The organism is Carboxylicivirga fragile (assembly GCF_050589805.1).
Lineage (GTDB): Bacteria > Bacteroidota > Bacteroidia > Bacteroidales > Marinilabiliaceae > Carboxylicivirga > Carboxylicivirga fragile.
In genome coordinates this window covers 57,672-105,933 of the sequence record NZ_JBNGOY010000016.1, presented here as the reverse complement: position 1 = coordinate 105,933, position 48,262 = coordinate 57,672, and the positions used below count along the sequence as shown (strand labels likewise).

General features: G+C 36.8%; 40 protein-coding genes (1 of these 40 running past the window's edge). 20 read left to right on the top strand and 20 right to left on the bottom strand.

What is annotated here, in order from left to right; all coding sequences use genetic code 11:
- Nucleotides 1-180 precede the first annotated feature (180 nt).
- The 4 genes from rpmH to ACRD7B_RS09200 form a co-directional block, all read right to left on the bottom strand.
- On the bottom strand, nt 181-339 hold the full coding sequence (rpmH, locus tag ACRD7B_RS09215) for a 50S ribosomal protein L34 (protein ID WP_430824239.1): 159 nt from the start codon (nt 337-339) through the stop codon (nt 181-183).
- A 134-nt stretch (nt 340-473) separates the two neighbouring features.
- The gene (gene rsmG, locus ACRD7B_RS09210; protein WP_430824238.1) at nt 474-1,094 is read right to left on the bottom strand and encodes a 16S rRNA (guanine(527)-N(7))-methyltransferase RsmG; all 621 of its coding nucleotides are present in this window, start codon (nt 1,092-1,094) and stop codon (nt 474-476) included.
- 51 nt (nt 1,095-1,145) lie between these two features.
- Entirely contained in the window at nt 1,146-1,754 is a 609-nt protein-coding gene (locus tag ACRD7B_RS09205) for an RNA polymerase sigma factor (protein WP_430824237.1), read from the bottom strand.
- Nucleotides 1,745-2,863: a glycosyltransferase gene (locus ACRD7B_RS09200; RefSeq protein WP_430824236.1), complete on the bottom strand. Its 1,119-nt coding sequence runs from the start codon at nt 2,861-2,863 to the stop codon at nt 1,745-1,747. The genes ACRD7B_RS09205 and ACRD7B_RS09200 overlap by 10 nt, the downstream gene beginning before the upstream one ends.
- 289 nt (nt 2,864-3,152) lie before the next feature.
- Here ACRD7B_RS09200 and ACRD7B_RS09195 point away from each other — a divergent pair, with 289 nt between their 5' ends.
- The 5 genes from ACRD7B_RS09195 to ACRD7B_RS09175 all read left to right on the top strand — a co-directional run bounded on the left by ACRD7B_RS09195 (nt 3,153) and on the right by ACRD7B_RS09175 (nt 9,415).
- Complete coding sequence (locus tag ACRD7B_RS09195; protein WP_430824235.1) at nt 3,153-4,868, top strand: glycoside hydrolase family 9 protein; 1,716 nt, start codon at nt 3,153-3,155, stop codon at nt 4,866-4,868.
- Nucleotides 4,869-5,037: 169 nt separating this feature from the next.
- Nucleotides 5,038-6,168: a tRNA guanosine(34) transglycosylase Tgt gene (gene tgt, locus ACRD7B_RS09190; RefSeq protein ID WP_430824234.1), complete on the top strand. Its 1,131-nt coding sequence runs from the start codon at nt 5,038-5,040 to the stop codon at nt 6,166-6,168.
- Between the two features lie 109 nt (nt 6,169-6,277).
- Entirely contained in the window at nt 6,278-7,360 is a 1,083-nt protein-coding gene (locus ACRD7B_RS09185) for an LptF/LptG family permease (protein ID WP_430824233.1), read from the top strand.
- 172 nt (nt 7,361-7,532) lie between these two features.
- A complete protein-coding gene (locus ACRD7B_RS09180; protein WP_430824232.1) occupies nt 7,533-9,077 on the top strand; it encodes an acyl-CoA carboxylase subunit beta in 1,545 nt (514 codons plus the stop codon).
- Nucleotides 9,078-9,088: 11 nt separating this feature from the next.
- Entirely contained in the window at nt 9,089-9,415 is a 327-nt protein-coding gene (locus ACRD7B_RS09175; RefSeq protein ID WP_430824231.1) for an acyl-CoA carboxylase biotin carboxyl carrier protein subunit, read from the top strand.
- Between the two features lie 29 nt (nt 9,416-9,444).
- On the opposite strand, the gene ispE is transcribed toward ACRD7B_RS09175, so the two are convergent.
- Complete coding sequence (gene ispE, locus ACRD7B_RS09170; RefSeq protein WP_430824230.1) at nt 9,445-10,263, bottom strand: 4-(cytidine 5'-diphospho)-2-C-methyl-D-erythritol kinase; 819 nt, start codon at nt 10,261-10,263, stop codon at nt 9,445-9,447.
- A gap of 243 nt (nt 10,264-10,506) precedes the next feature.
- Between ispE and dnaB the strand changes: the two genes are divergently transcribed.
- The 4 genes from dnaB (at nt 10,507) to ACRD7B_RS09150 (ending at nt 14,261) form a co-directional block, all read left to right on the top strand.
- Nucleotides 10,507-12,063, top strand: a complete 1,557-nt coding sequence (gene dnaB / locus ACRD7B_RS09165) for a replicative DNA helicase (RefSeq protein ID WP_430824229.1) — start codon at nt 10,507-10,509, stop codon at nt 12,061-12,063.
- A 310-nt stretch (nt 12,064-12,373) separates the two neighbouring features.
- Entirely contained in the window at nt 12,374-13,183 is an 810-nt protein-coding gene (locus ACRD7B_RS09160; RefSeq protein WP_430824228.1) for a hypothetical protein, read from the top strand.
- 1 nt (nt 13,184) lies between these two features.
- Nucleotides 13,185-13,781, top strand: a complete 597-nt coding sequence (locus ACRD7B_RS09155; protein WP_430824227.1) for a hypothetical protein — start codon at nt 13,185-13,187, stop codon at nt 13,779-13,781.
- A gap of 42 nt (nt 13,782-13,823) precedes the next feature.
- Nucleotides 13,824-14,261 (top strand): VanZ family protein, encoded by a 438-nt coding sequence (locus ACRD7B_RS09150; protein ID WP_430824225.1) that lies wholly within the window; start codon nt 13,824-13,826, stop codon nt 14,259-14,261.
- Between the two features lie 208 nt (nt 14,262-14,469).
- Here ACRD7B_RS09150 and ACRD7B_RS09145 read toward each other — a convergent pair whose 3' ends face one another.
- Complete coding sequence (locus ACRD7B_RS09145) at nt 14,470-16,059, bottom strand: LamG-like jellyroll fold domain-containing protein (protein ID WP_430824224.1); 1,590 nt, start codon at nt 16,057-16,059, stop codon at nt 14,470-14,472.
- A gap of 1 nt (nt 16,060) precedes the next feature.
- The gene (locus ACRD7B_RS09140) at nt 16,061-17,083 is read right to left on the bottom strand and encodes a right-handed parallel beta-helix repeat-containing protein (RefSeq protein ID WP_430824223.1); all 1,023 of its coding nucleotides are present in this window, start codon (nt 17,081-17,083) and stop codon (nt 16,061-16,063) included.
- Nucleotides 17,084-17,319: 236 nt separating this feature from the next.
- Between ACRD7B_RS09140 and ACRD7B_RS09135 the strand changes: the two genes are divergently transcribed.
- The gene (locus tag ACRD7B_RS09135) at nt 17,320-20,244 is read left to right on the top strand and encodes a sensor histidine kinase (RefSeq protein WP_430824222.1); all 2,925 of its coding nucleotides are present in this window, start codon (nt 17,320-17,322) and stop codon (nt 20,242-20,244) included.
- Nucleotides 20,245-20,247: 3 nt separating this feature from the next.
- Nucleotides 20,248-21,081, top strand: a complete 834-nt coding sequence (locus ACRD7B_RS09130; protein WP_430824221.1) for a LytR/AlgR family response regulator transcription factor — start codon at nt 20,248-20,250, stop codon at nt 21,079-21,081.
- 182 nt (nt 21,082-21,263) lie between these two features.
- On the opposite strand, the gene ACRD7B_RS09125 is transcribed toward ACRD7B_RS09130, so the two are convergent.
- Together ACRD7B_RS09125 and ACRD7B_RS09120 are read right to left on the bottom strand one after the other, a co-directional pair.
- Nucleotides 21,264-22,325 (bottom strand): CNNM domain-containing protein, encoded by a 1,062-nt coding sequence (locus ACRD7B_RS09125; protein WP_430824220.1) that lies wholly within the window; start codon nt 22,323-22,325, stop codon nt 21,264-21,266.
- Between the two features lie 273 nt (nt 22,326-22,598).
- Nucleotides 22,599-23,450, bottom strand: coding sequence for an AraC family transcriptional regulator (locus tag ACRD7B_RS09120; protein ID WP_430824219.1), 852 nt, complete (start codon nt 23,448-23,450; stop codon nt 22,599-22,601).
- 185 nt (nt 23,451-23,635) lie between these two features.
- On the opposite strand from ACRD7B_RS09120, the gene nfsB reads away from it, so the two are divergent.
- The 5 genes from nfsB to ACRD7B_RS09095 all read left to right on the top strand — a co-directional run bounded on the left by nfsB (nt 23,636) and on the right by ACRD7B_RS09095 (nt 27,445).
- A complete protein-coding gene (gene nfsB / locus ACRD7B_RS09115) occupies nt 23,636-24,298 on the top strand; it encodes an oxygen-insensitive NAD(P)H nitroreductase (protein ID WP_430824217.1) in 663 nt (220 codons plus the stop codon).
- A 7-nt stretch (nt 24,299-24,305) separates the two neighbouring features.
- Nucleotides 24,306-25,190 carry a DUF4437 domain-containing protein gene (locus ACRD7B_RS09110; protein WP_430824216.1) on the top strand — a complete coding sequence of 295 codons (885 nt, stop codon included), beginning with the start codon at nt 24,306-24,308 and terminating at the stop codon, nt 25,188-25,190.
- Nucleotides 25,191-25,255: 65 nt separating this feature from the next.
- Nucleotides 25,256-26,050, top strand: coding sequence for an SDR family NAD(P)-dependent oxidoreductase (locus ACRD7B_RS09105; RefSeq protein ID WP_430824215.1), 795 nt, complete (start codon nt 25,256-25,258; stop codon nt 26,048-26,050).
- The gene (locus tag ACRD7B_RS09100; protein WP_430824214.1) at nt 26,047-26,922 is read left to right on the top strand and encodes a radical SAM protein; all 876 of its coding nucleotides are present in this window, start codon (nt 26,047-26,049) and stop codon (nt 26,920-26,922) included. Before ACRD7B_RS09105 ends, ACRD7B_RS09100 begins: the two co-directional genes overlap by 4 nt.
- 130 nt (nt 26,923-27,052) lie before the next feature.
- On the top strand, nt 27,053-27,445 hold the full coding sequence (locus ACRD7B_RS09095; protein ID WP_430824213.1) for a DUF4345 domain-containing protein: 393 nt from the start codon (nt 27,053-27,055) through the stop codon (nt 27,443-27,445).
- Between the two features lie 123 nt (nt 27,446-27,568).
- Here the strand turns inward: ACRD7B_RS09095 and ACRD7B_RS09090 are convergent, their stop codons facing one another.
- From ACRD7B_RS09090 to dgt, 8 genes are all read right to left on the bottom strand, one after another.
- Nucleotides 27,569-28,159, bottom strand: coding sequence for a Crp/Fnr family transcriptional regulator (locus ACRD7B_RS09090; protein WP_430824212.1), 591 nt, complete (start codon nt 28,157-28,159; stop codon nt 27,569-27,571).
- A gap of 174 nt (nt 28,160-28,333) precedes the next feature.
- Nucleotides 28,334-29,356, bottom strand: a complete 1,023-nt coding sequence (locus ACRD7B_RS09085) for an endonuclease/exonuclease/phosphatase family protein (RefSeq protein WP_430824211.1) — start codon at nt 29,354-29,356, stop codon at nt 28,334-28,336.
- 348 nt (nt 29,357-29,704) lie between these two features.
- Nucleotides 29,705-30,934, bottom strand: a complete 1,230-nt coding sequence (locus ACRD7B_RS09080) for a hypothetical protein (protein ID WP_430824210.1) — start codon at nt 30,932-30,934, stop codon at nt 29,705-29,707.
- Between the two features lie 78 nt (nt 30,935-31,012).
- Nucleotides 31,013-31,648 (bottom strand): PQLLE family protein, encoded by a 636-nt coding sequence (locus ACRD7B_RS09075; RefSeq protein WP_430824209.1) that lies wholly within the window; start codon nt 31,646-31,648, stop codon nt 31,013-31,015.
- A 776-nt stretch (nt 31,649-32,424) separates the two neighbouring features.
- Complete coding sequence (locus tag ACRD7B_RS09070) at nt 32,425-33,138, bottom strand: DUF3667 domain-containing protein (RefSeq protein ID WP_430824208.1); 714 nt, start codon at nt 33,136-33,138, stop codon at nt 32,425-32,427.
- Between the two features lie 6 nt (nt 33,139-33,144).
- Nucleotides 33,145-33,363: a hypothetical protein gene (locus ACRD7B_RS09065; RefSeq protein ID WP_430824207.1), complete on the bottom strand. Its 219-nt coding sequence runs from the start codon at nt 33,361-33,363 to the stop codon at nt 33,145-33,147.
- A gap of 204 nt (nt 33,364-33,567) precedes the next feature.
- Complete coding sequence (locus ACRD7B_RS09060) at nt 33,568-35,883, bottom strand: COR domain-containing protein (protein ID WP_430824206.1); 2,316 nt, start codon at nt 35,881-35,883, stop codon at nt 33,568-33,570.
- A gap of 104 nt (nt 35,884-35,987) precedes the next feature.
- Nucleotides 35,988-37,367, bottom strand: coding sequence for a dGTP triphosphohydrolase (dgt, locus tag ACRD7B_RS09055; RefSeq protein WP_430824205.1), 1,380 nt, complete (start codon nt 37,365-37,367; stop codon nt 35,988-35,990).
- Nucleotides 37,368-37,916: 549 nt separating this feature from the next.
- Here dgt and ACRD7B_RS09050 point away from each other — a divergent pair.
- The 3 genes from ACRD7B_RS09050 to ACRD7B_RS09040 all read left to right on the top strand — a co-directional run bounded on the left by ACRD7B_RS09050 (nt 37,917) and on the right by ACRD7B_RS09040 (nt 41,842).
- Entirely contained in the window at nt 37,917-38,270 is a 354-nt protein-coding gene (locus tag ACRD7B_RS09050) for a RidA family protein (protein WP_430824204.1), read from the top strand.
- A 984-nt stretch (nt 38,271-39,254) separates the two neighbouring features.
- On the top strand, nt 39,255-39,782 hold the full coding sequence (locus tag ACRD7B_RS09045) for a YSC84-related protein (protein WP_430824203.1): 528 nt from the start codon (nt 39,255-39,257) through the stop codon (nt 39,780-39,782).
- Between the two features lie 500 nt (nt 39,783-40,282).
- Nucleotides 40,283-41,842: a phospholipase D-like domain-containing protein gene (locus ACRD7B_RS09040; RefSeq protein WP_430824202.1), complete on the top strand. Its 1,560-nt coding sequence runs from the start codon at nt 40,283-40,285 to the stop codon at nt 41,840-41,842.
- A gap of 7 nt (nt 41,843-41,849) precedes the next feature.
- Here the strand turns inward: ACRD7B_RS09040 and ACRD7B_RS09035 are convergent, their stop codons facing one another.
- Together ACRD7B_RS09035 and ACRD7B_RS09030 are read right to left on the bottom strand one after the other, a co-directional pair.
- Complete coding sequence (locus ACRD7B_RS09035) at nt 41,850-42,839, bottom strand: DUF4421 family protein (RefSeq protein WP_430824201.1); 990 nt, start codon at nt 42,837-42,839, stop codon at nt 41,850-41,852.
- 149 nt (nt 42,840-42,988) lie between these two features.
- On the bottom strand, nt 42,989-45,439 hold the full coding sequence (locus tag ACRD7B_RS09030) for a TonB-dependent receptor (protein WP_430824200.1): 2,451 nt from the start codon (nt 45,437-45,439) through the stop codon (nt 42,989-42,991).
- Nucleotides 45,440-45,868: 429 nt separating this feature from the next.
- Here ACRD7B_RS09030 and ACRD7B_RS09025 point away from each other — a divergent pair, with 429 nt between their 5' ends.
- Complete coding sequence (locus tag ACRD7B_RS09025) at nt 45,869-47,101, top strand: pepsin/retropepsin-like aspartic protease family protein (RefSeq protein ID WP_430824199.1); 1,233 nt, start codon at nt 45,869-45,871, stop codon at nt 47,099-47,101.
- Nucleotides 47,102-47,148: 47 nt separating this feature from the next.
- Here ACRD7B_RS09025 and thiH read toward each other — a convergent pair whose 3' ends face one another.
- Nucleotides 47,149-48,262 carry the 3' portion of a 2-iminoacetate synthase ThiH gene (gene thiH, locus ACRD7B_RS09020; protein WP_430824197.1) on the bottom strand. It continues 8 nt past the right edge of the window, so the window shows 1,114 of its 1,122 coding nt (coding positions 9-1,122); its start codon lies off the right edge, out of view; the stop codon is at nt 47,149-47,151.

Here is a 48,262-nt window from a genome sequence, read left to right as displayed (position 1 = left end):
GATAAAAAAATCAATCTGTGCTTTTGTATCGGCATTAACCATTGTAATTAGCAAAATGATTTATCAATCATTTTGGAATACAATTGGTATAATTGTATCACATACAAACTTTAGGGCATAAAAAAAGTAAAGAACCCAAAATGAGGATTCTTTACTTTTAATATTATGAAGCTTAAATAATTAAGCTTTATGTCTTTTTTCACAAGAAACAGTAAGTTTCTTACGACCTTTTGCTCTTCTTGCAGCTAATGTTTTACGTCCAGCGGCTGATGCCATCTTGTCACGAAATCCGTGCTTGTTGCGTCTCTTTCTATTAGAGGGTTGAAATGTTCTTTTCATCGTTATGCTTTTTTATCTTTCGATTATTGCCTTATCTTCCTTTTTCGGACTGCAAAAATAAGCGTTTTTTTTGTCTTCCAAAAAAAATAAACTACTTTTTTAAATAATGTTTCCGATTGGTAGTTATCTAACTACTACATCGAAAGGTGAATTAATTTTTTAGTATCAAAAAAATCTTCTTCAAAGTAGCTTGATAGCGGAGTTATAGAGGCATTCTTTGAAAATGGTTTTAATTCTTCCGAAAAATCGCCACCTTTTAAATATAGGATGCCATTACTGATGGCATTGTGTTGTTTTACTAATATTCTACCCTTGCATAGTTTTACGAAAGCAGGAAATGCGGTTACTGCTCTGCTTATTATGAAGTCGTACTGTTCAGGATGATTCTCAACGCGAATTTGTTTGGCACTGACGTTACTCAGTCCAAGTTCTTCAGCTACGGCATTCACCACTTTTATTTTTTTGCCGATTGAATCAACTAATTGAAATTGGCATTTGGGGAACATTATGGCTAACGGAATTCCAGGGAATCCACCGCCTGTACCCACATCCAGTATTTTGGTGTTGTCACTAAATTGTATGAATTCGGCTATGGCTAATGAGTGCAAGACATGTCGCTCATAAAAGTGTTCCATATCTTTGCGTGAAATGACATTGATGTTTGCATTCCAATGCGCATATATATCGCCTAGTTTCCCAAGTCTTTCTTCTGCGAGGGGATCTAGATGTTTAAAATACTTCTTTATTATGTCCATTTGTTGATGGCAAGTATATACTGATTTATAATAAAAAAGGCTGTTGTCAAATCAGCCCGTCTTAATATCAGAATTTTTTAAGGTGTTGAAAAGTAATTCTCGTGCTCGGAATAATTGCGCTTTAACTGTTCCCAAAGGCAAGTCTAATTCCTCAGCAATTTCTTCGTACGAAAACTCTTTGAAATAACGCAATTCAATTAATATGCGATAGCGTGGTTTAAGCTTTTTAACCACAGTACGCATCAAAACTTTTTTCTGTTGTTTGATCAGAAATTCCTCTGGATCAGGTGTTTCGTCCTTCAGGTGTATTGGTTGATCGTTTTCCTTATCTTCCGTAATGCCGCCGTCGATTGAAACAATGTTATTTCGTTTTTTGCGAAGAAAATCAATGCAATTGTTTGAGGCGATTTTAAAAAGCCAGGTACTAAATGCGTAATTAGGCGAGTACTGATGGATGTTCTTAAAGGCTTTGCCAAAGGCTTCAATGGTTAAATCTTCAGCGTCACTTTTATTGCTGACCATTTTTAAAAGCATAAAGTAGATGGCATCTCTGTACCTTCCCATCAACTCCGCAAATGCTTTTTGATCACCACTTATCGCCCCATCCACGAGGTCTAAATCATATTTTGCCTTATCCGATAGATTTGGATTTATTTCCATTTCTTATTTTTTCCACTAAAAATATTAATAAGCCAAATGCTTCCTATTATGATGGGTATTATGGCGTCAAACAAAAGTGATGCGAGATATAATTTCTCTTCACCCATTTTCTTAGCTGCTTTGGCTAAAACAATATATTGAATGGCTGTTTTGACGATAAATAAACCCAAGCCAATTAATGCAAAAGTAGGAAAAAAAAGTGAACAAATGGTTAGCCCCCAAAATAATTGGCGTGTAAGCGCTTCAAAAAACAAAAGACTTTTAATCTTAAAAGTGTAGTGTGGCGCTGTAGTTAGATGACGTGCTTTGCGAGTTGTCCAATCACTAAAGTTTTTTGGAGCAATTGATTCTGTTTGTGCTTCGGGCTTAATGCAAATGGCTGTATTGGTTGCCGTAGCGCACGATCGCATAAATAAGTCATCGTCTCCTGATGCAACGTTTAAAAAACGTTTAAACACATCGGATTTAAGGAATAGCGATTTATTGTAAGCCATATTTCGGCCAACGGCCATAAATGGAAGGCCTCGAAGTGCAAATCCCATATATTGAACCGCATTCCAGAAAGTTTCGTAGCGTAAAAATAAATTGAATAAACTTGTCTTCTTCGTAAAACGACCATGTCCAATTACAATTTCTTTTTCGTTTACAAAAGAAGCTGAGATATGCCTAAGCCATTTATCAGATGTTGGTTGGCAATCGGCATCGGTAAGAATTAATCGTTCATGTTTGGCAGCTTTCACACCTAAGGTCAGTGCTAGTTTTTTGCCTTGGTAAAATTTCTTATCGTTGGGAATATTGGTGTAGTATAGCTGCTCATACTTGCTTTTTAAGTGGGCAAGCACCATATCTGTATCGTCAGTTGAGCAGTCGTTTACTACCACTACCTGGAAATCTGGGTAATCTTGTTCAAGTATTTTAGGAAGATGCTTTTTTAGGTTGCTAGCTTCGTTTTTGGCACAGATGACAACTGATAATGCTTGATCAGAAGAACTGCTGTCAATCTTTGCTTCGCTGGATGTTTTAAGCATAAACCATAGGTAATAATACACTTGAAAGCACCACGATGCAGCATATATTCCTATGAAGATGTAAATTATTTCAATAGTCACTGGCCTTATTTTTTGTCAAAATTGCAATATTTTATTTACAATCGCTTGATTCAGTGTTTTGAATTTTTCATAAAAACGCAATTGTTGTTACAATAGTGTTGATATTACTAATTAAAATACACTTACTGGAAATTAGTACTTCGATGTTTCGAGTTTATATGTATTTAGATGTTTTTAGTTGGTAGCTTGAGTAATTTATTTTTCTGGCAAACAGAGAAGTGTTATTTTAGAGCTATATTCTGGATTAATACATAGCACAATACACTTAACTAAAAATCAATATACTATCATGAAGAGTTGGATGCCTGTTGTTTTAAGCTTATCGTTTTTATTTGTTTTGATGCCATGTAAGGCACAACAAAATATATTCATTAATCAAGCTGGATATTTACCGTCTTCTCAAAAGCATGTGTATGTGGATTATCAAGCTGAAAGTTTTTCGATCATTAACAGAGAAACTGCCAAGCCTGTTTTTACTGGTGAGCTTACAATACGATCTGAAAAAGATGTAAATACTGGTTTAAGCATTTACGAAGGCGATTTCTCAACTTTAACAGAGCCAGGTGATTATCTGGTGAAAATTAAATCATCGCTCAATAGCGGAATAACGTCTTATCCCTTTAAAATTTCTACTTCACCCTATGCCAATCTTATTGAAAAAGCTAATAAATCACTTTTTTTGCAGCGCTGTGGAATGGATTTATTGGAAGAATATGCAGGTGAACACCATCGTTGTAAATGTCATTTGGATGACGCGAAATACCATCCAACAGCAGCTCTCGAAGGTAATAAAGATGTGACTGGTGGTTGGCATGATGCGGGCGATTATGGCAAATACATTGCAGCAGGATCAGTAACATCGGCCTATTTATTATTGGCGTATGAGTTGGCTCCTGTAAAGCATTATAGTGATAGCTGGGGCATACCAGAAAGTGGAAACGGAATTTCTGATTTATTGGATGAAATAAAATATGAGGTGGATTGGATGCTTAAAATGCAACGAGAAGACGGTGCAGTGCATGAAAAGGTACATACTAAATTATATGCTGATTTTATGATGCCTGGTGAGTCCAAAACTCAGCGATATATTTATGAAGTCTCGTCAACAGCTACAGCCGATTTTGTTGCCATAATGGCTCGTGTGTCAAGAGTGTATGAGAGTATTGATCAAAATTTTTCAGACCGTTGTAAAAAGGCAGCTCTTAAATCATATGCTTATTTGCAAAAGCATCCAGATATTTTTCCGGAAGGTGGATTTAAAAATCCTGCAGATACAAAGGCGGGTGGTTATTCCGATGCCTACGATAAAGATGAACGTCTGTGGGCTGCAACTGAACTTTTTATTCTTACTGGCAAAAAAAAATACTATCATGACTATCAATTATTGAAAGAAGTTGTTGGGAGCTCTTTTTCAGAAGCGAGCTGGGCCAACCCTTCAACATTGGCTTATTATACTATGCTTTTCTCTGACAATGCTAAAATAGATGAAGTTGAGAAGAAGGCATTGAAGGCTAGCCTCATTGAATACTGTGATCGACATGTTGCCATTGCTGAAAAGGATGGTTTCAGAACAGGGATGTTGGCCAATGATTTTGTTTGGGGTTCTACCAGTTCGGTTTTGAAGAAAGCGATTAACCTAATTTATGGATATGAGCTGACCGGGAATGAGGCCTACAAAAATCTAGCAATTAGTCATATGGATTACATTGTGGGTGTAAATGTGCACAAAATTAGCTTTGTAACAGGTGTTGGAACCAAGCGTATTTTGCATTTGCACCATGCGCCTTCCATAGCCGATATGCATGCAGAGCCTATTCCTGGTATTCTTAGCGGTGGTCCAAATAAGTTTTTGAACGACGCTGCTCTTCAGAATGCTTTTGATGAAAATACACCGCCAGCCAAGTGTTTTGTTGATGATGTTGAAAGTTATGCATCCAACGAGAACACCATTTCGGGGCATTCTGTTTTATATTTTGTAGCTACTTATATTGATGGTTTAGAATAATTGAATTAGCCTGTACTATTTGATGTTTTATATATATCTTTTGAAATGAGTTAGGTCTCCTCTTTGGTTTTGTGAATGATTCGTATATTTGCAGCCCGAATTTAGAAAAGTACAATGTTTAATTGGGCTTGGATTAACCTTTTTTTGAGCTTATAACATCAAATAGTATATGGATTTTAAACTTCAACATACAGATATCAAGAGTAAGGCTCGCGCTGGGCTGGTTACAACGGATCACGGCACCATTGAAACGCCAATATTTATGCCCGTTGGTACGGTTGGTTCTGTTAAAGGGGTTCATTTTAGAGATTTACACGATGATGTAAAAGCTGAAATAATTTTAGGGAATACTTATCATCTCTACTTACGACCAGGATTGGATATCTTAAAGGCCGCTGGTGGTTTGCATAAATTTAATGGTTGGAACAAACCCATTCTTACTGATAGTGGCGGCTATCAGGTGTTTTCCTTAAGTGATAATCGAAAATTGACAGAAGAAGGAGCCATGTTTCGATCTCATCTGGATGGCTCAAAGCATTTGTTTACTCCCGAGAATGTAGTAGATACTCAGCGTGTAATTGGAGCTGATATTATAATGGCATTGGACGAATGTCCTCCTGGAGATTCGGATTACGCCTATGCAAAAACATCGATGGAATTAACACACCGATGGTTGAAGCGAGGCACAAAGCATTTTGATGAAACAGAACCTCTTTATGGACATTCTCAAACATTCTTCCCTATTGTACAAGGGGCTGGTTACCGTGATTTGAGAACGCAATCGGCAGAGTTTATAGCTGAGCAAGGTCGTGAGGGGAACGCTATTGGCGGATTAGCTGTAGGTGAACCTACTGAAGTGATGTACGAAATGGTGGAGTTGGTAAATGGAATTTTACCTCAGGATAAACCACGTTATTTAATGGGAGTTGGCACGCCTGCTAATTTATTAGAGAATATTGCCTTGGGTGTTGATATGTTTGATTGTGTGATGCCAACCCGAAATGGACGTAACGGAATGTTGTTTACTTCTGAGGGGATATTGAACATGCGTAACAAAAAATGGGAAAGTGATTTTTCGCCAGTTGACCCAAATGGCACTTCCTTTGTAGATAGCCATTATACAAAAGCTTATTTGCGTCATTTATATATTTCGAAAGAGATGTTAGCAGCGCAAATAGGAAGTATGCATAATCTGAGTTTTTACCTTTGGTTGGTAAAAGAGGCGCGTAAGCACATTGTTGCTGGCGATTTTGATGCATGGAAAGATATTATGGTAAAAAAGGTGACAACGCGCCTTTAAGCAATGCGTTTTTATGTCAGGTTTCAAAAGAGACTTTAATTTTATTCCAGTATTTTTTGTTCTTTTGTATTAGCAAGCACATTAGTGAAGTTTAACTAAAATGTGAAGTTTGAAAAAATTAGATCTCTATATATTAAAGAAATTCCTAGGTACTTTTTTCTTTGCCATACTTTTGATAATAAGTATTTCAGTGGTCTTTGATTTAACTGAAAAAATAGACAATTTCTTTGAGAAGGGGGCACCACTCGATGCAATTGTCTTTGATTATTATAAGAATTTTGTACCCTACTTTGCCAACTTATTTACCCCTCTTTTTGTTTTTATTGCGGTTATTTTTTTCACCTCTAAAATGGCTTATCAAACAGAGATAATAGCCATTCTATCTAGTGGTGTAAGTTTTAGGCGATTGATGTTTCCCTATTTTTTGGGGGCAGCTATTATAGGTGTTTTTTCCTTTGTTTTAAGTGGATATATAATTCCTCCTGCCAATCAAACCCGTTTAAATTTTGAAGCAACCTATGTTAAGGATGCCAAGGAGACTGGTTTGGGAAATTTACATATGCAAATTGAGCCAGGTGTTTTTGTATATTTAGGCAAATACTACTCTTTTCGTGAAGCAGGCGATCATTTTAATATGGAGAAGTATGATGGAAAACAAATTATCTCAAAATTATCGGCCCGTAATATTAAATACGATACGGCAACCGGGAAATGGAACCTTAAGCGTTATTTAATCCGTGATTTTACCAATGGTATTGAGCAAAACATAACAAAGGGAAAGGAGCTGGATACCTTGATTCCGAATATGAAGCCGAGCGACTTTAAGGAAGAGCGGAAGTATTTTGAAACGATGACCAATCCCGAGTTAAATAGATATATTGAAGAACAAACAGCACGTGGTGTTGGGAACTTAGAAGAGTTTTACATTGAAAAATACAAGCGTGTAGCTTCGCCTTTTAGTGCATTTATTTTAACATTAATTGGCGTTTCATTGGCATCTCGCAAAGTACGAGGAGGGATGGGTTTACATATTGGAGTTGGCATTGCCCTAAGTTTTTCGTATATTTTGTTCATGACTGTTTCAACTACCTTTGCAATTAATGGTAGTATGAACCCTCTGTTAGCAGTGTGGATACCTAATTTTGTATTCGCTTTAATAGCTGTGTTTTTATACCTAAGAGCTCCGAAATAATGGGCCGTTTCTAAACAAAACATTCTCTTAAAAGTGAAGAGATCAAATTATATATGATCAATTCTCTTTTGTTAAAAAAATAAAATTTGTAATTATGCACTCTGTAATTCTATTAAACAGGGTGTTGAAAATACGTCTTGGTTAATAATAGGTTAAATCAAATTATTGGATTATGTCATTGAAAAAACACATCCTAGACCTTCGTAAACGAAAGGAACAAGTGCAAAAGGGTGGTGGCGATAAAGCCATTGAAAAACAGGTTGCCAGAGGTAAACAAACCGCTCGTGCCCGTATCTTAGCGCTGGTTGATAAAGATTCGTTTACTGAGTTCGATTTATTCGTAGAACACGAAGCTCGTGATTTTGGAATGGACAAAAAACAACTGCATGGAGATGGAGTTATTATTGGAACTGGTACTATTTATGGTGCTCCAATATGTATTTTTGCCCAGGACTTTACCGTTGAAGGAGGTTCATTAGGACTGATGCATGCCCGTAAGATTACCAAAATTATGGATCACGCCTTAAAAATGCGCGTGCCATTAATTGGTATAAACGATTCAGGTGGTGCTCGTATACAAGAAGGGGTGAATGCTCTGGCTGGTTATGGAGAAATATTCTACCGTAATACAATGGCTTCAGGAGTAATTCCTCAAATATCAGTAATTCTAGGTCCATGTGCTGGTGGTGCCGTTTATTCGCCAGCATTAACCGACTTTGTTTTTGTTGTTGATAAGATCTCTAAGATGTTTATTACCGGACCAAGTGTAATTGAGTCGGTGCTTGGAGAGAAAATCTCAATGGAAGATCTTGGAGGTGCACGTGTACATGCTGAAACAACTGGTAATGCACATTTCTTCTCAGATAGTGAAGCTGAATGTTTTGACCAGATTAAAAAGTTGATCACATTTATTCCATGGAATAATTCTAAGAAAGCAAAAACTTTCCCTCCAAAACAGCCAAAATTCAAAGGAAATATTGAGGATTTAATTCCTTCTGATCCTAAGCAACCATATGATGTGCGCGATGTTATTAAAGGTATTGTTGATGATTCTGATTTCTTCGAAATTCAGGAATTGTGGGCAGCTAACATTGTTATTGGTTTTGGTCGCTTAAATGGTGAAACAGTTGGTTTCGTTGCCAATCAGCCTTTGGTATTAGCTGGTGTATTGGATTGTGATAGTTCGGATAAAGCAGCTCGTTTTATTCGTTATTGCGATGCCTTTAACATTCCGATTGTTACTTTGGAAGATATGCCGGGTTATTTACCTGGAGCAGATCAGGAGCATGCTGGTGTAATTCGTCACGGTGCGAAAGTACTATATGCATATTCCGAAGCTACTGTGCCTAAAGTTACGGTTATCTTGCGTAAAGCGTATGGTGGTGGTTACATTGCTATGAACTCACGTCACCTTGGTGCTGACTTTATGTTTGCATGGCCAATGGCTGAGATTGCGGTAATGGGTCCTGAAGGAGCGGCTAATATTATCTTTAGAAAAGACATTGAAGAAGCAGAAGACGCTGATGCAATGCGTGCTATAAAAGTACAAGAGTACAAAGATAAATTTGCTAACCCATATGTGGCGGCAGCAAAAGGTTATATCGATTCAGTTATTGAACCAAACGAAACGCGTGCATTGTTATTACATGCCATTGAGGTTTCTATCAATAAAGATGATCATAGACCTGCTAAAAAGCACGGAATTCCACCATTTTAATAGGAGGGTTTATGGCTAAGAAAAAGAAGATAGAAGGATTGGTTGATTTTGCTATACTTAGTATGAAGTATAAAACAAGATTGACTAAGAAATTCGAAAATCGAATTAAATATGAAGACCCAAATTTCGATCTTATTAAGTCCTATATTCCAGGGACTATTTTAGAGATCTATGTGAAAGAGGGAGACAAAGTAAAAGCTGGTAAATCATTATTGATTTTGGAAGCAATGAAGATGAGAAATCAAATTGCTATGCCGCGTGATGGAGTTATTAAATCCATTAATGTGGTGACGGGAGATAAGATTCCTAAGAATCATGTGATGATTGAAATAGAGTAATAAAAAAAGCTGCCTTCTGGCAGCTTTTTTTATTTTATTTCCTTTGACCAAACAAAATGGTCATCATTAAATTTTAGTTTAGGGGCTTCTTTAAAAAGTCCAAATACCGTTGATCCACTTCCCGACATGGCAGCATAATTGGCTCCTGATGAATAAAGGTTTTCTTTAATCATTTTAATGCTGGGATACTTCTTGAAAACAGAAGTCTCAAAATCATTTTTAATTACTTCTTTCCATTGTTCTATTGGTAGTAAAATGTCTTCTTTCAAGTTTCTATTTGACTTTGTTGGTTTGATTCCTGCATAAGCCACTGGTGTAGAAACATGAATGGGTGGTTTTACTAAGGCGATGTGATAGCCTTTTAAATTAAGATCAAGGGATTCGAATTGATCCCCAATACCCGCTGCAAAACAAGCTTTGTTATCAATAAAGAAAGGGCAATCTGCACCAAGTTTTGCCGCCAAGCTTTTTAACTTATCGCTTGATAAATTAAGTTCGCACATATCGTTGATGAGTTTCAGCATGAAAGCCCCATCTGCTGATCCGCCACCTAATCCGGCTCCGAAGGGTATTTTCTTTAATAAATGAATATTTAGAGTTGGTAATTCATAATCTTGAGCTAAAAGTTCAAATGCCTTAATGCAAATATTTTCTTCACCAGGTGCATCAACTTGTATGCCGGAGTTGTCCCAATGGTAAGGCTGCGAATCATCTTTCGAAACAACTGCTTCAAGTGCATCGCAAAGTGGAATGGGATAAAAAACGGTTTCAAGATTATGGTAGCCATCAGGTCGTTTCTCAACTATATTTAAACCAATGTTAATCTTGGCATTCGGAAAACAAAGCATATATTTTTATTTTAACTACAAATTAATGCTTTTTAGTTTTAAAAACCTTGGCTTATTTTTTTAGAAATTATTTAGATTTTTACCTTTCGAAGTAGGTTTAGTAAAGTTAATTAGACTGAATGGGTTAAGTCTTCAAAATAAAAAGAGAGAATTTAGCTGGGCAAATTCTATGTCTAATCTTGGTTTATTTAACAGCTAACTTCGTTGCGATTTAGTATCTTTGTTGCCCTTTGAAATTTGATTATGGCAGATAAGAATTATTCAAACAATAACAATAAGAAGTCGCAGGCCGGATTCGACCTTGGAAAATTACCACCACAGGTACTTGAATTAGAAGAGGCAGTACTAGGTGCCTTATTGTTAGAAAAGGATGCCTTTGTTCAGGTTTCAGAATTGTTAAAGCCCGATCATTTTTACAAAGAAGCTCATCAGCATATCTATCAAGCCATCATGAACCTTGAGGCCAATGAGCAACCTGTAGATATGTTGACCGTAACTCAGGAGCTAAAGAAGTTGGCTAAACTCGATGAGGTTGGAGGCGCATTTTATGTGTCACAATTAACGAGTAAAGTAGCTTCTGCTGCGCATATTGAATACCACGCCCGTATCATTTGGCAGAAGTATTTGCAGCGACAGATGATACACATATCGAGTGATTTGCAGACCAAGGCCTATGATGATGGCATTGATGTAAACGATCTGTTGGAAGAAGCTGAAAGTACTTTCTTCATGCTCTCGCAAGGAAGTATGAAACGTGAGGCGGTTCAGATTAATCCGGTTATTCAGGATGCCATTGACCGTATTAAGGTGGCAGCGGCTCGTGGTGATGGATTAAGTGGAGTTTCTTCTGGTTTTGTTGCGCTTGATCGTATTACATCAGGTTGGCAAGGCTCGGCATTGATTATTATTGCCGCTCGTCCGGCCATGGGTAAAACGGCCTTCATTCTATCGATGACGCGTCAGATGGCACTTAATCATGATATACCGGTTGCCATATTCTCGCTCGAGATGTCCAATGTTGAATTGGTGAATCGTTTGATTGTAACCGAAACAGAATTGTCGGCTGATAAAATTAAAAAGGGAAATTTGGCTCCGTTTGAGTGGGAGCAACTCGATCATAAAATTCAAAACCTAATTGATGCACCTATTTACGTAGATGATACGGCTGGTTTATCGGTTTTTGAATTACGTGCCAAGTGTCGTCGATTAAAAAAGCAGCACGATATTCAATGTGTTATCATTGATTACCTTCAGCTGATGAATGCCAGCGGAATGAGCCCTGGTAACCGTCAGGAAGAGGTGAGTATTATATCGCGTTCGTTAAAAGGACTTGCCAAGGAGCTGGATGTGCCGATTATCGCACTTTCGCAGTTGAATCGTGGTGTTGAATCGCGTGCCGGAGCGGAGGGTAAACGGCCTCAATTATCCGATTTGCGTGAATCAGGTGCCATTGAGCAGGATGCCGATATGGTATGTTTTATTCACCGTCCGGAGTATTATCGAATCACTGAAGATGAACAAGGTAACTCACTTATTGGTGTTGCCGAGTTGATCATCGCAAAACACCGTGCCGGTCCTACTGCCGATGTTCGTTTGCGCTGGCGTTCAGAATTAGCTCGTTTTCAGGATTTGGAAGATGATATGTTTGACGATGGAGGACATGGTGGTGAGCAAGCTGCTCCACAAAGCCTACCTTCAAAAATGAATGCTAACAATGGAGAAGAAGGAAATGATGCAGGACAGCATTTGCCGGATTTCCCTGATATGCAAGCTGGTTTTGATAAGGATATGCCGTTTTAAAAGAAATAGAAAAATATATAATTAGAAGGTGTTCTCAATAAGGACACCTTTTTTTATACTCCATTATTGGAAATATTCTTTTTAATTTTTTCGATATAAACTATTGACAAGAGCTTTTTAAAGTTTTAAATTTATATAGTTCATTAAAATTGAAGTTTATAATTATTGAAATAGAAATTTAGTTAGAGTGCGCGATGATTATAAAGGAGGGAATTGGATCTGTTATTACTAAACCAGATAGGGCTATTTAGGCGATCAATAATCTGGTAAGTAGAGTGTGTTATATGAAGTAACTATAAAATTTAAAGTCATGTATTTTGAAAGAAAACTCAAACCCGCACCTTTCCCTAAAGAATTGTTGGTGCCAATTACAGTTCTTCCGGGATTTTTACTTGTGCTAAAAATGGTTGGCTTTTCAGCGGCTTACCTTTTTTTACTGCCCCTTTTTGTGGTGGTTGCGATAATTAATATACTAACCTATGAGCGGACTAAAAATATTGGGTATCTGCTTATTGTAGTAGCTATGTCATTAATGACTGTGATGTCTATATTAGTTGTGATGTACGGCAGGGCAGCTCCTAAGCCTATTATGGCAGTAATAATAGTCATGTTGGTAATGACATTCCCTTTCATCTTTTATATGATGTTTACCAAAAGGTTAAAATGGCGTAAAAGAGAAATGTTAGAATTGGCAGCAAGACATGTTAATGAGGCTGACAGTGGATATACCGATCGGCCTTTTCCGGCTGGTCACATAGATTTTACGCGTGCCCAATTGGACGCTTTTGTGGATTTTTTAAGGGTAAAGATGATTGCCATACCTATATTCGAAAATGGATCTTTCCATCTTGTGATGAATACAGATTACGGATTTGTACTGGGCTTTAATAATTCTTTCATCGATAAAACACATGTTACAATTGACAGTGAAGGGAATGTTCTGGTACATATTTGCAAAGGTGATTATCTTCTTTATCGCGAAGACTTTTCCTATGATAAAATTTGTGAATCAATGGGTAAAACCATCATTGACTTTTTTGAATTCTATCACAAAGGTGAATACCAGAGGATCATTGATATTCTAAATAATATGAATTTAAATATTATAACAGAAGGTTGATATGGACTTTTCAAAAGCAGCAAAGTTGGGAACTTTCTTATCAAAAGACTATGCCGAAAACCTTTTTCGACTTTTGCTTACATATACAAGTATTTCTGCTTCGGAAGCCGCTTCAAGGTTGAACTTGCACGTAAAAACTGTTCAGGATTTCATGGAGGCTATGTGTGAGCTTGAGATATTCTCGAAAGAGGAGGTTTTTGAGAAAAAAAGACCCTACTACAGATATACACTCATGACGAGGCATATTAAGTTCGATCTGGATCTCGGATTGCTTTTCGATAATATGCAACCTCAAGGGAAATTATCCGAAAGGATTAGAGAACACCCAGATGCAGGCGCCAGATTCTCGGTGTCGCGAGATGGGAAGTATATAAGTAATGTGTACATATGGATTGGTAAAGGTAGAGAGCGAACAGAAAGAAAAATAAATCTTTCGATGCCCCAGGGAAAATTCTTGTTCTTTCTTCCTTTTCCAAGTGCTAAGTCCGAAACTATTGCTGATATTATGAAAAAAGCAGGGGTTGAACAGACTCATCTTTCTGAAATAATAGACATTATAACCGTACTAGCTGAATTCAATGTTATTGAGAGGAGCTAATACTTGTGTTAGAAATTTAAGCTAATCATTAAAAACGATACAATGGCTGCATTTAAAGATCTATTTATTGACAAAAAAGAGATTAAGCTTATTGATAATCATCGAGTTTTGTATGCGATCATAGCTTTTATCTGTTATGTAATAACTGAAATGGGTCGGTTTATTTATCGCCCATATATTTATTCTAATAATATTTCGGATTATGGGTTGGCCGATACCATAGGAAATTTGGGAGGTATAATTGTTCAAATATTCTTTATGGCAGCTGTCTTTAATTCAAAAGATAAAAAACGCTGGAATTTAATCGCTTTTCTTTGTGCAGGCTATATATTGTACGAACTGGCACAAGAATATTTACCTAAAGGCGTTTGTGATATTAAGGATATAATTGCAACATTAATCGGTGGTATTATTGCTGTTTTTATCTTTCTTATAATTAAAAAAGTACTGCCAGGTAAAAGGATTCTGTTCAAACTATAAAAGAGGGTGTCCAAAAACCCTGAAAGCATCCGTTCACTGAGTGCTTGCTGAGCTTGCCGAAGTATGTCGAAGTGATTATTAGCTGATAATCAGTATTAATAAAATTTCATCTCGACTTCCTTTCGACATGCTCAAGGGGCATCTCGATGAGCGAGCTTACTTTTTGGACATCCTCTTTTCATTGTTAGCAAAATATAAAAGCCCCCGTTTATTTCTTAATAATTCTGTGACTTGAAGAAGCATTGTCACTATCTATCTTTAATATGTAAAGACCACATTTTAGATCTGACATGTTGATGCTTTCGATATTTGAATCACTAATTGTCTGATATACTAAGCAACCGCCAACATCATATAAACTCAAGCGTTTTTCACCGTCCATTGGTAGGTCAACCTTCAATTCGTCGATTACCGGGTTCGGATATAGCTTAATGTCATTTAAAAAAATGATCTCAGTATTTGTTGGTACTTGATTGAATAGGCTTGAGATATCATCTGTAGTCAAGGCCTTATTGTATATGCGTACATCATCAATTATGCCCTTAAAATATTCACTGCCATAAGAAGCATATCCTATTGTTAGTGGACTGTTAATTTGCCCGTATGTACCACCACTTGGATTGCTAATGGATGCCAGTTGATTATTAATGTATATTTTTTGGCCTGAAGCTGGGGCATCAGCAGTAACCACTATATGATACCAATTGTCAATTGCAATAGATAAGTCATCATTTTGGGCATATGTTTGATACTCCCACTGTAATGAAGCATCACTTTTTAGACGAAGTAGATAATTAGTTGTAGATGTATAATTCGATTTTCCTAAGATCATTTTTGTACCACTTATTTCGCTTGGTTTTATCCAGCACGATATACTCATGGCTCCAGTCATATCCTGAATACCTGCATGTGGAACATCAATCTTGTCGTTACCATCAAACAGGTAAGCACTATTACTAATACCGTGTCGATCTTCCGTTAGAGTTGTCCCATCAGCGGTTCCATGGTTATTGTAATCGCTCACATCATTAGCATCACCATCAAAAGGGTAATGGGCTATGAGATGATCATCCATGGTAATCCCAACTTTCAAGAACTCTTCAGAAAGTATGGAGCTCCATTGGCCATTTGTGTCTTTAAAGCGAATGTTCAGCTGATGTAAACCTGCTTTTGTAGAAGAGAAATCCAGATCAGTCAAGAGATTGAGTGTTTCCGAAGCTGTAAGCGATACCTGTGTTGCATTGGCATGATCCTTATCCAGCCAATATTCGTAGGTCACTATCTCTTTACCTACCACTTGCTGTGCTTTCTTATAGAAAAATTGACTTACAATTGCGCTTTTTTGTTCTTTTGCATCTTCAAGTTGAAGGTGAAGTATATGTAAGCCATTACTCAAAGCATCAGTTGAAATAGAGTTACTTAGACTAATTTCAAAAGCAGGAGTAAAAGGTATTGATGTAGGATTTTCGGAACCATTATCAAACCAGTAGTTACACTTGGTTATTTCATTTCCAGTTAAGGGATTATTTGGTTTTTTATAGAAAAAACTGCTCGTAGCAGGGGAATACCTTCCATTGGTGTCCTGAAATCGAATGTGGAAGGTATGCAGTCCCTCTGATAGAGCCTCAGTGGAAAATGTTGTGTTTAAATTCAATTGATCAACTGGACTAATCGCCGCAGTTGTTAATGGCACCACAGAACCATCATCAAACCAATATTGGTACGATGTGATTTTGTTTTGGCTTTTTGCCAATGTAAGGCTGGCAAAAAGCAGTATGATTAATACAATGTGTCTCATCCTACTCATCTTGTGCAGTTACAGTAATGCTCACGTTTAATAAGCCATTCTCATCGGTAGAGCCAGCCATATTTTTGACGCTAATATGTGGTGTTGAAGGTATGGCATCTGCTTTAAAAGGAAAGATTCCTCCATAAATTCCGGCTTTCAGTCCATCTCCGTTGGTATATGTAGCAGGTGATGCTAAATGATAATCATGTGAATAGTCAAATATATTTCCACTTTGATTAACCAGGATGTTAGATGCATTTTCACCTATGATGTAATTGTTGGTAAATGTATTTGATCCCGCTGTTGGATTATGAAAGAATACATTATTGGTGAAGGTACTTGATTCGCAACCGTCCTGATAAAAGCCGTTATAATCTTTAAAAAATATATTGCTGCTAATAAGTGAATTGTCGACATCTCGTATAGGACTGTATGAGGCATTGGAGTTATTGTAATCATATAATAGTATACAGTTCAGAATGCTCATATCAGTACCATAGTATATTCGTTGATGAACAATACTGTTTGCTAATGTGCTTGATACTGCATTTGTGAAATATATTGTCTCCGTAATGATACATTCTCTAATGGTATTATTTACACAAGGGTTTGTACTGCCTTGATATTGAAGGGTACCTAACTTACAACGAACGATGTTTACATCGTCAACTTTATGGTCGCTTGTAAAGTTGATGTCATAGTTTCCCAAATCACATCCTTCAATGTGTAAATTATCTGCATTTTCGCCAATAAAAAGATCTCCGGCTAGTACGGTGGCATTGGTTGCAGTTGTTGCCGATGGGAAATGGCCCACACCAATTATTTTTATGCCTTTGTCTATCAATGTTGGAACAGTAAATCCTCCACCCGGTAAGTATATAATATCGCCATTTACTGCTGCATCATAAGCATCAATAAACGGTTGATCGCCATCAAAAACAGTTGAAGTACTTCCGCTTTCTAACATGACACGTGTTTGAGCTTGAACGAATAGGCAGGTGATAAGACCTAATGCGATAAGAACCTTTTTCATTTTTCTAGATTTAGTTTGACTCTGGTTTTAGTTTGAACTAAAGTTATTGATAAAGCAGGCTAGTAATAAGTGAAAAATAACAAGTGGTCGAATGGCATAATAAGTGGTCTGTCTATTTTTAAAACCTGGGAAGAATAATAGATTAAATACCACCTATTGGATTATTTGCCCACCTGTTACTAATTGTATTACGCATTTTAATTTTATCCTTATCTTGTTTTTTAGAATTACATTAAATGCGAAATACCCTTTGTTTCATATTGTTTTTGTTGAGTTTTCAAATAAGCCATGGACAGGAGCGTCCTTATCGTTTATATGATACGCATACTGGCTTGCCGCAAATTCAGGTGACTTGTATTTTTCAGGATGTGCATGGCTATATTTGGACGGGAACCAAGGCTGGATTAGCACAATTCAATGGGGAGCATTGGCATCAATATTTGAGTAACGAGCACATCTATAGTATCGATAACGATAAAAAAGGTAATCTGTACGTTAAGGCAAGTTCAGGCTTATATAAATATAATGGCAAATCATTTCGATTAATAAAAGCATTTCAATCAACTGTAAAGGTATTGATAAGTGATGAGTGTTATTTTATTTACTCCAAGGAGTGGGTGGAACAATATGAGCAGGATAGTCTTGTTAATGTATATAAAGTAGGAATTGATTTTCCAATTGGAGGTATTGAAACATTGGCTTATGAGCCCAAGTCGAAGGTTTTGTATTGCACCGATTTTATTTCCAATGACATTTATCGAATTCATAAGCAAAACATCACAAAGGTATTTTCTAATGCAGATGCAGAGCGTGTTTATGTGTCATCCTTATCTCATGACTGCCCTATTATAAACGTAGTATATACTGGTAATCATATTCAAGTTTTATCCTTGCCCGAAGGTGAGTCAATAATGGAATATCAAATAGTTGGCGATCATATTGAAAACCTTCAAGTACATAATATGCCTCTTAAACACTATGTGTTTTCGCATCTGTATGATTATTACCTGATTGATGGCTTAAACAATGAAGCAAAAAAAATGCAATTAGATTTTGTAAAGGGGCCTCACCCGGTTTTGATCGATCGTGATGCACAGATGTGGGTTGGTTCCGATAATGGATTGTATCAAGTTTGGAAACATCCCTTTAGTGTTTATCCTCGATCGTTTATGAATGACTTCTGGACCATCATTGAAGCAGACGATGGACAGATATATGGTGGTGCTTTTAAGCAGGGTTTGTATCGTCTGGATTTTGAAACTGAACAGAAAGAAGAAATAATTGCGCCCGGGCCATTCGGGACGAAAGAAACAGATTACTATTATGGTGCTTCAAAAGATGAGTCAGGAAATATTTACTTTCCAACGCATTATGGACTTGTGAAATTCAATGGGGGGGAGGCTGAAAAAGTCACAGATAATATTTGCCTCATCTCTAAATATGATTCGATAACGAATCAAATCGTATTTGGTCAACAATATGGCGTGGGCTTTATTGATGAAGGTGGGCAGCCTTATTACATCATTGACGAAACGCGAAATAAGGTGAAGTCCCATCCCGCATCCATTGTCTTTTCAGGTGATAGTGCCATATGGCTCGGAACCGGAAAATCCTTAGCGCTTTATGATCGCCAAAAGCAAACCTTTGTGAAGGCTTCATCACTTTATAGTAAAGCCCCTAAGAGCGGTATTATTGCCATGGCCAAAGATGAGGCGAATAATATTTGGATGGGGGGCAGAAAGGGCTTGTGGTTGTTTAATGATGAAGGTAAGAACTTTGAAAAAATAGGGCTCAATTATTCGGGTTACATCACAGCATTAATAGCACCCAATGATAGTGTTTTGTTAATTGGCACTACGCGCGAGTTGCTGGTTTTGAATGCTGCCCATTATCTCAAGGAACAGGAACTTAGGCTTAAAACATACAATTTTCGTAATGGTTTATTGGCACAAGAGATTTGTCAGAATGGATTTTTGAAACGGAATAACAAAGTGATATTTCCATCAACAACCAATACCACCGAAATAGATTTAGAAGCCATTCGATTCGAAAGTGAATCTTTTGATGTAGCCATAACCCACATTAATAATGAGCCTGTTGCCTATTCTGAAAGGAACTATGCGGGATGTTTTAATTTGCATGAGGATAAAAACGATTTGGAGTTTGTTTTTGAGACCATTGGTTTTGGACTGCCAACCAAACCATTGTATCGTTTCCGACTTGTTGGCTTGAGTGAAAAGTGGAGTGATTGGCGCGAGCAAGATTATGCCATGTTCAGTAACTTATCGTCGGGCAGATATCGTTTTGAGGTGGCTGTTAAACCCTCCTTGGTGAATGGAGTTGATGAGCAGAAGCTTGCAGTTGTATGTATTAAAGTTGATTTGCCATTTTACAAGGAGCCTCATTTTTACAAATACGCCTTCTTTATTCTTTTGCTTTTCTTCGTTGTGATTGTTTATATTTTTTGGTCGCGCAACAAGTATAAAAGTAGATCAATTGAACAGGAGCGTAAAAAGCGTTACCTGGAGGTTGCATCGCTGCAGGCCAACCTAAATCCGCATTTTATTTTTAACCTACTGGCTTCGGTACAGAACCTGATTACTCAGCACAAACCGGAAGTAGCCAACCAGTATTTAATTAAATTTTCGCGATTGATTCGCGCCTACATGGAGGCTACCATTAAGTCGTCAAAGGTAGTTGAAACCAAACAAGCCAATGAAATATCCTTAAAGGAGGAGATAGACTTACTTAAAATGTACATAGAGTTTGAGCAGGTTAAATATCGTTCCAAAGAATTCGAATATTCCATTAGGCTTGAAGACGATGATTTACTGAATAAAACCATTCCGCCAATGATTATTCAACCTTTTGTTGAAAATGCCATAAAACACGGCATTCATCCGGCTGATTCACCCTGCCATCTACTGCTCAAATTTGATCAAAAGGGCGAAGGTTTGTTATGTACCATTGTGGATAATGGTATTGGACGAGAAAAATCGGGCGAACTGAAAAGTAATTCCATTAAGGCTCACGAGTCGCGCGGTTTGGAGCTGATAAATAAGCGTGTGGATATATTAAATGAACTGGGTTATCACATCGATATCAGTATTGAAGATCCCAAAGAAGGCGGAACCAAAGTGAAAATTCTATTTAATTACTAAGCTATGTTACAAAATATTCAGGCATTAATTGTAGAGGATATTCAGGATACATCTGATTACATCAAGCAGCGAATTAAGCAGTTGTTCCCGCAGGTTTATCCTATACATCAGGCTTATGATATTGATGAGGCCTATGAACTAATTAAATTGAATGACATACAATTGGTGTTTTTAGATATCCAGCTGGCAACTGGCACTGGTTTTGATTTATTGCAGAAACTGTCGAATGAGAATCGTATTGATTTCGAAATCATATTTATTACTGGTGAGAGTGCCAAGGAATATACGCTCAGAGCTATTAAGTTTTCGGCCATCGATTATTTGTATAAGCCCTTGGATGATACCGACCTGACTTTGGCAGTTAATAAAGCTTTGGGTAAGATTACCAACAAGAATTTCAATCAGCAAATAAAACTACTGCTCGAACGTGTTGGAGGCGATGCTCAGTTACCAAGCAATAAAATGGCATTTCATCTGCATAGCGGCGTCATAGAATTTGTTAATATTTCGGATGTTGTTTATCTAAAGGCTGATGGTGTAGTGAGCTATGTTTATTTGAAGGATAATACAAAGCTAACAGCCACTCGTAACATTGGGTTTTATAAGGATATGCTGGTGGCCGAATGTCATTTTCATCCCATTAGCAATAGTTTGTTGGTGAATCAGGATTACATTAAAAAATACAATCATCGCGAATTAACGGTTGAGCTGGAGAACGGAACAGTACTTTATGCTTCCAAACGATTTGGTAAAGATTTTAAAGATCAGTTTGCCAATAAAAAGAGTCGATTCTCAGGTTTCACTGATGGTATAAAAAGTTTATTGGGCAAGGCTTAAGTTTTTTGATATCCAGATGTATAGTTTCAATTTATATTATGTAGTTTTTCATTTTCTTTACCCCTCCAACCTCCCCTAAAGTGGGAGGCTAAAGTCCCTTTCATGTGATGTGGAGTACTTAATTTTAAAGTAGTAATCTTCTGGATATTCAAAAAGCGAAATGAAGCCCTCGATTCACATAATTACTCCTTCTTAATGGCTTTCTGAATTAAACTATGCTTGGCTTGTTTTTCCTGCCATCTCTCACGTGCATATTTCTGCATATCCGTTACCGTATCGTTTTCATCTACAATTTCAAGCCCAAGTAAGGTCTCTATAACATCTTCCATGGTTACAATGCCATCTAGTCCGCCATACTCATCAACAATTAAAGCAATGTGCTCTTTTTTCTCAAGTAACCTTTCCCATAGAGTATACAAGGCAGTGGAATCGGGGAAAACCATAATTTCACGTTTGATGTCTTTTAACATCAAGTCATGTCTGTCTTCAGCTAAATTTTCTAATGCCTGTTGGCAAAGAACATAACCTGTAATGTTTTCATCATTTTCTGAATACAATGGAATTCTTGAATAATTCAGATAGTCTTTCTTATTGAGAAAATCCTGTAGTTGCATGTTTTCGTCAGCCAGTGTAACCACCACTCTGGGTGTCATTATTTCGGTGACTTTAATGTTTTTCAACTTAAGGATATTCTGAATCATCTTATTTTCTTTCTCCGAAAATAAACCTTCATCGGTACCTATAGTGGCCAATGCGGCAATTTCCTCGCGACTTGTCGATGGCTGATCCTTGTCGTTGGAGATAAGGCGGGTAATAAAGGCCGACATGACTACCAAAGGATAGGTTAGAAATATCATGATACGAATGGTGTGATACGATACCTTTGATAAGTTTCGCCAGTATTTGGCTCCAATGGTTTTAGGAATTATTTCTGTTACCACAAGAATCAATACGGTTAGTATGGCAGATGCAATTCCGAAGGATGCTTCCCCAAATACTTTAACCGCCTGCGCTCCAACTCCTGCTGCCCCAATGGTGTGGGCAACTGTATTTAATGATAATATGGCCGATAATGGTTTATCTATGTTCTCCTTGATTTCTAAAAATGACTTAGCCCAAGGTCTACCTTTATCTTGCATAACAAGTAAGTACGACTGTGGGGTAGAAAGCAGTACCGACTCCATGATGGAGCATAGAAAGGAAACAAATAGAGCCAGGAATAAATAAGCAAAAAGAGCGAGCATATTTTTTCTTTCAAATATACTATTTTGTTTCTTTTATCTGTTTTTCTTGTTGGTCTTCATCAGGGAAATTGATTTTAAACAATAAAATAAAAAAGACCACGAATTTCACTCCCGATAGCCATCGGGATTATCACAAATTGTTCCGCTTTGCGAAACTAAAAATCTATTTAATCATAGTATTGAAAATCAGCGAAGCTAAGTCAGTGATTAAAAATAGGTGGAGCTGCTATTCGTTTGCCTATGTGTATTGTGCAATTATTTATCTGTCTTTTATCAACTGCATACCTGACCACTCTTTTTAAACTCTTTCACTGTCATGCCGTATGTTTTTTTGAATGACCGTGCCAAATGACTACTGTCGGTAAAGTTTAATTGCCAGGCTACTTCTTTCAAACTAAGATCAGTGTGTAGAACTTTGGTTTCAACAATCTTTAGTTTCGATTTCAAAATGTAATCAACTAAGCTAATGCCGGCTTGTTTTTTAAAATATTCAGAGAAATAGGATTTAGAAATGCCAAATTTATCAGCCAGGTGTATCAGGCGCAGCTTTTCATTGTCCAACAGGTGAGTGTTTATATAACGAAGTATCTCGCCAAAGCGATTATCGTTTTCATTGGCTTTACTTACATACCTGTTTTCTATACTTCGGGCTAAGATATTTAGAATTGAAGCAATTGCTCCTGTAATAATCGGATCGGAATAACTATCGCCTTTTAAATACTCTTGATGAATGGCTTTTATATTATTAATGATAAACTGCCTCTCTTGTTCCGATGAAATAATATCACCTGCCACTTTGTTATAGTTAGCTATGACATAGGCGATTTTATCGAACCATGCATTGTAGTTGGTTAAGTTGTTTTTCTGTAAAAAATAATGGTCGGTAAACCTAATGAAATAGAATTTAGATGGTTTCGTAATATTAAATGAATGACAATCGAGGGGAGGAAGAAAAAAGATGTTGCCTTCTTTGTATTCAAACTCGTGCTGTTTGATGCATTGTGTGCCTGCACCTTTTTCAATATATACTATCTCAAAGAAATTATTCTTATAAGGGCGCTTTGTCCATGTATCCAATTCTTCAACATGTATTTCCAGTAATTTATTGATGCTTTCTGTTTTCATTGTATTTAAATAGGTTGAGTGTCTGTATTTCGAATCAAAACTAGAGAAAAAAGCCAGTTTATTGCAAATATATTGGTTGAATATCTTCAGAAACCAAATCTCGTGCAATTTATTCCAATATGTATACAATTATGCTGCGCATTGTCGTCTTAACTTTGTATCGTAATAATTTTAAATATTGAATCATGAACATTATAGATGTAGTAAACTGGCGTTATTCAACCAAAGAATTTGATCCGAGTAAAAAAATATCAGCTGATGATTTTTCAAAAGTAAAGACACTTTTACGAATGAGTCCATCGAGCACTAACATTCAGCCTTGGCATTTTGTAGTTGCAGATTCCGAAGAAGGAAAAAAGAGAATTGCAAAGGGAACACAAGGGTTTTATCAGTTTAATGAGCAGAAAGTAATGGACGCATCACATGTGGTGGTTTTTTGTGCCAGAACATCGGCTGATGAGGATTACATGTTGCACCTTTTGGAAACGGAAGATAAGCATGGCCGCTACCCCAATGAAGACATCAAGCAAATGGTATTTGGTGCCCGAAATATATTTGCCAATATGCATAAGTACGATTACAAAGATCAGCAACATTGGATGGAAAAGCAGGTTTATATGAATATGGGTAATCTGTTGCTTGGAGTTGCTGCCCTTGGTATTGACGCCTTGCCGATGGAAGGTATTGATATGAAACAAATAGATGAAGAACTTGCATTGCGCGAAAAGGGTTTTACAGCCGTTGGTGTGGTCTCCTTAGGTTATCGCAAAGAAAGTGATTTTAACACCCCGAATACAACGCCAAAATCGCGTTTGCCCGAAGAAGAAATAATAACTTTATTAAAATAATATACCGATGAAAAATTCTATTTTTAAAGGATTCACGGTGATTATTGCAGTATTACTCTTTAGCTGCAATATGCCAACAGAGAAAGGAACAACTGAGGGTTCAACTGTTGATATTAACGCCATTGTACCAACTTATAAAATTATTCAAGCTTCTGAAGTTGAATGGACACATTTAAATCCTAAACGTGGCGATTTAGCGCCAAAAGCCGGAACGCTTTGGGGTGATCGAAAAGGCACCGATCCAACAGGTTTTTTGCTTAAACCCAGCGACGGTTTCGAATCACCACCTCATATTCACAATGTATCTTATCATGGCATTGTTATAAGTGGTATATTCCATAACGACGATCCTACGGCGACTAATATGTGGTTGCCTCAGGGCTCATTCTGGACACAACCCAAAGGTGAAGTTCATATAACAGCCGCCGAAGGTTCAAATGCTTTGGCGTACATCGAGATTGAAGAAGGCCCTTACTTGGTACTGCCCGAAGAGGACCATTTTGATAGTGGAGAAAGACCCGTTAATGTTGATCATTCAAATGTGGTTTGGCTTGATGCCAAGGATTTAACATGGTACGAAAATTCTGATGTAACAAAAGGAGCTAAAATGGCCTTTTTGTGGGGGAAACCTCGGGCTGAAGAACTAAACGGGACTTTTTTGAAACTGCCTCCAAAATTTTCGGGGAAGATACTAACGCAAGATTCACCTTTTAGAGCGGTTGTTATTAAAGGTGAAGCTCAATACCATGAGCCTTCAAAGGAACAGCCAGTGCGATTACTGGAGGGTAGTTTCTTTAGTTCTGAGAAACAGTCGTACCATACGATCTCAAATTATTCTGATGATGAGGTGCTTATTTATATTCGCTCGTTTGGTGCTTATAGCATATTGTAAAATTGGAGAGTTTAATTTGCCTAACTGTCGAGATTTGAGTGATATTTAAAAAAAACTATAATCATATGAATATTCTAATAACGGGAAGTACCGATGGTATTGGCAAATTGGCTGCTATAAAGTTAGCGGCTGAGAGGCACAAGATTTATCTGCATGGCAGAAACCGAGAAAAGCTTGATGCTGCAATTAAAGAAGTAAAGGAGAGATCAAAGAATGAACAGATAGATGGTTTTGTAGCCGATTTTTCTGATTTGGAAGCGGTGAAAAATATGGTGCAAGAAGTCAAAGAAAAGATCGATCATCTTGATTTGTTAATTAATAATGCAGGCGTATTTAAAAGTGGAGAGACACATGCCAAGCAAGGTTTTGAAATGCGTTTTACCGTGAATTATCTGGCGCCCTATTTATTGACGACTGAATTGCTGCCTATAATACAGCGCGCGACAGATGCCAGAATTATCAATCTGAGTTCAGCGGCACAATCAGATATTTCCTTTGATGTGATCGAAGGAAAGAGAAGCGTGAGTGAGAATGAAGCCTACGCACAAAGCAAATTGGCACTTACCATGTGGAGCTTTTATTTGGCAAAGCAATTACAAGACGTGGTGGTTATTGCGCTAAATCCAGGATCGTTATTGAATACCAAAATGGCGAATGAAGCCTACGGACAACATTGGTCGCCCGCTGAGAAGGGAGCTGATATAATTTACGAATTGGCTTTGGTCGACGAGCATAAATCACACAGTGGCCATTATTTCGATAATGATGCTGGTACCTATGCTCGCGCTCATTCTGAAGCCTACAATGCGTCTGCAATTCAGCAACTCATTGATTTTACAAAGAAAATAGTAACAATATGAACTATACAGGTCCCGTATACCGACCTCCCTATGAGGCCAGTACCCTACTGCTCGAAGTAACAGTAGGTTGTGCACACAATAAATGTACCTTTTGTACAATGTATCGCGATGTCAGGTTCTCGGTAGCTAAGGCGGATCAAATAGAGAAAGATTTGCAGGAAGCACAAAGCCTTTATCCAAATGTAAAACGAATTTTTCTGGTGAATGGCGATGCCTTTGTATTATCGGGAAAGCGCTTGAAAGAAATAGCAGAAAAGATTCATCACTACCTGCCTTCGGTTGAAGTGATCACCATGTATGCCTCCATCAATAATATTATGCATAAATCAGATGATGACTTGCTGGAACTTGCCAAATTAGGCATTGGCGATTTATGGGTTGGGGTAGAAACTGGCTTGGGCGATGCACTGGATTATTTAAATAAAGGAGCTTCTTTGGCCGATGCAGAAGAACAATTAGAACGATTGAATAAAGCAGGCATTACATTCTTTTATGGCTTTATGTTTGGAGCCGCAGGTAAGGGCAGAGGTATTGAAAATGCCAAAGCGAATGCCCGATTGATCAATAAAGTTAAACCTCTGGGAATTGTACCAACCACACTTAATGCCAATGATGGAACTAAATTAGCTGAGGATGTTGCTAATAGTGTTTTTGAAATGGCCACAGAAGGTGAAGTTCTCGAAGAACAGATTAAAACAATTGAATTAATTGATGTAGCCACCCATTATATGGGCATCCACGCGATTAACTCCCTTAGTTTCGATGCTGCCTTACCCAAAGACAAACAAGGTGCCATTGATCGAATAAACTATGCTGTGCAAAATACCAATGAAGCTACTTTAGCAAGTGTGCCTGTGCGACATGCCATATAATCGAGCTTTTCTCTTTTAAGCGTGCATCTGTTTTGTTAAGATTCCTGGCTATCAAAATTCTTAACTTAAGTCAAGTAGAATGAATGTCTTAATGATGATTTTTGCATTACTAACTTAAAAGTAAAGTAATATGAGAAGCATAAACTTAGTTCGCATACTCTTGTTTATATCCGGCCTTATTGGATTAATAATTGGTTTAGCTTTAACGCTGGTGCCTGTGGCTTTTGAGGCTTCGGCTGGTATAGATTTGGGGCATGATATTAATTTGCTCAGTGAGATTAGGGCACCGGGTGGTAGTTTACTAATAGGGGGAGTGCTTATATTTCTTGGTGCGTTTATTTCAAATCTTAGATTAATGTCGCTCGTGCTTTCAAGTGTATTATATCTTGGTTATGGCTTGGGTCGCTTGCTTAGTTTGTTTTTGGATGGAATGCCACATCAATCTCTCTTTATGGCATTTTTGCTGGAATTATTTATTGGGGCACTTAGCCTTATTGCAATTTTTTATTTGAAGAAAAAGTGATGCGGGTTTCTTTGCTTACTTTCTTTCATTAAGGAAAGAGAAGTAAGCCGGGTTTGGGCGAAGCGCCAATAGGTTTTTATTAGCACGTTATTGTTTAAAAATATAAACTCAAACTTATTTTGCTCAATTTTTCTCTTTAAGCAAAATCCGTCTCCGCATTCGACTAAACGATTCTGGTTTTACACCAATATAACTGGCAAGGTATTGCAAGGGAACCCGTGTTAATAAACTCGCTTGGTTTTCTAACAGTTTGAGGTATCGTTCTTCCGGACTTTGGTTAATAAAGGAAGCTAGCCTTTCTTGTACCTTAGAAAAATCATTCTGAATAAAGAGCTGCGTTAAAGAACTAAGCCGAGGGTGTTTTGCCAATAATTGCAGCTCCTGCTCTTTTGACCCTCCAATTAAAATAGTATCCTCTATACAAGAAAGGGAATAGGAGGAAGGTTTGTTGTGAAGGTAGCTATCGTATGAAATTACTGCCTCTTCATCCGTAAAAAACGAAATCGTTTTCTCTTCTCCATTTATAAATTGATATTGCCTAATGCACCCTTTCAGAACAAAGTAACACATGTTTGCTACTTTGTTCTCTTCAAGAATAACAGCACCTTTCTTAAACGAAAGCTGATTGGTATGTTGAATAATAGACTGTATTTCTACTATATCTAGCCCACCATATTTTGTTAGTAAAGATGCAAGTAACTCATTTGTTTCCATAGGTGTTTAAGTTCCTTTAATAATACTGTGGAAAATACACTATTATTTTCAAATTACATGCTTTAATATCTTCTATTAAGCGTTAGAGATAAATAATGGGCTTTGGGAGAGTTAATGACTAGTAAGAGGAAGAAGCCCCAACCGAGAATTAATTAATTGGGGTTTGATTCGATTTTAATTAGCAGGCTTATACTTAAATGTCGCCTTTACAATCCCATGATCAGAAGAGCCATCTTCTTTGTGTTCTTCGTTGTTTAAATGATCATTCATTATATCCATTCCTGCAAAAGCCCAAATGCGTTTTTTACTATTGTCATAAAATTCTTGAGACACCAAAATATGGTCTAATGATTCTTTTATGTTTTGGTGTATATGAGTGTAGAATACATCACGTAAACTTCGGTATTCTTGAAGTGTTGCTACTGAGTATAAATCGGCATCGCCTCCACCCTTGGATAAGACTGACAAATAGGTAGGTTGGCCACTTAATACATTCAAGGTATTGCTCAATTGCGAGTCGTTCAGGTCGCCTAAAACTACCATTGCAGTGTCTGTACCTTTCAATTCGTCAATAAGTGTCATGCGCAGAGCAGCTGCTTCAGCTGTGCGTCGTATTGTCGACAGGGCAGAACCGATACCTTCCGAATGTTTAGAATAGTAATCTTTATCTTCTATGTACCATTGGTTTTTATAAATTTTTGAAGGTGCCTTTGATTTAAAATGGCAAACACATACATTGATTTTATGGTTATTTCGCGGCTCAATTGAAAAACGTAATACAGGACGAGAATAACTATCAATGTTAATTTGAATGTCTCGGGTTTGTGGGTCATCGCCCTTGCTCTTTAATATAAATTTATCTGGAAAATCGGTCATCCATTCCGGAGTATTAGGTGACAAACTCTTTCTTACAGCTGCTGCACAAACGATTTTTGATCCAGTAGCTTCTTGCGTCATTAAAGTATAATCATTTAAAAGTCCTGCTTTTTTAAATACTTCTGTGAGCGCATCGGCATGCCATAGTTCCTGAAAACCTATAACATCAGCATCTAATGATTGAACAATGTTACTTGTCCATTTAATTTTTTTGTCGTATTGTTCTTGGGTCCATTTGCTCCCTCCATACATTGATTTTCCAGGAAGCTGCAAGTTGAAAAGGTTGCAATTTGCGAAGGTGATTTCTTTAAGATTTGACATGTTTAATGTTTTTAAATGAAGGTTACTGTTTTTATTTTTAAGGCTTAACTAATAATGAGATTATTGCTATTAGCAAGGTAAGAAAAGGTAAAATTGCTTGTTTGAAGAGTTCCATAATTTACTTTTTTGCAATGGTTTAATATGTGATATTTTTTTAATAGATATCTGTCAATTACTTGTTGGTACTTCCTGGTTTATCAATAGCTCCAAAATCTTCAGTATTTATTGTTACGCTCAGATTTCTATTATTTATCCTTACATAATAATTAACAGCAATGTCTTTAGGTCTTGCATTGGCTAAACTCTTGAGTTAAACCTATCGACCATTTTTGTATGTAATATACCTGTTTATACCACCACTTCCTCCAATTCAACATACTTGCAAAATTCACTTGCAAGTGCTTCTTCTTTATGATCTTTTGTGAATACTTCTTCAGGCAATTCAAATAAATGCCCGCAATCGGCTTGTGAAAATAGATCAACTGTGTGTTCATTATCTTTTAAGTCGGAATAAATGAAGGTGCTTAGTTTGTCGATGCCTAAATATTGCTTGTCTAGCTTATCCACACCAATGGTATTGTGCAGCTTTTCGCCCTCGGGCGTTCCATTGTTTGTGATCAATAAAAAGGTGGTAATAACTACAATGCCATCAATGTATTGAAAAGGAAGGTAGCCAACCATCATGTCCTTTATTTTAAATTGGATAAATGCTTGCCCATGCTCATTTTTTGTGGTGTCAAAAGTCATGACATTGTTCATTAATAAAGCTAAAGCAACATATTTTTCAATACAGTCGAGTCGCTCATGCAAGCGATTGAGAGCATGTTTTTGAATGTATATGTCTATTTTTAAATCAACAAAAGCACTTTCAATTCCAAGTTTGTCTGGTAAGGTATAAGCCCATTTTACTTCTTTATCGCCTATTGGGTAACCCAAGCGGTAAACACTGCGAGAATGCCCATTGATTGTTATTTTTTGAGATTGAGCCGGAATCATTGTAATGTAAAAACACTCCCTATGCGATTGAAATGTTGATTGTGGATTATCAAAACCAAAACTGAATAGGACATAACCAAAGGTGGGAGAATGGAATTGTTTCGAGATAAAGAAGCCTAGGTCAATGGCTTTATCAGCAGGAACCTTCCCATTGTCGGTAGTGTCAAGGAAATGTTGTGCTGCTTTTGCCGCTTTGTCTTGATTTTTGAAGGAATAACCTTTGGTTCTGAGTAAATAACACAAGGGTTCACCAACCAGGAAATAATCGTAGAGTGATACCTTATGGGCCTCACTTCCAAAATAGAGGTAAGTATTTTTTAAACAAACGTAAACTGTACGTTTTAGAATCTTCAGAACATAGGATGGTATTTCCTCACCATCCTTAGGTAGTACAGCAACTGGTCTCATACCCAGCATTAAAGAGATGTCAATTTCTTGGGTCGGGATTAGCTTAAAGGCTTCTACAATATTTGCTGCCTTTGCAAAATCTCTCATTTTACGTTTTAGCTCAATATGTAAACTCTTGCGATCCAGTTTAGCAGCAACGTAGGGTTTCTTTTTACGTTTCTTCTTTCTTGCCATTTCAAGCGTATTCGGGTTGATATTTCGTATACAATAGGGGAGTGCACCTCCAACACTCCCTGAATATTAGATGGTTTCCTATTTAACGGTAATGCCTACTTCTTCCAGTTTCTGGCGGTCGTCGCCGTCGTAGAATAAATCAAGGCACTCGCGTAATTCGTAACAGTAGGATCTGAGTTCACCAAAAAGCTCTGTTTTCTTGACAGTAATCTGTTGAGCTTCGCCATCTTCTTTTTCAGCCTTGCTACTTTGCTCATCAAGTAAGCTTAGTTTAGCACCCATGTCTTCCGTATCTACCTTAAAAATGGCAAGTTTTGCCGGAAGGCCGTCTGTGCGATTTATTTGTCCAACGGTATCGCCTACAAGCGCTCGCCACTCAGGATAATTGGCAGGAATGACTTTGTCGATAAATAAACTTTCTTGGGTTTTTAAATCGTTTCTGTAAAAAAAGCGTATGGCTTTACGTGCTTTAACAAACACATCGTGTAGTTCATCTTTAGTGCTGTTAAAATCGAAGGTGGCACCTTTACTCTCATTCATCTCAATTGATTGCTGTGTAGCTGTCTGTTTTAAGGTTTGGTATAAATCCACACCTTTAGCTAAACGCTCTTCAGTGTATAATGGAGCAATGCGCTCTTTTATGTCAGGACTTCCCGTCACACCGAATATTAGTAGGCGGATTTTGTCCATTTCTTTTTCAAATGAATTTCTCATAATAAAAAGATAATAGTTTGTTAAAATATTTGTCTGTAATGAAAAATGCAATTGTTTTCTTTATGCAATATTCTGTAAGAGGCAGCCGGAGGTTGAGCTGAGGTACTAATTCTAAGTTTAATTATAAAAGTAATTGAGGGTTACCTTTTCTTTAACTTTATTGATCTGATGTGCCAATATGCGCTGGTTGAGTAGTCATATGGTATTGATTAATTGATTTTTGGATATTAAATAGGAAACTTCCTTATCTGAACTATTTATTAGGAAGTGAAACGGAGTATGACTTTGTAGTGTGATATCATGTTAAGTGTTTTTAATAGTATGCTTTACTGTTATCGACACTTAAAATTATGGCAATAAATTTTATAGTTCAAGTTATTGAGGAAAATTAATTTAACAATACTTGCTAATATCAGTAAAATTGGGGCTTGCGTGTATCGAGTACATACTCATTTGTTAAAAGTACCTGCTCTTGAATGTTGAGTACCTACTCGGGAGTCGAAAGTACCAACTCGGGAATCAAAAGTACGCACTCGTGAACCGTAAGTACATGCTCTTGTATCATAAGTACCTACTCTGTAGCCTCAAGTACATGCTTTTGTGTGATAAGTACGCACTAATGGCACATAATACCATTTGAACTATGAATGTGGCCTTTTTATTTTTGGTATAAGTACCTGATAGTGCATGCTAGCAGATTGTTTTGGTTGAAATTCCACTGGCAAATTGGCCATGGCCTCAGCCCTGCCTCTCATGACTAACTTTATTTCCTATTGCTACCTTATTAAATCGATTAAGGCACCAATTAGCACCGCCAGCAAACTTGCAGATAGCATGCCCAGCAAATTAGCAAACAAGGTTTTTACGTAACTCTTTACTTTTCCCTTGTCGAAAAATTGCCCAATGGCAAAAGTCGTGTATGTGAATCCAATGACTGCAGCCACCTGCATAAGTTTAAGGCCTGTTAAACCTTGAGCAAGTCCAAATACAGCATAAATTAACATACTCATGCCCATTACGAAGCACAGCATGATTAATATCTCGAAGAAATTGAAAGGGAGTTTCCTGAAAAATAGTTTTAACCAGAAGCCAATAAAAACGGCCAGGATGATATTGGCGTAGCCATAATTGCTTTGTACCCACGCGAAAATGGAAGTAGTTGCCGATGTGCTTTCGCCTGAATAAGAGATGTAAGCTTCTTCAAAGTGGAAAAAGGTATTTATGAGGGAATAAATTAGGGATGTCACTATTAAGAAAACGATTGGTTTCACCAATCTGTTTCTATCCTCATTTAAAAAACCTCGAATGTTTTTACCCGGCCTAATACTTAGGCCTCTTATTGTATAAAGAATGCCTTTCTCAAAATTCAGTACGTTACGCACTTCGTGAAGTATATAGTGCCCATCAATTCTTTTCAATACTCTAGGATGCCCGCAAGAGGGGCAGTAGTTTTGGTCTACTTCAGTTTGGCAGTTTATACAATGCTCCATCATCGTTTATTTAAGCTTGCGTTTTTTCGATTTCTTAATCAAGCCGTATATTAAAAACAATGGCATCAAGGTAACCAGGCCCCATGTGTTAGCCACAACACTATAAATGATAATACCTACTAAAAATCCTATTAGTACAGCATCGATTATAGGAGTCGATTTCGATTTTTTGGCTTCTTGTGTTAGTTCCTGATCTGTTTGTTGTGCTGGTTCTTTTTGTTTCATGGGTGGCTTTTTTCGATAAGGCTATGTGGAATAGTGGTTGTTAAATGCTTCGTTTTCAGATTACCGCTAGTATTTTCGTATACTAGTTTTTTAGTTTTTATTACCAAATCATTAAAGATGAATTAGAGTAGTTGCTTCAAAGAACTGTCGAAGGCACCTTAATGATAACCTGTGAGATATTTAGTTTTTGTTAGAGGATGAGTTTTATAAAATTGTACCAAGATAATCTGCACCATTAGTAATAAGTTCTTTAACAATTTGCTTCCCAGCCTCTAAGACGCTTGTATTTAAAAAGTTGCGTAATGTACTGGATGCTTCATTTTTCTTTTCTATTGGTTCTGCTTTTGATTTGATAGTACTTAGGCTACCTAACAATAATTCCTTTTCAGCATCAGTTTTGGTATTGTCTAGAATTAATTGAACAAGTGCTTTATCTTTACTTGAAATATTATTATCCACATCATTTATTATCACTTCTACTAATTGTTGATTACCACGATAAACTCTTTGATTTTGAACTTCTGTATTGCCAAGGTTAATTTCATTATTATTACCATAAATATTCACAATGCCAGACAAAATTGATTTTGGTAAAGAACCCACGCCATCGAGCAGTTTATCAATGTCCACATCATCAAAACTATTTTGACATTGTACTTTAAACTTCTTCTTTCTTTTAGCTTTAATTAATTTGTCGTTAGAATGAAAAAAAGGATTATCTGAAGTTTTACAGTCATCACAAGTACAGGGGATCATTTCTGTAACATCAGGATAGTTTTGTGTTTTATGAATATTTTCCAATTCTCTTCGTATTATACTCAATAGTCCTTTTTTGTTCTTCCCTTTAATCCTAATCTTTAGTTTTTTGTCAAACTGGTGTGAAATGATCTCTGCTTCAACATTCTCACGTCTAATTACCACCCCATTTTTCCAATATATGTTTTCCTTAATGAGATCACTATTCCTAACTATAAATCTTGAGATAATACCTGCTGGCATAAAATCATAATGATATTCTAGTTTCAGATTAATCTTTTTATCCCATGTGTATTCTGGTTGGGTGGGGGGAAGCAAATTTGGGACAATGAAATCCTGAGAATTGATTATTTGGAAACAAAGCTCAAACTTTTTCATTAGTTCGAGTAGGTGAAAAAACTTTTGGATTGGGTAATCATGCCAAATATTACTTAGTTCATTGAAACTAAACTTCCCATTATTCAATTGAACATCCCTTGTGTCAATAATCTTATAAACAGCATTCGTCGCCCATTGAGGCTTTAAAAAAACTGTAGACTTTAATATTGAATTTTCATGGAAGTGCAAGAAAACACCTAAATCGTGGAAATATCTTGCTAAGAAACCTGCTTTAGTCTCTGTTAAAGAGTACTTCTTGCATTTCGCTAAATAATCGCTATAACTAATATAATTAAGATCTAAGCATTCAAGTTCGTTCCTTATTTCCACCCAAGCTTTTGGAAGTACATCGCCTAAGTGAGGTAATCTGGATAACTCAAACTTAATCATATTCATGAGTTCACTTAAACCATCCTCGGTTTTAACACTTAGATTTATAAAACCGACAACATTAGGGTATTGACTCTTTATCGTTTTTTCATCAATCAGTTTAATCCTTTCATCAATTTTATTTTGTACAATAATTAGAGGCGAATCGTCACTTAATAGTTTAATTGCATTTAACCAATATTCAAACCTTCCACTACTATCATCATCTGTTCTAGCTGTCCATAAAAATAGGTATATTGACCTTTTTGTTAAAAAAAATTGATGAGTTGAGTGATATATTTCCTGCCCTCCAAAATCCCAAATATTAATGTCTACGGAAGAATTGGAGTCTATCGGCAATGTCCATCTTTTAATATCTATTCCTTCAGTAGTGGACATACTATCCGTAATTGTAAATGTTGAGTCAATTAACTTTTCCATTAAACAAGTCTTTCCAACACCTCCTTCTCCGACAATCAACAATTTTGCTTCTCTCAAATTATATAGTTCTTGTGCATTAGAAATTGAAGCAAAGTAATTCTTAATTGAAGACATGCTTTTATTAGCTATCTCGATGGGGGGTTTAATCAAAGGGTTTTTACTTAAATCAAAGGAATATAATTTTAAGTTTACAAATTCTATTGGGAGCTCTGTTAAATTATTGCTTGATAGCATTAGCTTTTTTAATCTTTTAAGTAGAGTTAGTTCAATAGGAATTTCTTTTAACCTGTTTCCGCCTAGATATAATTCTCTTAAATTCGTTAAATCACCAATCTCTTTTGGAAGATATTCTATTTCATTTCCTGATAAATATAAAGTTTCTAGTTGAGTGAGATTTTCAATTTCTTTTGGTAGGAGTGATATTTTGTTACTCCATGCTCTAATATTTTTCAGTTTATAACATTTTCCTATCTCTTTTGGTATTTTTTTAATCCCAAGTCCATATAAATCCAGAAGTTTGCTTCCATTTTTTTCAGCTTCTAGTATTCTTTCTAATGCAATTTGGTCTGGTTTCATTGTTATTTAAATTAGTGATGTTTGTTTTTTACAGAAAACTATCCTTGTGTTTGTTGTAGTAGATTTAAACTGGTTTTCATAGATTAGACGGGACTGACTAGTGCTTAAATATCAATGCCTTTTAGCTTGCGATATAATTTTAGAGCGAATAAATCTGTCATTCCTGAAATAAAATCAAGAATATGCATAACCTTGATGTATGGTGTGCTTGATTCTTTAAACGAGAATTGATTTGGTAATAATTCAAGTATCTTTTTTTGTTCTTTATCTCTATTTTCTAATGAGGTTAAAGCTGAGGTTACAAAATCCTCAATTAAACTTGACATAATTCTGAAACCTGCAATTTCTAGTTCTACAACATTTCTGGCATTATATATTCTGTCAATTGATTTATTTTCAATGTCCTGCATTGTTTTTTCTAGTTCAGGAATATCCTGTATTAAACTTTTATTGTATTCACCTTTTAGAATTAGTTCCTTATTTTGCAAGAAAACTTTAGCGCATTTATATGTTAATGTATTAATCGATTTTGCTCTTAAGTAAGCAATTGACTCATTTAAATCTTCTTTTAGATCATCGGCTGTTTTAATAACCTTTTTAATTTCGTCTTTATGGTTTTGTTTAATAATCTCGAGAAACGAATTTCTAACTTCTTCATATGACAGAATCCCTAATCTCTGAGCATCTTCGAAATCAATAATATTATATGCAATATCATCCGCAGCTTCAACTAAATAAACGAAAGGATGACGTTTGAATGCTAATCTTGATTTTACATTATCTTGGATTAGATTTAATTCTTTAGCAATATCCAAGAATACATCCTCGTCTATCTTAAAGTAACCATACTTTTTCCGATGTAAAATATTTTTATCAGAAGCAATTGATTCACATGGGTATTTTAAAATGGCTCCAAGGGTGCTATAGGTTAACCTAAACCCTCCTTTGTAGCGTCCTTTTTGTTGCATTGTCAAAACTCTTAGTGCGTTTGCATTACCCTCAAAGTTTATTAAATCATTCCACTCTTCCTTCGTAAAGTTGATTTTAAAATCTATATCTTCAGGTTTCTGAGTATCTCTTTTCTTAAAATACTTAGAAATTGCTTCTTCTCCTGAATGTCCGAATGCAGGGTTGCCTAAATCATGTGCTAAACAAGCAGCAGCAATAACATTCTTTAAATTATTTCTATAAAATGGGCGAGCTTTATCATCAATCTTAATATTTGATAGTTGCGAAAACTCTTTACCAATAATCTTCCCTAAAGATCTGCCAATACTTGCAACTTCAAGTGAATGTGTTAGCCTATTGTGGACAAAAACTTCCTCTGGTAAGGGGAAAACTTGGGTCTTATTTTGAAGTCTGCGAAATGGACTAGAGAAAATTATTCTATCCCAATCTCGTTCGTAAACATTTCTAATGTCCTTTGAACCGCTTTCTACTCCAAACCTTTTAGGTGAAAAGCAATTATTCCATGTTAAAGCCATATTATTTATCGTTTATTTTTGGTTTTATCAGATTTCTTGATTCGAACTTGTCTTTATTGTATAGAAAAACAGGGTTTTATTTCATTTATTATAGTGCTCATGCATAGATAAGAATTACTCCAATAAGCATAATAATATTTTACCTTAAAAATAGAAATTATTATTTAATTAGGAGCTGTTGGTTCTTGTTTATTGTGTGTTAATTACTAGTGAATTATGTGAGAGTGGTTTTTTAATGTACTAACGTGGATAAATAATTGATAAATACATAATTATTTTTGAGTGTCGTTGTAGGGGAGTCAATCCTTTATTGTCAAAGGCTAAATAAAGTGGTTTACATGTGTGTTTTTCAGTGTTCATGTAAGGTTTCTATTAAAAAGTTCCCATAGATAAACCTTTACTTCTGTAGCCTTACACTGGTTTCGAATGCCAATCACCGTGCGAAAAATCATTAATCAGGTAAAATTATAAAATAGATAACCCTATTCAGTTTTCCTGATATTTCCCGTTCTTTGTAGTATTATTTTTTTAATCCTTTAACAAAAACAAATGTCAATAACGAGAATAGATCAAACGCCACGTATGAGTCGAATTGTTGAGCACAATGGCACAATCTATCTTTGTGGCCAGGTAGCAAAAGACGCTAGTAAGCATATCAAAGAACAAACTCTTACAACTTTAGAAAAGGTAGAAGAATTGCTTGATAAAGCAGGTTCCGATAAAAAGCATATACTTTCAGTAACAATTTATATACGCGACATGAAAGACTTCGCTGCTATGAATGAAGTTTGGGATGCATGGGTGGAAGAAGGTCATCAGCCGGCACGTGCTTGTGTTGAAGCTCGTATGGCGCGTCCTGAATTGCTGGTAGAAATGTCGGTAGTGGCAGCAAAAATTGAATAAAGTGGTGTTGTGAGAGCTTGAATTCGGATTATCAAACTTTGAGTAGTGATTGTCAGTTGCTAGTTTGGAGGTGGAGTATTACTAGTAGCATAAAGTTTGTCTTATTGTCATTGCAGAGGTTTCGCCGATCTTCTATTTTAGAAATACTCACTACAACTGTCAAACCGTGGCCTCCCTTTTAGGGGAGCTTTGGAGGGGTGAAACGCGAAGTGCAGAGCTTTAATCAACAAAGTAAAGAGGGTAAACGAGTGCTGTAGTCGCAGCCCCGTCGATAACTATCGCGGTGTTACTTTCTTCGGCTGAAGGAAGAAAGTAAAGGGAATAATAGGATCAGTGTTAAGTAATTTTTCGCTCAAGCCGCTAGGCTTCCCGCCATGGCGGGACAAAAAGTCCGCCGACTGTACCTGCTTCGTTCGCAAAACTACGGTTAATTCACTGAAATTGGTTAAACTCACCTTTTCTCGTGCCTCGAAAAAGCTCAAACAGAAACCAATTTTTAAACGTTACATTAACCTTGTTTTGTGACTCACCAGCTAAGGTCGGTGCATACACTAAGTGCAGAGCTTTAATCAAAAATGTATTGAAAATTGCGCAGACTAAAGTTATCACGGCTTGAGTGATCTTATCCACTTTTAAGGGGATTATTGTGGTAATGGTATTTCCATGCGTCTTTTGCAATCGTATTGTGTCTATAAGTTAAACCTGAATTATTCATTAGGAATCATTTTTTTATGATGAACTAATGGATCCATGATGGTTAACCCCGTTACGATAATTATCGTGATAGAAAATCACCATTTTGGTATTTTCACCAAATGGATGATTTGCTTTATCGTTATGCATTTAGGCTATTTTTTATTAATCGAATGCATAGTTTGGGTTGAATCAATACATTAGTGTTTTGTGATGGGCTTTATTTTTTCTTTAGAAAAGTCTAACTTGAAACACCTTTAAGAAAGAAGTTTAACTTTAAATAAATATGGAATGAAAATTTTGACTAGTATTTGCCTGGTAATGGCATTTGCCTTTGGTGCAATGGCGCAATCAGAAGAAAAACAAAAAGAAATAATTAAAGATAGTGGCGAAGCCAAAACAGCTTTCCTGAAAAAAGATGACGGCATGGCTAAGTTTTTTAATGGCTCATATGGCTACGTTATTTTCCCAAATGTTGGTAAAGGAGGTTTGGGCATAGGTGGTGCCGCTGGTAATGGTGCAGCCTACAAGCAAGGTAGTCTGGTTGGTATGGCTAAATTAACACAGGTGAGTATTGGTTTCCAGGCTGGTGGACAGGCTTTTCGTGAGGTCATCTTTTTTGAGACACAAAAGGAGTTTGATCGTTTTACAGAGAATAAAATCGAATTTACCGCTCAGGTATCGGCGGTTGCCGCAGCAGCTGGTGTATCAGCCAATGCCAAATACGTAGATGGTATTGCCATTTTCACTATGGCAAAAGGTGGCTTGATGTATGAGGCTTCTGTTGCTGGTCAGAAATTTAAGTATAAGGATTTGTAGGAGAAGTTGTATTTTAATTGTGCTTTTTGGTTTAATATTTAATGCTCCAACTTCGCATTGGGGTGTGGCCTCAGCCGATGATCAAAAAAACAAGATTGTGTGGCGATTAAAAATCGTTTTTGTTTGAGCGAAGCGAGTTTAAACGATTTCAGCCAGACAATCGTAGTTTTTATAGAGAAGCGGGTGCAGCCTTGACTTTTTTGTTTCGTTTTTGGGTCAAGCCAAAAATGAAAAGCCTGTCCGGCTAGAGGACAGTGATTTGATTGAGAATATCATTTATCAGTTTTAGCCAATGTAGTTACAGACAACAATTAAATAAACTTCGTTTAGAGGTGAGGTTTCTATCTAATGAACAAAGTAAAGTGGGTAGGTGAGTGATGCAGACGCGGAACCTAGTTGTACTTAAAATAGGAAGCTATTTTCTTCATGAGTTTAATCCGCATTTGTTTTACTTAAGCATATTAACCTATCTTGTCCTAACATTTACCTAGAAAGTCACAATGAAAGGAAGCTCCACACTATCAAAATCAAACCTTTTTTACTTTATCATCCTAAGCTGCCTATGCTTATCTTCCTGCTCATCAGCATCAGATGAAAAAAGCGATGAGGTGAGTGATTTCTGTTCGCGCATTCATCGGAACGATTCTATTTCTTTGACAGATGAATTGGCAAGTATTTCGGAACAGATGGAAAAGAAGACCGGTGTATTGATGCTTGAAGATGGGGGTAAGGCTTTGGTTACACGTGCGTGGTTGTGCGAGTATGCCGAGAAAAGCATCGATATACAGTATTTCATTTTTTCAACCGATAATGTTGGGCTAATTGCTTGTGATTACTTGGTAAGAGCAGCCGATAGAGGCGTGAAGGTGCGCATATTGATTGATGATATAATGGTGGATGCCGATATTGAGGATGTATTAACCTTGGCTTCGCACAAAAATATTGCTATTAAGGTTTACAATCCTGGTGTTAATTTGGGTAAGAACTTATTTCAGAAGTTGAAGAAATTTAGTACCGACTTTAGAACGGCCAATCAGCGTATGCATAATAAAACCTTTATTGTAGATGGTAAAGTGGCTATTACAGGCGGAAGGAATGTGGCAGATGAGTATTTTGATTACGATCATGAATATAATTTCAGAGACCGTGATGTGCTTTTGTTGGGCCAATTGGCTGGTGATGTAGATGCTTCTTTTAACGATTTCTGGCATTACGACTTAAGTGTGCCGGTAGAGGAACTGAGTAAAGAATTGGCCGATAGCCAGCATTACGAAAATCAATTTGAACGCTTGCATCAATACGCATGCAACCCTGAGAACTTCTGGCCACAGGTCAGAGATAAAATCGAGAATCTGGCAAGCAGTTTTCCCGATATAAAGAAGTCGGGTGAATTATATTGGTTGGATGATGTAAGCTACGTATCGGATAATCCCGGTAAGAATGATGGGAGTGAAGGTCTAGGTGGAGGAGGCGTGTGCACCGATACTTTAATCAGTCTGGTTCGTCGGGCGAAACATTCAATACTGATTCAAACGCCCTACCTTATAACTACTGAATTGAGTCAGAACCTTTTCAGGGAAGCGACTGATCGAGGAGTAGAAGTGAGAATATTAACCAATAGTTTGGCCTCAACCGATAATGTGGAAGCTTTTGCCAGTTATCAAAGCAACAGAGAGAAGTTATTAGCAACTGGGGTACGAATATTTGAATTTAGGCCTGATGCAGCTATCCGTCGGAAAATTATGTCGGGTGATTTGCAAGGTAGCATCGATTATACACCCAAGTTTGGTTTACATGCTAAGTCTATGGTGATTGATGGAAAAACGACTGTTGTTGGCACTTTTAACTTGGATCCGCGAAGTGCTAATCTGAATACCGAATGTATTGTGGTTATTAACTCTGTTGATATCGCATCTGAAGTACAAGCAGCAGTGGAGGAGGAATTAAAACCAGAAAATGCCTGGGAAACAACCGTTGATTTTAATCCGGATAAGGAAGTGAATAAAATGAAGCGCATAAAAACCTGGACACGCAAAGTTCTGCCCAAGGCTATTTTGTAGTAGGTGATTACTTTGTTTTGCCAAAGCGGTAACCAAAATAGATCCGAAATACATTTGAGTCGTATTGGACATCGGCCTCTGAAATGCCTTTAATACTATAGGCATTGGTTGAATAACGCAGACCAGCTATCCACTTATCGGTGTTATATCCAAGCGATGTCTTAAACTGATAACCCGTTGTTAATTGAGCTTCATCACTTGGATTTAAAATCACCTCATTCTGATCCTTAATGTTGACGGTTTGTGCTCCTAGGTGAGCCACCAAATAAAGATTTATAAAGAATTTCTTTTTTATGACGAAAGTATAGGTGTATCCTCCTGATATACCAAATGAAAACAAACCTAGTGAACGTATGCTATCGGCAGTTGCAAAGTTTTGATGTACTTCTTGGGGCACAAGACTTTCGTCGGTGCTGAGAGCATACGATGACAGAAATCCACCTAACAGTGTTGATCCGGCACTTTTATGTTGAATTTGATTGGCACTATAAGCAGCCTTGTAAGAGAAGTTTTTATTTAAAACCCGAAGTACGCCTATATTAAAATTTGCTACGGATAAACTATCCATTGAATGATAACTTTTACCATCCCATTTATTAATTACTTCATCAGCATTTTGTAAATACATGCCTCTATTAAAAGATAGATTAAATCCAATTAACCACTTTTTTGGAGTAAGTGTCAGGCCAAGATTTAGTGATGTGCTCTTGCCATATTTGTCAACATTCATATTCGGAAAAAAGTTGACTGCTATACCCAAGCCTATCCATTTGTACTGACCAAAAAGTCCAAGGTTTAAGTTTTTATTTGGTAAGTAATGGAGCTTTTTTTCGGAGTTAGTGTCCTCAATAGTAAGGGTCCCTATTTTTTGAATACCATAGGCGCTAAGTGCAAAATGTTGACTATAATCGGTGTAATAGATGGTACTGTCTTTACTTTGAGCTGTAACAAACAGCCCAATAAACAGGATAGATAGCACTAAAAACACCTTATGCATAAGAGATAAATATACTTTTTTTTCTGAATGAGTAAAAATAATAATGCTTCTACGCTCGGGGTGGTAAATAGTTTTACGATTTATTAAAAGCAAAAAAAAACAGCCGACGTAAGTTTACGACGGCTGCTTTTGTGAAGTTTTTGTAAGGATTAGAATTCGATGATCAATTTAGACATAAAATGAACACCTGCTTGAGGGTAATAATAAGCCCAAGTATGTTCTGTGTCATTTCCTGCTGAGTCACGGGTATAGTAGTTGCCACCATAGGCATTGTTTTCATACTCTAAATCGAATAAATTATTAACCATCAATTGTAGACCAATGCGGTTGGCAAAAGATGGGAAGAAATTAAGATCTAATTTTAGGTTATTTACAAAGTAGGCATCTAGGCTTCTATTAGTATTTGATGTATTATCAAAATATTGCTCACCAACGTATTTAGAAATCAAACTCACTTTTAGGTTTGAATTAACTGCGTAGCCAAGAATACTGCTAGCAATAACATCAGGTGAATATGCAATGTCAGTTGTTCCCAATTCTGATATTAACTGTTCTTTTAATTCATCCCAGTTTTCATCATAAACGGTAGCATGGTCTACATAATCTTTAATCTTATTTTGGCTTAATGATAAGTTACCATCCCAACTGAACTCTTTAGTTATTTGTGCACCAAATACGAATTCTATACCTGCACGGTAACTGTCTTTTACATTTGTCATTACATCATAACCACTGCTGCTCTTTTCGCCAGTTGGCACCAATTGGTCATTATAAAGCATGTAAAACAAGTTGGCACTAGCAGAAAATTTTGACGATTTATAGTTATAACCAGCTTCAAAGTCAATTAGCTGCTCCGCTTTAGGGTATGAACTAGGATCTCCTTTGGCATCTTTAAAATTTGTACGCGTAGGTTCGCGGTTTGAAATGCCTACCGAGAAATAGGTCTGTTGCTGTTTCGATAAATCGTAGCTGATTCCAATCTTGGGGTTAAAAAAGTTGAATTTATGCTTTTGTACTAGAGCTTCACGATCGTCATCGATACCATCCATCGAATAATTAATGTTGCGGTACTGTAAATCAAAGAAGGTATTGATGGATGTGGTCGGTTGCCAATTAACCTTTGCGAATACATTAGCGTCAGTTTTTTCTCCAACATTTTCGTACCAGCGATCACCTTTCTCAGATGCACCAGCAAATCTGGCCCAGATAACTTCTCCAAAGTGATCACCCTCATATCGGTTCCATCCGCCTCCGAACGAACCTGATACGTTGCCATTTTTATAGTTAGCAGAAGCTGTTAAGCCATAAAAATCATTTTCTAACCATTTTTGTCGAATTAAATCTGTTGAATTAATGGTTTCATTTCCAATTTCAATAGATTCCCAGCCATACTCACCGTAACTTTCATCTTCTTTGTATTGCTCGTAAAAGCCTTCACCTCTTGTGTAATGTAAAGCACCATTAAGGTTTAGTTTCTCATTAAGCGAATGAGAATAAAATAATTGATAATGAGTTTGCTTGTAGTTATCTGTCTGGTCTTCGTAATAACGAGTATTGCCATCTACATCAGTGTATTCACCAGCAGGGTTGTATGTTCTTTCTGGCTTCCAACTGTCGTCTGCCCATTCCGGTTTAAATAATTTCTCTTGTGGAACTCCCCACCAACTTATGCCAGTTCTTTGATCACCATGAATGATGTTCATTTTAAGAAGTCCATTATTAGTAAGCATACTACCACTTAAGTACAAGGATTGATGATCAGAAAAGGCATAATCAATATAACCATCGGAGTTTAACTTGGAGTAACGAACATCAAAGGCAAAACGATCTTTGATTAGACCGGTACCGGCACTTATAGAGTTTACAAAAGTGTTAAACGAACCAGCAGAACTTTCAATACGAGAATAAGCTTTGTCGTTAATTGAAGTTGTTTGGAAATTTATGGTTGCTCCAAAAGCGGCAGCTCCATTCGTGCTTGTTCCTACGCCGCGTTGTATTTGTACTTCATCTAATGAGGAAACAAAGTCTGGCATGTTCACCCAATATACGCCTTGACTTTCAGAATCGTTTAGTGGGATTCCGTTTACGGTTACATTAATCCTGGTTGGATCAGTTCCTCTGATACGAAGGGCAGTATATCCAACACCAATGCCAGTTTCGGACGTTGCAACAGCTGACGGCGTTAGGCTTAACATATAAGGAATGTCTTCCGATGAAGGACGATTAATAATCTCTGACTTGGTTATGTTCGTATAAGCAATTGGAGATTTGTTGTTAGCTTTTATTGCTGATACTATAACTTCATCTGTTAATACCGCGACGGTTTCAAGTTTAATGTCTAGGTTATTTGTAATGGCCTGGTGTTCTGTGGTTTTATGTCCGATGTAAGAAAAAACCAATGTAGGCTGATTTTCTTTACTCAAAATTTCGAACTCACCATTATTATCCGTAATCGTTCCTGAGTAAGTATTTTTAAGGATTACATTAACACCAACTAAAGGTTCATTATTTTCACTGGTAACTTTACCATTAATAACCGTTTGTGCCGAGGCCTGAATTGTAAATAAGCCAATGAGCACTAGAAATAAAAAATTCTTCATTAATAAAGCAGTTTAAGTTTAAAACAAATACCGCAATGAGGAGTAATAGGAGATAGCATCTTTCCTTGTCGGCATTACCCGGCCAGGTTCGAAGGGTATGATCTCAGCCCGTTATTATGAGGCACCCCATTGTTTAAATTTGGCGCAAATGTAACATGCCAAATTGGATTAACAAATATATTTAAGAGCTTTTTGTCCGATAAATAATGTTGGTGGTGTAATTTATTGAAAATGAGTTAGGATTGCAAGTTTTTTGCTGTCTGTTATTTTATTGAAATTTGGGGCACATGGTGGGTATTACTTCACATATCAAAAAAATAAGACTGTGAAATTATAGTTTTGTTAATTATAAAAATAACTTCGTAGTGAAGGTAAAGCTGAAATTTAGTTATGCATGCCTCATGTCGTTAAATAAAAGTGTTTTATAGTATGGCGAAGAAAATTGCTATTGGATTGGGAGTTATTATATTGATTGTGATGATTACCATTGGTGTTTTTGTTTTTAATGTTCTTAATCAACACAAGAAACTTAGTCAAGGCGAATTAAGCATGGTATCAAATGTTGATACCATACCTTTTACTTATTCATCTTCTGGGCATATTTTGCTGCAAGCCAGAATAAATGGCAGCGAAAAAACACATTCCTTCATTCTGGATAGTGGTGCTGGTAATATGGTTTTTGGTAAATGTCAAAGAGAATATGATTTTCCTGGCAACGGTATGGGTATTGGTATTGGCTCAAAAGGTGATTTCTTTACCAGCAGAATTAGAGAGGTTGAGTCTCTTACTCTTGGCAATGGCATCGAATTTAATGAGATTAATGCCAAGGAGCTAGAATTTAATTTTGATTGTTCTGATGATATTTATGGATTGATTGGTACTGGCGTCATGCATCATTTGGTTTGGCAGATCGATTTTGAAAAGCAATACATCATAGTTTCTAAACAGCTTGCCGATTTGGACTTGACCGATGATAGAATCGAGATTGATTTAAAGGAAAATAAAAGAAGCCATCATATTAATGCCAACATTAAATTTAGAGAGAACAAGAGGTTTGTTAGTGTGCTGGTGGATCTAGGTAATAGTGGTTATATGAGTTTGGAAGAAGCCTATGTTCTAAAAGATTCTCTGAACTTAAAGAGTAAATTGATTGATGGATTAGGAAGTAGGGGCTTAGGTGATGATATCGCAGAGAAATCAAATGAAAGATACTATTTATTGGACAGTTTAATATTTACTGATTCGTCCTATTTTGTGAATGATTTTCCCGTTACAGCAAGAGAAAAGAGTTTAAACCTTTTAGGTCTCGGCTTTTTTGAACAGTACAAAACCACCATTAGTTGGCATGATAAAAAATTGATACTTGAACCTAACGAAAGTAAACAGAATTTCATCTGGAAGACAACAGGTTTTTCAACACGATATAATAAAGAATTGAATCGAGTTGAAATTACAAGCATTACTGAGGATACACCATCATCAAGGGCTCAGGTACCTCTTAAAGCCGAAGTGATCTCAATTAATGATATTACTTTTACCGACGAAGCATCCTATTGTAGTTTTAGAGGTATGAAATTCGCTAATGATACAATTGATGTGAAAATTAAAGTCAATGACACCATTCAACAGTTTCAATTAGTTAAAGAAGCTATTTTTAATTAAGAGAGAGTGTAATTATCCATTAACAATTAACCATTTATAATTAATCATTACCCCATCATCCCACTGTCCCAGTCTTTCCAAACGGTCTCGTATCCTTTCGATTGAATCATACGACTAATTTCGTCAGGGCTACGATCATCGGCAACAGAAAATTGTTCAAGCGCTTTGTTATAAACAGCATAGCCGCCAGGTTCGGTTTTCGATCCGGCACTCATGGCAGTTACGCCCAATTGCAACATATTATCGCGGAACACCTTACTCTCACGCGTAGAAAGCGATAAATCCACATCGGGATTAAAGATGCGGTAAGCCATAATTAGTTGTGCTAATTGGCGATCATTCACTTCATGATTGGGCTGAAAGGCACCAGTATGTGGTCGAAGGCGAGGGAAGGAGATGCTGTACTTGGTTCGCCAATAGGTTTTCTCCAGATAATCGAGGTGAAGTGCTGTAAAGAACGAATCCGTGCGCCAATCCTCCAAGCCAAGTAGGCAACCAATGCCAATTTTATGAATGCCCGCTTTGCCAAGCCGTTCGCTGGTTTCAAGTCGATACGAAAAGTCGGATTTTTTCCCCTTAGGGTGATAGCTCTTGTATTTTTCTCTGTTGTAAGTTTCCTGATAAACGTAAACTGTGTGTAAGCCCAGTTCGATTAATTGTTCGTAATGTTCCTGAAGCATAGGTTGCACCTCAATTGAAATCAACGAAAAGTGTGGTCTGATCACTTCCATTATTTCTTTAAGGTATTCAAAGCCACAATCGGCAGGATGTTCGCCTGTAACTAACAAAAGATGCTCAAAACCCATGTCTTTAATCACCTTTATTTCTTCCAATACTTGCTCTTTGTTTAAGGTAATTCGTTTGATGTCGTTATCGTGACTAAAACCACAGTAAACACAAGCATTGGCACAGGCATTCGACAAGTACAGCGGAATATACATTTGAATGGTTTTTCCAAAGCGTTGCTGGGTGATGGCTCTACTTTTTGCTGCCATTTGTTCCAGATAGGGTTCAGCAGCAGGAGAAATGAGCGCCTTGAAATCTTCGAGTGTCGCATTATGCGAATTAAGAGCCTGCTCAACATCACTCTCAGTTTTGCTGTATATGGATTGCCTGATCTCTTCCCAATTGTGAGAGGCATGTACTTGATCAAAGGTATTA

Bases quoted from the DNA above. Each gene is read 5' to 3' on its own strand.
- ACRD7B_RS09095 (WP_430824213.1), top strand. From the start codon at position 27,053: ATGAGAAGCATAAACTTAGTTCGCATACTCTTGTTTATATCCGGCCTT.
- ACRD7B_RS09135 (WP_430824222.1), top strand. From the start codon at position 17,320: ATGCGAAATACCCTTTGTTTCATATTGTTTTTGTTGAGTTTTCAAATA.
- tgt (WP_430824234.1), top strand. From the start codon at position 5,038: ATGGATTTTAAACTTCAACATACAGATATCAAGAGTAAGGCTCGCGCT.
- ACRD7B_RS09130 (WP_430824221.1), top strand. From the start codon at position 20,248: ATGTTACAAAATATTCAGGCATTAATTGTAGAGGATATTCAGGATACA.
- ACRD7B_RS09100 (WP_430824214.1), top strand. From the start codon at position 26,047: ATGAACTATACAGGTCCCGTATACCGACCTCCCTATGAGGCCAGTACC.
- ACRD7B_RS09125 (WP_430824220.1), bottom strand. From the start codon at position 22,325: ATGCTCGCTCTTTTTGCTTATTTATTCCTGGCTCTATTTGTTTCCTTT.
- ACRD7B_RS09080 (WP_430824210.1), bottom strand. From the start codon at position 30,934: ATGGCAAGAAAGAAGAAACGTAAAAAGAAACCCTACGTTGCTGCTAAA.
- nfsB (WP_430824217.1), top strand. From the start codon at position 23,636: ATGAACATTATAGATGTAGTAAACTGGCGTTATTCAACCAAAGAATTT.
- ACRD7B_RS09180 (WP_430824232.1), top strand. From the start codon at position 7,533: ATGTCATTGAAAAAACACATCCTAGACCTTCGTAAACGAAAGGAACAA.
- ACRD7B_RS09040 (WP_430824202.1), top strand. From the start codon at position 40,283: ATGAAAGGAAGCTCCACACTATCAAAATCAAACCTTTTTTACTTTATC.
- ACRD7B_RS09145 (WP_430824224.1), bottom strand. From the start codon at position 16,059: ATGAGACACATTGTATTAATCATACTGCTTTTTGCCAGCCTTACATTG.
- rsmG (WP_430824238.1), bottom strand. From the start codon at position 1,094: ATGGACATAATAAAGAAGTATTTTAAACATCTAGATCCCCTCGCAGAA.
- ACRD7B_RS09195 (WP_430824235.1), top strand. From the start codon at position 3,153: ATGAAGAGTTGGATGCCTGTTGTTTTAAGCTTATCGTTTTTATTTGTT.
- ACRD7B_RS09160 (WP_430824228.1), top strand. From the start codon at position 12,374: ATGTATTTTGAAAGAAAACTCAAACCCGCACCTTTCCCTAAAGAATTG.
- ACRD7B_RS09085 (WP_430824211.1), bottom strand. From the start codon at position 29,356: ATGTCAAATCTTAAAGAAATCACCTTCGCAAATTGCAACCTTTTCAAC.
- ACRD7B_RS09105 (WP_430824215.1), top strand. From the start codon at position 25,256: ATGAATATTCTAATAACGGGAAGTACCGATGGTATTGGCAAATTGGCT.
- ACRD7B_RS09060 (WP_430824206.1), bottom strand. From the start codon at position 35,883: ATGAAACCAGACCAAATTGCATTAGAAAGAATACTAGAAGCTGAAAAA.
- ACRD7B_RS09025 (WP_430824199.1), top strand. From the start codon at position 45,869: ATGGCGAAGAAAATTGCTATTGGATTGGGAGTTATTATATTGATTGTG.
- ACRD7B_RS09030 (WP_430824200.1), bottom strand. From the start codon at position 45,439: ATGAAGAATTTTTTATTTCTAGTGCTCATTGGCTTATTTACAATTCAG.
- ACRD7B_RS09205 (WP_430824237.1), bottom strand. From the start codon at position 1,754: ATGGAAATAAATCCAAATCTATCGGATAAGGCAAAATATGATTTAGAC.
- ispE (WP_430824230.1), bottom strand. From the start codon at position 10,263: ATGCTTTGTTTTCCGAATGCCAAGATTAACATTGGTTTAAATATAGTT.
- ACRD7B_RS09150 (WP_430824225.1), top strand. From the start codon at position 13,824: ATGGCTGCATTTAAAGATCTATTTATTGACAAAAAAGAGATTAAGCTT.
- ACRD7B_RS09110 (WP_430824216.1), top strand. From the start codon at position 24,306: ATGAAAAATTCTATTTTTAAAGGATTCACGGTGATTATTGCAGTATTA.
- ACRD7B_RS09090 (WP_430824212.1), bottom strand. From the start codon at position 28,159: ATGGAAACAAATGAGTTACTTGCATCTTTACTAACAAAATATGGTGGG.
- ACRD7B_RS09065 (WP_430824207.1), bottom strand. From the start codon at position 33,363: ATGAAACAAAAAGAACCAGCACAACAAACAGATCAGGAACTAACACAA.
- ACRD7B_RS09140 (WP_430824223.1), bottom strand. From the start codon at position 17,083: ATGAAAAAGGTTCTTATCGCATTAGGTCTTATCACCTGCCTATTCGTT.
- ACRD7B_RS09035 (WP_430824201.1), bottom strand. From the start codon at position 42,839: ATGCATAAGGTGTTTTTAGTGCTATCTATCCTGTTTATTGGGCTGTTT.
- ACRD7B_RS09045 (WP_430824203.1), top strand. From the start codon at position 39,255: ATGAAAATTTTGACTAGTATTTGCCTGGTAATGGCATTTGCCTTTGGT.
- dgt (WP_430824205.1), bottom strand. From the start codon at position 37,367: ATGGCTTTAACATGGAATAATTGCTTTTCACCTAAAAGGTTTGGAGTA.
- ACRD7B_RS09075 (WP_430824209.1), bottom strand. From the start codon at position 31,648: ATGAGAAATTCATTTGAAAAAGAAATGGACAAAATCCGCCTACTAATA.
- ACRD7B_RS09070 (WP_430824208.1), bottom strand. From the start codon at position 33,138: ATGGAGCATTGTATAAACTGCCAAACTGAAGTAGACCAAAACTACTGC.
- ACRD7B_RS09050 (WP_430824204.1), top strand. From the start codon at position 37,917: ATGTCAATAACGAGAATAGATCAAACGCCACGTATGAGTCGAATTGTT.
- dnaB (WP_430824229.1), top strand. From the start codon at position 10,507: ATGGCAGATAAGAATTATTCAAACAATAACAATAAGAAGTCGCAGGCC.
- ACRD7B_RS09175 (WP_430824231.1), top strand. From the start codon at position 9,089: ATGGCTAAGAAAAAGAAGATAGAAGGATTGGTTGATTTTGCTATACTT.
- rpmH (WP_430824239.1), bottom strand. From the start codon at position 339: ATGAAAAGAACATTTCAACCCTCTAATAGAAAGAGACGCAACAAGCAC.
- ACRD7B_RS09120 (WP_430824219.1), bottom strand. From the start codon at position 23,450: ATGAAAACAGAAAGCATCAATAAATTACTGGAAATACATGTTGAAGAA.
- ACRD7B_RS09155 (WP_430824227.1), top strand. From the start codon at position 13,185: ATGGACTTTTCAAAAGCAGCAAAGTTGGGAACTTTCTTATCAAAAGAC.